The 54,619-nt window shown below is 69.3% G+C and carries 63 protein-coding genes and 3 tRNA genes; 7 read left to right on the forward strand and 59 right to left on the reverse strand.

Annotation, left to right across the window (positions count from 1 at the left end; translation table 11 throughout):
- Positions 1-52 precede the first annotated feature (52 nt).
- Positions 53-1,675, reverse strand: coding sequence for an ATP-binding cassette domain-containing protein (locus PV341_RS02175; RefSeq protein WP_500328135.1), 1,623 nt, complete (start codon positions 1,673-1,675; stop codon positions 53-55).
- A 66-nt stretch (positions 1,676-1,741) separates the two neighbouring features.
- Here PV341_RS02175 and PV341_RS02180 point away from each other — a divergent pair, with 66 nt between their 5' ends.
- Together PV341_RS02180 and PV341_RS02185 are read left to right on the forward strand one after the other, a co-directional pair.
- A complete protein-coding gene (locus tag PV341_RS02180; RefSeq protein WP_500328136.1) occupies positions 1,742-1,912 on the forward strand; it encodes a hypothetical protein in 171 nt (56 codons plus the stop codon).
- Positions 1,913-1,920: 8 nt separating this feature from the next.
- Positions 1,921-3,771: a hypothetical protein gene (locus PV341_RS02185; RefSeq protein ID WP_500356537.1), complete on the forward strand. Its 1,851-nt coding sequence runs from the start codon at positions 1,921-1,923 to the stop codon at positions 3,769-3,771.
- Between the two features lie 43 nt (positions 3,772-3,814).
- Here the strand turns inward: PV341_RS02185 and truA are convergent, their stop codons facing one another.
- The 33 genes from truA to PV341_RS02350 all read right to left on the reverse strand — a co-directional run bounded on the left by truA (position 3,815) and on the right by PV341_RS02350 (position 23,059).
- Positions 3,815-4,672, reverse strand: a complete 858-nt coding sequence (gene truA, locus PV341_RS02190; protein WP_500328139.1) for a tRNA pseudouridine(38-40) synthase TruA — start codon at positions 4,670-4,672, stop codon at positions 3,815-3,817.
- Between the two features lie 72 nt (positions 4,673-4,744).
- Complete coding sequence (gene rplQ / locus PV341_RS02195; protein ID WP_499513436.1) at positions 4,745-5,248, reverse strand: bL17 family ribosomal protein; 504 nt, start codon at positions 5,246-5,248, stop codon at positions 4,745-4,747.
- An 81-nt stretch (positions 5,249-5,329) separates the two neighbouring features.
- Positions 5,330-6,352 carry a DNA-directed RNA polymerase subunit alpha gene (locus PV341_RS02200; protein ID WP_499513435.1) on the reverse strand — a complete coding sequence of 341 codons (1,023 nt, stop codon included), beginning with the start codon at positions 6,350-6,352 and terminating at the stop codon, positions 5,330-5,332.
- A gap of 106 nt (positions 6,353-6,458) precedes the next feature.
- On the reverse strand, positions 6,459-7,085 hold the full coding sequence (gene rpsD, locus PV341_RS02205) for a 30S ribosomal protein S4 (RefSeq protein WP_500328141.1): 627 nt from the start codon (positions 7,083-7,085) through the stop codon (positions 6,459-6,461).
- A 36-nt stretch (positions 7,086-7,121) separates the two neighbouring features.
- Complete coding sequence (gene rpsK, locus PV341_RS02210) at positions 7,122-7,526, reverse strand: 30S ribosomal protein S11 (RefSeq protein ID WP_018558890.1); 405 nt, start codon at positions 7,524-7,526, stop codon at positions 7,122-7,124.
- A 67-nt stretch (positions 7,527-7,593) separates the two neighbouring features.
- Entirely contained in the window at positions 7,594-7,974 is a 381-nt protein-coding gene (gene rpsM / locus PV341_RS02215) for a 30S ribosomal protein S13 (RefSeq protein ID WP_499513433.1), read from the reverse strand.
- A gap of 187 nt (positions 7,975-8,161) precedes the next feature.
- Positions 8,162-8,275: a 50S ribosomal protein L36 gene (gene rpmJ / locus PV341_RS02220; RefSeq protein ID WP_003956441.1), complete on the reverse strand. Its 114-nt coding sequence runs from the start codon at positions 8,273-8,275 to the stop codon at positions 8,162-8,164.
- Positions 8,276-8,304: 29 nt separating this feature from the next.
- Positions 8,305-8,526 (reverse strand): translation initiation factor IF-1, encoded by a 222-nt coding sequence (infA, locus tag PV341_RS02225; protein ID WP_003956442.1) that lies wholly within the window; start codon positions 8,524-8,526, stop codon positions 8,305-8,307.
- Positions 8,527-8,679: 153 nt separating this feature from the next.
- Positions 8,680-9,516, reverse strand: coding sequence for a type I methionyl aminopeptidase (gene map / locus PV341_RS02230; protein WP_499513432.1), 837 nt, complete (start codon positions 9,514-9,516; stop codon positions 8,680-8,682).
- A gap of 92 nt (positions 9,517-9,608) precedes the next feature.
- Positions 9,609-10,283, reverse strand: coding sequence for an adenylate kinase (locus PV341_RS02235; RefSeq protein ID WP_500328143.1), 675 nt, complete (start codon positions 10,281-10,283; stop codon positions 9,609-9,611).
- Complete coding sequence (gene secY, locus PV341_RS02240) at positions 10,283-11,596, reverse strand: preprotein translocase subunit SecY (RefSeq protein WP_500328144.1); 1,314 nt, start codon at positions 11,594-11,596, stop codon at positions 10,283-10,285. Before secY ends, PV341_RS02235 begins: the two co-directional genes overlap by 1 nt.
- Before the next feature lie 223 nt (positions 11,597-11,819).
- Positions 11,820-12,284 carry a 50S ribosomal protein L15 gene (gene rplO, locus PV341_RS02245; RefSeq protein WP_384295517.1) on the reverse strand — a complete coding sequence of 155 codons (465 nt, stop codon included), beginning with the start codon at positions 12,282-12,284 and terminating at the stop codon, positions 11,820-11,822.
- 1 nt (position 12,285) lies between these two features.
- Positions 12,286-12,468 carry a 50S ribosomal protein L30 gene (gene rpmD / locus PV341_RS02250; RefSeq protein ID WP_087927574.1) on the reverse strand — a complete coding sequence of 61 codons (183 nt, stop codon included), beginning with the start codon at positions 12,466-12,468 and terminating at the stop codon, positions 12,286-12,288.
- Positions 12,468-13,073 carry a 30S ribosomal protein S5 gene (gene rpsE / locus PV341_RS02255; RefSeq protein WP_319658494.1) on the reverse strand — a complete coding sequence of 202 codons (606 nt, stop codon included), beginning with the start codon at positions 13,071-13,073 and terminating at the stop codon, positions 12,468-12,470. The genes rpmD and rpsE overlap by 1 nt, the downstream gene beginning before the upstream one ends.
- Before the next feature lie 40 nt (positions 13,074-13,113).
- On the reverse strand, positions 13,114-13,497 hold the full coding sequence (gene rplR, locus PV341_RS02260) for a 50S ribosomal protein L18 (protein WP_499513428.1): 384 nt from the start codon (positions 13,495-13,497) through the stop codon (positions 13,114-13,116).
- A gap of 3 nt (positions 13,498-13,500) precedes the next feature.
- A complete protein-coding gene (gene rplF / locus PV341_RS02265; protein WP_500328147.1) occupies positions 13,501-14,040 on the reverse strand; it encodes a 50S ribosomal protein L6 in 540 nt (179 codons plus the stop codon).
- Between the two features lie 21 nt (positions 14,041-14,061).
- Complete coding sequence (gene rpsH / locus PV341_RS02270; protein ID WP_326572868.1) at positions 14,062-14,460, reverse strand: 30S ribosomal protein S8; 399 nt, start codon at positions 14,458-14,460, stop codon at positions 14,062-14,064.
- A 196-nt stretch (positions 14,461-14,656) separates the two neighbouring features.
- The gene (locus tag PV341_RS02275; RefSeq protein ID WP_059127180.1) at positions 14,657-14,842 is read right to left on the reverse strand and encodes a type Z 30S ribosomal protein S14; all 186 of its coding nucleotides are present in this window, start codon (positions 14,840-14,842) and stop codon (positions 14,657-14,659) included.
- Between the two features lie 3 nt (positions 14,843-14,845).
- Positions 14,846-15,403 (reverse strand): 50S ribosomal protein L5, encoded by a 558-nt coding sequence (gene rplE, locus PV341_RS02280; RefSeq protein WP_018558880.1) that lies wholly within the window; start codon positions 15,401-15,403, stop codon positions 14,846-14,848.
- A complete protein-coding gene (gene rplX, locus PV341_RS02285) occupies positions 15,403-15,726 on the reverse strand; it encodes a 50S ribosomal protein L24 (protein ID WP_431944472.1) in 324 nt (107 codons plus the stop codon). The genes rplE and rplX overlap by 1 nt, the downstream gene beginning before the upstream one ends.
- 3 nt (positions 15,727-15,729) lie before the next feature.
- Positions 15,730-16,098 (reverse strand): 50S ribosomal protein L14, encoded by a 369-nt coding sequence (rplN, locus tag PV341_RS02290; protein ID WP_055718836.1) that lies wholly within the window; start codon positions 16,096-16,098, stop codon positions 15,730-15,732.
- Positions 16,099-16,210: 112 nt separating this feature from the next.
- A complete protein-coding gene (gene rpsQ / locus PV341_RS02295; RefSeq protein WP_018558878.1) occupies positions 16,211-16,495 on the reverse strand; it encodes a 30S ribosomal protein S17 in 285 nt (94 codons plus the stop codon).
- The gene (gene rpmC / locus PV341_RS02300) at positions 16,495-16,719 is read right to left on the reverse strand and encodes a 50S ribosomal protein L29 (protein ID WP_319139014.1); all 225 of its coding nucleotides are present in this window, start codon (positions 16,717-16,719) and stop codon (positions 16,495-16,497) included. Before rpmC ends, rpsQ begins: the two co-directional genes overlap by 1 nt.
- A complete protein-coding gene (gene rplP / locus PV341_RS02305; protein WP_499513426.1) occupies positions 16,719-17,138 on the reverse strand; it encodes a 50S ribosomal protein L16 in 420 nt (139 codons plus the stop codon). The genes rpmC and rplP overlap by 1 nt, the downstream gene beginning before the upstream one ends.
- Before the next feature lie 5 nt (positions 17,139-17,143).
- Entirely contained in the window at positions 17,144-17,968 is an 825-nt protein-coding gene (rpsC, locus tag PV341_RS02310; protein ID WP_361800646.1) for a 30S ribosomal protein S3, read from the reverse strand.
- On the reverse strand, positions 17,968-18,315 hold the full coding sequence (rplV, locus tag PV341_RS02315) for a 50S ribosomal protein L22 (RefSeq protein ID WP_361800744.1): 348 nt from the start codon (positions 18,313-18,315) through the stop codon (positions 17,968-17,970). Before rplV ends, rpsC begins: the two co-directional genes overlap by 1 nt.
- A gap of 43 nt (positions 18,316-18,358) precedes the next feature.
- Positions 18,359-18,640, reverse strand: a complete 282-nt coding sequence (gene rpsS, locus PV341_RS02320) for a 30S ribosomal protein S19 (RefSeq protein ID WP_018558873.1) — start codon at positions 18,638-18,640, stop codon at positions 18,359-18,361.
- Positions 18,641-18,652: 12 nt separating this feature from the next.
- On the reverse strand, positions 18,653-19,489 hold the full coding sequence (rplB, locus tag PV341_RS02325; RefSeq protein ID WP_499513425.1) for a large ribosomal subunit protein uL2: 837 nt from the start codon (positions 19,487-19,489) through the stop codon (positions 18,653-18,655).
- 47 nt (positions 19,490-19,536) lie between these two features.
- A complete protein-coding gene (gene rplW / locus PV341_RS02330; protein WP_499513424.1) occupies positions 19,537-19,863 on the reverse strand; it encodes an uL23 family ribosomal protein in 327 nt (108 codons plus the stop codon).
- Positions 19,863-20,513 carry a 50S ribosomal protein L4 gene (gene rplD / locus PV341_RS02335; RefSeq protein WP_499513423.1) on the reverse strand — a complete coding sequence of 217 codons (651 nt, stop codon included), beginning with the start codon at positions 20,511-20,513 and terminating at the stop codon, positions 19,863-19,865. Before rplD ends, rplW begins: the two co-directional genes overlap by 1 nt.
- Before the next feature lie 4 nt (positions 20,514-20,517).
- Entirely contained in the window at positions 20,518-21,162 is a 645-nt protein-coding gene (gene rplC, locus PV341_RS02340) for a 50S ribosomal protein L3 (RefSeq protein ID WP_431944486.1), read from the reverse strand.
- 14 nt (positions 21,163-21,176) lie between these two features.
- Positions 21,177-21,485, reverse strand: coding sequence for a 30S ribosomal protein S10 (rpsJ, locus tag PV341_RS02345; protein ID WP_014144312.1), 309 nt, complete (start codon positions 21,483-21,485; stop codon positions 21,177-21,179).
- A 392-nt stretch (positions 21,486-21,877) separates the two neighbouring features.
- Entirely contained in the window at positions 21,878-23,059 is a 1,182-nt protein-coding gene (locus tag PV341_RS02350) for a S8 family peptidase (protein WP_500356539.1), read from the reverse strand.
- 201 nt (positions 23,060-23,260) lie between these two features.
- Here PV341_RS02350 and PV341_RS02355 point away from each other — a divergent pair, with 201 nt between their 5' ends.
- Entirely contained in the window at positions 23,261-25,300 is a 2,040-nt protein-coding gene (locus tag PV341_RS02355; protein WP_500328151.1) for a PIG-L family deacetylase, read from the forward strand.
- A 134-nt stretch (positions 25,301-25,434) separates the two neighbouring features.
- Here PV341_RS02355 and tuf read toward each other — a convergent pair whose 3' ends face one another.
- From tuf to PV341_RS02430, 15 genes are all read right to left on the reverse strand, one after another.
- A complete protein-coding gene (gene tuf / locus PV341_RS02360) occupies positions 25,435-26,628 on the reverse strand; it encodes an elongation factor Tu (protein WP_018558866.1) in 1,194 nt (397 codons plus the stop codon).
- A gap of 160 nt (positions 26,629-26,788) precedes the next feature.
- Positions 26,789-28,918 carry an elongation factor G gene (gene fusA / locus PV341_RS02365; RefSeq protein ID WP_499513420.1) on the reverse strand — a complete coding sequence of 710 codons (2,130 nt, stop codon included), beginning with the start codon at positions 28,916-28,918 and terminating at the stop codon, positions 26,789-26,791.
- Between the two features lie 42 nt (positions 28,919-28,960).
- Positions 28,961-29,431 carry a 30S ribosomal protein S7 gene (gene rpsG, locus PV341_RS02370; RefSeq protein ID WP_018558864.1) on the reverse strand — a complete coding sequence of 157 codons (471 nt, stop codon included), beginning with the start codon at positions 29,429-29,431 and terminating at the stop codon, positions 28,961-28,963.
- 2 nt (positions 29,432-29,433) lie between these two features.
- Positions 29,434-29,805: a 30S ribosomal protein S12 gene (rpsL, locus tag PV341_RS02375; RefSeq protein ID WP_014144289.1), complete on the reverse strand. Its 372-nt coding sequence runs from the start codon at positions 29,803-29,805 to the stop codon at positions 29,434-29,436.
- A gap of 300 nt (positions 29,806-30,105) precedes the next feature.
- Positions 30,106-30,537 (reverse strand): DUF1707 and DUF4190 domain-containing protein, encoded by a 432-nt coding sequence (locus PV341_RS02380; RefSeq protein ID WP_500328153.1) that lies wholly within the window; start codon positions 30,535-30,537, stop codon positions 30,106-30,108.
- A 181-nt stretch (positions 30,538-30,718) separates the two neighbouring features.
- On the reverse strand, positions 30,719-34,618 hold the full coding sequence (locus PV341_RS02385; protein WP_499513418.1) for a DNA-directed RNA polymerase subunit beta': 3,900 nt from the start codon (positions 34,616-34,618) through the stop codon (positions 30,719-30,721).
- 97 nt (positions 34,619-34,715) lie between these two features.
- Positions 34,716-38,204, reverse strand: a complete 3,489-nt coding sequence (rpoB, locus tag PV341_RS02390; RefSeq protein WP_500328154.1) for a DNA-directed RNA polymerase subunit beta — start codon at positions 38,202-38,204, stop codon at positions 34,716-34,718.
- Between the two features lie 566 nt (positions 38,205-38,770).
- The gene (rplL, locus tag PV341_RS02395; RefSeq protein ID WP_500328155.1) at positions 38,771-39,154 is read right to left on the reverse strand and encodes a 50S ribosomal protein L7/L12; all 384 of its coding nucleotides are present in this window, start codon (positions 39,152-39,154) and stop codon (positions 38,771-38,773) included.
- An 81-nt stretch (positions 39,155-39,235) separates the two neighbouring features.
- The gene (gene rplJ, locus PV341_RS02400) at positions 39,236-39,790 is read right to left on the reverse strand and encodes a 50S ribosomal protein L10 (protein WP_319135235.1); all 555 of its coding nucleotides are present in this window, start codon (positions 39,788-39,790) and stop codon (positions 39,236-39,238) included.
- Positions 39,791-40,087: 297 nt separating this feature from the next.
- Complete coding sequence (locus tag PV341_RS02405; protein ID WP_500356541.1) at positions 40,088-41,017, reverse strand: SCO4651 family lipoprotein; 930 nt, start codon at positions 41,015-41,017, stop codon at positions 40,088-40,090.
- Positions 41,018-41,178: 161 nt separating this feature from the next.
- Positions 41,179-41,904 carry a 50S ribosomal protein L1 gene (gene rplA / locus PV341_RS02410; protein WP_499513414.1) on the reverse strand — a complete coding sequence of 242 codons (726 nt, stop codon included), beginning with the start codon at positions 41,902-41,904 and terminating at the stop codon, positions 41,179-41,181.
- 74 nt (positions 41,905-41,978) lie between these two features.
- Positions 41,979-42,413, reverse strand: coding sequence for a 50S ribosomal protein L11 (gene rplK, locus PV341_RS02415; RefSeq protein ID WP_319135229.1), 435 nt, complete (start codon positions 42,411-42,413; stop codon positions 41,979-41,981).
- 257 nt (positions 42,414-42,670) lie between these two features.
- Positions 42,671-43,495, reverse strand: coding sequence for a transcription termination/antitermination protein NusG (gene nusG, locus PV341_RS02420; protein WP_500356543.1), 825 nt, complete (start codon positions 43,493-43,495; stop codon positions 42,671-42,673).
- Positions 43,496-43,564: 69 nt separating this feature from the next.
- Positions 43,565-43,864: a preprotein translocase subunit SecE gene (secE, locus tag PV341_RS02425; RefSeq protein ID WP_499513412.1), complete on the reverse strand. Its 300-nt coding sequence runs from the start codon at positions 43,862-43,864 to the stop codon at positions 43,565-43,567.
- Positions 43,865-43,927: 63 nt separating this feature from the next.
- Positions 43,928-44,000 (reverse strand) — tRNA-Trp (locus PV341_RS02430).
- 214 nt (positions 44,001-44,214) lie between these two features.
- Between PV341_RS02430 and PV341_RS02435 the strand changes: the two genes are divergently transcribed.
- A complete protein-coding gene (locus tag PV341_RS02435; protein ID WP_500328159.1) occupies positions 44,215-45,432 on the forward strand; it encodes a pyridoxal phosphate-dependent aminotransferase in 1,218 nt (405 codons plus the stop codon).
- A 129-nt stretch (positions 45,433-45,561) separates the two neighbouring features.
- Positions 45,562-46,575: an adenosine deaminase gene (locus PV341_RS02440; RefSeq protein WP_500328161.1), complete on the forward strand. Its 1,014-nt coding sequence runs from the start codon at positions 45,562-45,564 to the stop codon at positions 46,573-46,575.
- Here the strand turns inward: PV341_RS02440 and PV341_RS02445 are convergent.
- The gene (locus PV341_RS02445; protein ID WP_500356545.1) at positions 46,565-47,173 is read right to left on the reverse strand and encodes a TetR/AcrR family transcriptional regulator; all 609 of its coding nucleotides are present in this window, start codon (positions 47,171-47,173) and stop codon (positions 46,565-46,567) included. The two genes, PV341_RS02440 and PV341_RS02445, sit on opposite strands and share 11 nt — an antisense overlap.
- Before the next feature lie 48 nt (positions 47,174-47,221).
- On the opposite strand from PV341_RS02445, the gene PV341_RS02450 reads away from it, so the two are divergent.
- Positions 47,222-47,854 carry an NAD(P)-dependent oxidoreductase gene (locus PV341_RS02450; protein ID WP_500328163.1) on the forward strand — a complete coding sequence of 211 codons (633 nt, stop codon included), beginning with the start codon at positions 47,222-47,224 and terminating at the stop codon, positions 47,852-47,854.
- 23 nt (positions 47,855-47,877) lie between these two features.
- On the opposite strand, the gene PV341_RS02455 is transcribed toward PV341_RS02450, so the two are convergent.
- Together PV341_RS02455 and PV341_RS02460 are read right to left on the reverse strand one after the other, a co-directional pair.
- Positions 47,878-48,933: a UDP-N-acetylmuramate dehydrogenase gene (locus PV341_RS02455; protein WP_500356546.1), complete on the reverse strand. Its 1,056-nt coding sequence runs from the start codon at positions 48,931-48,933 to the stop codon at positions 47,878-47,880.
- Between the two features lie 57 nt (positions 48,934-48,990).
- On the reverse strand, positions 48,991-50,160 hold the full coding sequence (locus tag PV341_RS02460; protein WP_500328166.1) for a thiolase family protein: 1,170 nt from the start codon (positions 50,158-50,160) through the stop codon (positions 48,991-48,993).
- Positions 50,161-50,278: 118 nt separating this feature from the next.
- Here PV341_RS02460 and PV341_RS02465 point away from each other — a divergent pair, with 118 nt between their 5' ends.
- Positions 50,279-50,761: a winged helix-turn-helix transcriptional regulator gene (locus PV341_RS02465; protein ID WP_500328167.1), complete on the forward strand. Its 483-nt coding sequence runs from the start codon at positions 50,279-50,281 to the stop codon at positions 50,759-50,761.
- 56 nt (positions 50,762-50,817) lie between these two features.
- Here PV341_RS02465 and PV341_RS02470 read toward each other — a convergent pair whose 3' ends face one another.
- From PV341_RS02470 to PV341_RS02500, 7 genes are all read right to left on the reverse strand, one after another.
- Complete coding sequence (locus PV341_RS02470; protein WP_500328168.1) at positions 50,818-52,260, reverse strand: MFS transporter; 1,443 nt, start codon at positions 52,258-52,260, stop codon at positions 50,818-50,820.
- 79 nt (positions 52,261-52,339) lie between these two features.
- Positions 52,340-52,903, reverse strand: coding sequence for a TetR/AcrR family transcriptional regulator (locus tag PV341_RS02475; RefSeq protein ID WP_499513403.1), 564 nt, complete (start codon positions 52,901-52,903; stop codon positions 52,340-52,342).
- A 77-nt stretch (positions 52,904-52,980) separates the two neighbouring features.
- A complete protein-coding gene (locus PV341_RS02480) occupies positions 52,981-53,415 on the reverse strand; it encodes a MaoC family dehydratase (protein WP_500328170.1) in 435 nt (144 codons plus the stop codon).
- Positions 53,416-53,419: 4 nt separating this feature from the next.
- The gene (locus PV341_RS02485; RefSeq protein WP_500328171.1) at positions 53,420-53,872 is read right to left on the reverse strand and encodes an FAS1-like dehydratase domain-containing protein; all 453 of its coding nucleotides are present in this window, start codon (positions 53,870-53,872) and stop codon (positions 53,420-53,422) included.
- A 100-nt stretch (positions 53,873-53,972) separates the two neighbouring features.
- Positions 53,973-54,137: a 50S ribosomal protein L33 gene (rpmG, locus tag PV341_RS02490; RefSeq protein WP_004571794.1), complete on the reverse strand. Its 165-nt coding sequence runs from the start codon at positions 54,135-54,137 to the stop codon at positions 53,973-53,975.
- Between the two features lie 88 nt (positions 54,138-54,225).
- Positions 54,226-54,298 (reverse strand) — tRNA-Met (locus PV341_RS02495).
- Positions 54,299-54,344: 46 nt separating this feature from the next.
- A tRNA-Thr gene (locus PV341_RS02500) sits at positions 54,345-54,417 on the reverse strand.
- Between the last annotated feature and the right edge of the window lie 202 nt (positions 54,418-54,619).

Consider the following 54,619-nt stretch of genomic DNA (forward strand, 5'->3'; position numbering starts at 1 on the left):
AGACACGGGTCGCGCGGGAGCGGTGACCGGGCCCCCGGCCCCGAGGCCCCGGTCACCGCTCCCGCGCGACCCGTGTCTCGTCCCACACCGGCTCCGGCGCCTCCCGGACGACCCCGTCCGCACCGAAGACCAGGTACCGGTCGAAGCTGCGGGCGAACCAGCGGTCGTGCGTCACCGCGAGCACGGTCCCGTCGAACGCCTCCAGCCCCTCCTGCAGCGCCTCCGCCGACTCCAGGTCCAGGTTGTCGGTCGGCTCGTCCAGCAGCAGTGCCGTCGCCCCGGCCAGCTCCAGCAGCAGGATCTGGAAGCGCGCCTGCTGCCCGCCCGACAGCTGGTCGAAGCGCTGGTCGCCCTGCCGGTCGAGCTCGTAGCGCCGCAGGGCGGACATCGCCTTGCCGCGGTCGCGCGCGTGCTCGGTCCACAGGATGTCGACGAGGGTGCGCCCCGCGAGCTCCGGGTGCGCGTGCGTCTGCGCGAAGTGCCCCGGCACGACCCGCGCACCCAGCTTCCACTCCCCCGTGTGCCGCACGCCGGGGTCGCCGGCCAGCAGCCGCAGGAAGTGCGACTTGCCCGAGCCGTTCGAACCGAGGACGGCCACCCGCTCCCCGTAGAAGACCTCCAGGTCGAACGGCTTCATCAGCCCGGTCAGCTCCAGCCGCCCGCAGGTGACGGCGCGCATGCCGGTGCGCCCGCCGGACAGCCGCATGCGGATGTCCTGCTCGCGCGGCGGCTCCTGCGGCGGCCCCGCCTCCTCGAACTTCCGCAGCCGGGTCTGCGCGGCCCGGTAGCGGGAGGCCATGTCGGGGCTGATCGCCGCCTGCTGACGGAGGGTCAGCACGAGCTTCTTCAACCGGGCGTGCTCCTCCTCCCAGCGCCGTCGCAGCTCCTCGAAGCGGGCGAAGCGTTCGCGCCGCGCCTCGTGGTACGTGGCGAAGCCGCTGCCGTGCACCCACACGTCCGAGCCGGCCGGTCCCGGCTCCACGCTGACGATCTTCTCGGCGGAGCGGGCCAGCAGCTCCCGGTCGTGGGAGACGAACAGCACCGTCTTCCTGGTCTGCTGCAGCTGCTCCTCCAGCCAGCGCTTCCCGGGGACGTCGAGGTAGTTGTCCGGCTCGTCCAGCAGCAGCACCTCGTCGGTGCCGCGCAGCAGCGCCTCCAGCACCAGCCGCTTCTGCTCGCCGCCCGACAGCGTCCGCACCTCGCGCCACTGGGCCCGCTCGTACGGAACCCCCAGCGCGGCCGTGGTGCACATGTCCCAGACCGTCTCGGCCTCGTAGCCGCGGGCCTCGGCCCAGTCGCTGAGCGCCTGCGCGTAGGCCAGCTGGGCGGCCTCGTCGTCCTGCGCCATGATCTCCAGCTCGGCGGCGTCGACCGCGGCGGCGGCCTCGCGGATCCGCGGCGTCGCCACGGACACCAGCAGGTCCCGCACGGTGCGGTCGTCCCGCACCGAGCCGACGAACTGCGGCATGACCCCCAGCCCCCCGCTCACCGTGACCGTGCCGCCGTGCGGCTTCAACTCACCGGAGATCAGCCGCAGGAGGGTCGTCTTGCCGGCGCCGTTCGCCCCGACGAGGGCCACCGCGGCGCCCTCGCCCACCCGGAACGAGACGTCGCCCAGCAACACCCGGCCGTCCGGCAGGTAGTACTCCAGATGCGCAACGTCCACATGTCCCATGCCGTGGATTCTCGTAGCACGGTCGCCCGCCGCCAAACTGGTTTTCTCCTCTATAGAATCCGCGCCATGACTGACGGGCCGCTGCAGCCGTACCACCCGGACGAGGGATGGACCGCACCGCCGGGACGGCAGGGCGTCCCGGGCGTCCCCCGGGAGCGGCGCCACGTGGTCCTCGGACGGGTCGGCTCCGGCGGCTCCGGCCGCTGCCCCGCCGAGGCCGGCTCGCCGGCCTGCTGACCCCGCCCATGCCCTCCCTGCGCACGCTGCTGACCCTGCCCCGCATGCTCCGCCACGGCGCCGCCGTCGGGGCCGGCCTGCCACCGGACGAGGCCGTCGTCCTGGACGTCCCCGGCGTCCCGCTGCGCGGCGCGCTCGCCGCGGCGGGGACCGGCGACCACGGGCCCGCCCGGGAGCTGCTGTCCGCGACCCGGCTGGGCTGCCAGTGGGAACTGCGCGACACCTACGTCTGCGAGCTGGCGCAGTTCGCGCTCCACAACCCCGGGTGGCTGGACGCCTGGCTCGCCGCCGCGCCCGAGGACCCGGACGCGGCGCTGGTCAAGGCCGACCTGTGCGTCCTCCAGGCCTGGGAGATACGCAGCGGCGCCCGTGCCTCCGAGGTCTCGCCGGAGCAGTTCAAGGCCTTCTTCGCGCTGCTCAAGGACGCGGTGCCGGTGATCGGCGCCGCCGCCGAGCTCAACCCAGCCGACCCCGTGCCGTGGCGCGTCGCGCTCACCCACGCGCGGGGCATGCAGTCCTCGCGGGAGATCTTCGACGCGTACTGGACCGAGGCCGTCGAGCGCGCCCCGCACCACTACGGCTGTCACGCCTCCGCCCTGCAGTACCTGTGCGCCAAGTGGTACGGGACCCACCGCGAGATGTTCGACTTCGCCGAGCAGGCCGCCGAGGAGGCGCTGCCCGGCTCGAAGATCAACTCATTGCCGCTGCTCGCGGCCGTCGAGTACGAGATCGTCGCGGGCGGACCCGCCGCCGACGACGCGTCCGGCGCGGACGCCGTCGAGCCCGCCCGCATCGTCGCCGCCGTGGACCGCGCCCTGGAGCTGTCCGGCTGGTACGACCCCGGCGACCCGGAGGCTGCGGGGTTCCGCAACCACCTGGCGCTGATGCTGATGCGCGCGGGCCGCTGGGAGGAGGCGCTGCGCGTCTTCCGCGACATCGGCGTGCACGCCACCAGCTTCCCCTGGGCCCACCTGGGCGCGGACCCCCGCCAGGAGTTCCTGGACTTCCGCACCGGGGTGCGGATGCAGGTCGCCACCCGCACGCCGTTCTTCGGCACCCCGCCCGCGGTCCCCGTACCGGCCGGCGCCCCCGACTGGGCGCCGCGCGCCCTGGCGGTGGCCTCCGCACCGCTCACCGCCGTCGCGCAAGCGGCGCTGCTGTGCCGGACCGGGCTGCGGCTGGCCCCGGCGGGGGCGGACTTCACCCATGTCGAGCTGACCGGGGAAGGCAGTCTGGCGGGCGCGGTCGACCTGTTCACGGCGGGCGAGAAGTGGCCCGCGGTCGTCCTGCAGCGCTCGGGCGACCGGTACGGGATCACGCTGTACGCCAGGGGCAGGAAGGTCGCCGCGCACGAGTGGGCACCGGGGGCGCCCGTACCCTCGCTGGACGCCGCCGGCGCCACGGCCGCCGCCTTCGCCGCGGCCTACGGCGTCCACGACGCACGGCCCCTCACGGCGCTGCTGCGCGGCATGGACGCCCCGGGGCGGCGGCTCGCGGACACGGTGGCGGCACTGGGCCTGCCGGTGCTGCCGGAGGGCTTCGGGGAGCGTCCGGCCGCGCTCGACGGGGTGCCCGGCGCCCGGGTGCTCGCCCCGCGCGGTTTCCTCTCCGGGGTCAGGGACACCCTCACCACGGAGACGGGCGCGATGCCGCTCCCCCCGCGGGGCACGCCGGTGCGCCTCCCCGCCCGCTGGTGGGCGATGCGCGCGCTCTACCTGCTGCTGCTCGTCCCGGCCGCCTGCTTCTCCTGGTGGGGCGCCTTCCACGACCGCCTCCGCCCCGTCCCGCTGGTGCTGACGTCCCTGGGCTCGGGCTACGTCCTCACCCAGGTGGTCACGGCACTGCGGCGCCGCAGATGAACGCACGGGCCGGCGGCGGCCCGGTGCGCCGCGGCGCCGCCCCTCAGGCGCGCGGCAGCGGCAGGGTACGCATGTTGCGGGCCTCGCGGCTGCGCGCGGCCAGCAGCTCGTCCGCCGGGTAGCCGACCTCCTCCAGGGTCAGCCCGTGCGGCCGCACCACGTTGACCGCCGAGTGCCGGACCCGTCCCGCCAGCACCTCCCCGGGGAAACCGGCCGGCCGGTGGCCGTCGCCGACCAGCAGCATCGACCCGACCAGGGCGCGCACCATGTTGTGGCAGAAGGCGTCCGCCCGTACGGTCGCCACCGCCAGCCCGGAGGCGTCCCGCTCCCAGTGCAGCTCCAGGAGGGTGCGGATGGTCGTCGCGCCCTCCCGCTTCTTGCAGTAGGCCGCGAAGTCGTGCTCGCCGAGGAGCTTGCGCGCCGCCTCGTTCATCAGGTCGACGTCCACCGGCCGGTCGTGCCACAGCACGTGCCCCCGCAGCAGGGGGTCGACCCCGCCCTGGTGGTCGCCGACCCGGTAGGCGTAGCGGCGCCAGATCGCGGAGAAGCGCGCGTTGAAGCCGGCCGGGGCCTGCGAGACCTTCCACACCCGTACGTCCCAGGGCAGCCGTCCCGCCAGCCGGCGCAGCAGCTTGCCGCCCTCCGCCGCCCAGACGTCCACCGGCAGGTCGACGTGCGCGACCTGCCCGCGGGCGTGCACACCCGCGTCCGTACGCCCGGCGACGGTCAGCTCGACCGGCTCGGGCAGCCGCAGCACCGTCCGCAGGGCCGACTCCAGCTCCCCCTGCACGGTCCGCCGGTTTCGCTGCTTCGCCCAGCCGGAGAACTCGGCCCCGTCGTACGCCAGGTCCAGCCGCACCCGGACGTACCCGGGCTCCACCTCATCGCTCGCCACACTCACCCGCAGATCCTCTCAAACACGCGGACGGGCCCGCCCCCAGAGATCTGGGTGCGGGCCCGTCCGGTCAGGACGTCAGGCGTCCTTGGACTCCTCGGCCGGAGCCTCGGTGGCCTCGGCCTTGTCCTCGACCTCGGCCGGAGCCTCGGTCTTGGCCTCGGCCTCCTTGACCGCGCGCTTGGTCGCGGCCTCCGCCTCACCCGTGGCCTGCTGGGCCACGGTCAGCGCCTCCACCAGCTCGATGACGGCCATCGGCGCGTTGTCGCCGCGGCGGTTACCGATCTTGGTGATGCGGGTGTAACCACCCGGGCGGTTCTCGTACCGCGGGGCGATCTCGGTGAAGAGCGTGTGGACGATGCCCTTGTCCGTGATCGTCTGCAGTACCAGGCGACGGTTGTGGATGTCGCCCTTCTTCGCCTTGGTGATCAGGCGCTCCGCGACCGGACGCAGACGGCGCGCCTTGGCCTCGGTGGTGGTGATGCGACCGTGCTCGAACAGCGACTTCGCGAGGTTCGCGAGAAGCAGACGCTCGTGCGCGGCGCTGCCGCCCAGACGGGCACCCTTGGCGGGCTTCGGCATGGTGTTTCTCCTCAATCTCTGCACCGGCCGTGTCAGGTACCGGTGTCAGGCCCCCCAGGCGGACGCCTGGGGGCAGTCAGATCAGTACTGCTCGGTCTCCACGAAACCGGCGTCGACGTCGTCGTCCGCACCGAAGGTGTCGGCGGCGGAGGTCGGGTCGAATCCGGGCGGGCTGTCCTTCAGGGCCAGGCCCATGCCGGCCAGCTTCGCCTTGACCTCGTCGATCGACTTCGCACCGAAGTTGCGGATGTCGAGCAGGTCGGCCTCGGAGCGTGCCACGAGCTCACCCACGGAGTGGATGCCCTCACGCTTGAGGCAGTTGTAGGAACGGACGGTGAGCTCGAGCTCCTCGATCGGGAGCGCGAGGTCCGCCGCCAGGGCGGCGTCCGTGGGGGACGGGCCCATGTCGATGCCCTCGGCGTCGACGTTGAGCTCGCGGGCGAGCCCGAACAGCTCGACCAGGGTCTTGCCGGCCGAGGCCATCGCATCGCGCGGACGCATGGCCTGCTTGGTCTCGACGTCGACGATCAGCTTGTCGAAGTCGGTGCGCTGCTCGACACGGGTCGCCTCGACCTTGTAGGTGACCTTGAGCACCGGGCTGTAGATGGAGTCGACCGGGATGCGGCCGATCTCCTGGCCCTGCTGCTTGTTCTGGACGGCCGAGACGTAGCCGCGACCGCGCTCGACGGTCAGCTCCATCTCCAGCTTGCCCTTGCCGTTCAGGCTGGCCAGGACGAGGTCGGGGTTGTGCACCTCGACACCGGCCGGGGGCGCGATGTCGGCGGCGGTGACCACACCCGGGCCCTGCTTGCGCAGGTACATCACGACGGGCTCGTCGTGCTCCGAGGAGACGACGAGCTGCTTGATGTTGAGGATGAGGTCGGTGACGTCCTCCTTGACACCCGGCACGGTGGTGAACTCGTGCAGGACGCCGTCGACCCGGATCGAGGTGACGGCGGCACCCGGGATCGAGGAGAGGAGCGTACGGCGGAGCGAGTTGCCGAGGGTGTAGCCGAAGCCCGGCTCCAGCGGCTCGATCACGAACCGGGAACGGAACTCGTCGACGACCTCTTCGGCCAACGAAGGGCGCTGAGCGATCAGCATGGGGTGATGCCTCCAGTCTTCGGCACCCACTATTTGATGCCGAGGCTTCAAGGGTACGGGCGGCGCGGCGCCAGGAGCACCGCACCGCCCGGGACCGTGAGCGCTGCTACTTCGAGTAGAGCTCGACGATCAACTGCTCCTGCACCTGGGTGTCGATGACCGGGCGCTCGGGCAGGTTGTGCACGAGGATCCGCAGACGCGAGGGGATCGCCTCCAGCCAGGCCGGGACGGTCCTCTCGCCGGCCTCCCCCTGGGCCACCACGAAGGGCGTCAGGTTACGGGAGGACTCGCGGACCTCGACGATGTCGTTCGCGACGACACGGGCCGACGGGATGTCGGTCTTGACGCCGTTCACGAGGAAGTGGCCGTGACGGACCAGCTGCCGCGCATGATCACGCGACTTGGCGAAGCCCGCCCGGTAGACCACGTTGTCCAGCCGGGACTCGAGGATGCGGAGCAGGTTCTCACCGGTCTTGCCGGACCTGCGGTTCGCCTCCACGTAGTACCCGCGGAACTGCTTCTCAAGGACACCGTAGATGCGCGCGCACTTCTGCTTCTCGCGCATCTGCAACAGGTACTCGCTGTCCTTGGTGCGCCCGCGTCCGTGCTCACCCGGGGGGTAAGGACGGATCTCGATCGGGCACTTCGCGCTCTCGCACTTGCTCCCCTTGAGGAAGAGCTTCTGCTTCTCCCGACGGCAACGCTTGCAGTCGGCCCCGGTGTAACGCGCCATTCCTGTTTGTCTCCTACCTGCTCAGCGGATTGCTGATCAGACGCGCCGGCGCTTCGGCGGGCGGCATCCGTTGTGCGGGGTCGGAGTGACGTCCTGGATCGAGCCGACCTCGAGGCCGGTGGCCTGGAGGGAGCGGATCGCGGTCTCACGGCCGGAGCCGGGGCCCTTGACGAACACATCGACCTTGCGCATGCCGTGCTCCTGCGCGCGGCGCGCGGCCGACTCGGCGGCCATCTGCGCGGCGAACGGGGTCGACTTGCGCGAGCCCTTGAAGCCGACGTGGCCGGCAGAGGCCCAGGAGATCACGTTGCCGGACGGGTCCGTGATCGAAACGATGGTGTTGTTGAACGTGCTCTTGATGTGGGCGTGCCCATGAGCGACGTTCTTCTTCTCCTTGCGGCGCACCTTCTTGGCGCCGGCCTGACGGCCCTTCGGAGGCATATGTGGTTACTCCCGGTGGAGGTGGTCGGTCCTACAGCGAAGACCGCTGACGAGCGTCCGCTGAGGACTACTTCTTGCCCGGCTTCTTCTTGCCGGCGATGGCGCGACGCGGGCCCTTGCGGGTGCGGGCGTTGGTGTGGGTCCGCTGGCCGTGGACCGGCAGGCCGCGACGGTGGCGCAGGCCCTGGTAGCAGCCGATCTCGACCTTGCGACGGATGTCCGCCTGGATCTCGCGACGGAGGTCACCCTCGGTCTTGATGTTGGCGTCCACGTACTCGCGGATCTTGACCAGGTCCTCTTCGTCCAGGTCGCGGACCCGGGTGTCCGGGTTCACGCCGGTGGCGGCGAGGGTCTCCTTGGCCAGGGTGCGGCCGATGCCGAAGACGTAGGTGAGGGCGACCTCCACACGCTTCTCGCGCGGGATGTCGACACCTGAAACGCGTGCCATTCAATGGCTCCTGTTGGTGTCCGGGGGTCTTCCACAGCGCCGTTCCTGACCGCCGTACCAGGTACGGATCAGGTCTCCGGCCCCCGCCGGAGGTGCCGTCAGCCGGAGCGTTCCGGCCGGACGGGCGCTGCGTATGTACATGTGTTTCGCGTCGCGCGAAGAACTGCGAGGTGCAGGTCGGCGTGCGTCAGCCCTGGCGCTGCTTGTGGCGCAGGTTGTCGCAGATGACCATGACCCGGCCGTGACGGCGGATCACCTTGCACTTGTCGCAGATCTTCTTGACGCTCGGCTTGACCTTCATGGGATGTCAGGTTCTCCGGGTCTTGAGATCTACTTGTAGCGGTAGACGATCCGTCCGCGCGTGAGGTCGTAAGGGGACAACTCCACAACGACCCGGTCATCGGGAAGGATGCGGATGTAGTGCATGCGCATCTTGCCACTGATGTGCGCGAGGACCTTGTGACCGTTCTGCAGCTCCACCTTGAACATAGCGTTCGGCAGAGACTCGATCACGGTGCCCTCGATTTCGATGGCGCCTTGCTTCTTGGCCATGTCCTGCTTTCGGGATCGGCTACCTTGGTCGGCTTTTGGCATGCCTGAAGGCATACGCGGGCCGACGTGACAGTCTACGTCAGCCGATCTGGAAAGACGAATCCGGGGTGTATGCCCGCGAAAGATGATCGGTAAGCGCGGCGGGCGGGGCGCTCAGGCGAGCGGGTCCGGCGCGGCCGTGATCCCGTACTCCGCCAGCTTGGCCTTGCCGCCGTCGCGGGCGGTCAGGACCAGCGGGCCCTCCTCGGTGAGCGCGACGGAGTGCTCCCAGTGCGAGGACCAGGTGCCGTCGTCGGTCTTGACCGTCCACTCGTCCTCGAGGACGTGGGTGAGCGGGGTGCCGAGGCTGACCATCGGCTCGATGGCCAGGCACATGCCGGGCACCAGGCGGGGGCCCTTGCCGCGCTTGCGGGACACGTAGTTCAGCAGGTGGGGGTCCATGTGCATCTGCGAACCGATGCCGTGGCCGCCGTACTCCTCGATGATCCCGTACTTGCCGCCGCCGGGCTTCGGCTGCCTGCGGATGTACGTCTCGATGGCACGGGAGATGTCGACCAGACGGTCACCCTTGCGGAAGGCGGCGATGCCGGCCCACATGGACTCCTCGGTCACCCGGCTGAGCTCCACCAGTTCCGGAGCGTGGCCGCTGCCCACGAACGCCGTGTACGCGGCGTCGCCGTGCCAGCCGTCGACGATCGCGCCGCAGTCGATCGAGATGACGTCGCCGTCCTTCAGGACGGTCGCGGTGTCCGGGATGCCGTGGACGACGACGTCGTTCACGGAGGTGCAGATGGTGGCGGGGAAACCACCGTACCCCAGGAAGTTCGGCTTGGCCCCGTGGTCGGCGAGGACCTTGCGGGCCACGTCGTCCAGGTCCTTGGTGGTGGCCCCCGGGACGGCCGCCTCACGGGTGGCCTCGTGGATCGCGGCGACGACCAGGCCGGCCGCGCGCATCTTCGCGATCTGCTCGGGGCTCTTGATCTCCACCATCGGTCCTGGCCTTCCTTCGTCCCACCGGATACCTCAACGGTACGGCCGCGGGGTCCTGGGGGACACCGCGGCCGTACCGGTCACGCATGTGCTCAGGCGGCGCTGTCGCCCGAGTCCTTCTTGTCGTGCAGCGCGTCCATCGCCCGCTTGGTCACCTCGGCGACCTTGCCCAGGGCCGAGATGGTGCGCACCAGGCCCTGCTGCTTGTAGTAGTCGATGATCGGCTCGGTCTTGCTGTGGTACTCCTCCAGCCGGACCCGCACCTTCTCCTCGGTGTCGTCCGACCGCTGGTACAGCTCGCCGCCGCACTCGTCGCAGACGTTCTCATCGGCCGGCGGGTTGTACACCACGTGGAAGACGTGGCTGCCGTTCTTGCGGCACAGCCGGCGACCGGCGATCCGCTTGACGACCTCCTCCTCGGGAACCTCGAGGTCCAGCACCGCGTCCAGCGCTATCCCGGCCTCGGCGAGGATCTTGTCGAGCGCCTGCGCCTGGCCCACGTTCCGCGGGAAGCCGTCGAGCAGGAAGCCGTTCCCGGCGTCCGGCTGCAGCATGCGGTCCTTGGCCATGCCGATGGTGATCTCGTCGGGTACCAGCCGGCCGGCGTCCATGTACTCCTGGGCCTTGCGGCCCAGCTCCGTGCCCTGGCTGATGTTCGCCCGGAAGAGGTCGCCCGTGGAGATGTGCGGGATCGACAGGTTCCTGGCAAGGTACGCAGCCTGCGTACCCTTGCCGGCCCCGGGGGGCCCGACGAGGACGATGCGCATCAGCGGAGGAACCCTTCGTAGTTACGCTGCTGAAGCTGGCTCTCGATCTGCTTCACGGTCTCCAGGCCGACACCCACGATGATCAGGATGCTCGTCCCGCCGAACGGGAAGTTCTGGTTCGCGTTGAACAGCACCAGCGCCACGGTGGGCACCAAGGCGATCAGACCCAGGTACATCGCGCCCGGCCACGTGATGCGGTTGAGCACGTAGCTGAGGTACTCCGCGGTGGGACGACCAGCCCGGATGCCCGGGATGAACCCACCATACTTCTTCATGTTGTCCGCGACTTCTTCGGGGTTGAACGAGATGGCCACGTAGAAGAAGGCAAAGAAGACAATCAGCAGGAAGTACGCGGTGATGTAGATCGGGTGATCACCCTTGACCAGGTTGTCCCTGACCCAGTTTGCCCAGGTAGACGTGGATCCACTGAACTGGACGACCAGTGACGGGATGTACAGGAGCGATGACGCGAAGATGACGGGAATCACACCCGCCTGGTTCACCTTCAGCGGGATGTAGGTGGACGTTCCTCCGTACGAACGACGGCCGATCATGCGCTTCGCGTACTGCACGGGGATGCGGCGCTGCGCCTGCTCGACGAAGACGACGAGGGCGACCATCGCCAGACCCACCAGGATGACCGCGCCGAACTCGACCCAGCCGTCCGCGATCTTCCCGGACTTCTTGATCGCCCAGAGGGCGCCGGGGAAGCCGGCCGCGATCGACAGGAACATCAGGATCGACATGCCGTTGCCGATGCCGCGGTCGGTGATGAGCTCGCCCAGCCACATGATGAGGGCGGTACCCGCGGTCATCGTGATGACCATCGTGATCGTGGTGAAGATCGACTGGTCGGGGACGATGTTGAAGCGGTCGGGGCACTGCTGGAAGAGGCTGCCGGAACGGGCGGTGGCCACCAGGCCGGTGCCCTGCAGGATCGCCAGCGCCACGGTGAGGTAGCGCGTGTACTGCGTGATCTTGGTCTGGCCGGCCTGGCCCTCCTTCTTGAGGGCTTCCAGGCGCGGGATGACCACGGTGAGCAGCTGCAGGATGATGCTCGCGGTGATGTACGGCATGATGCCGAGCGCGAAGATCGTGAGCTGCAGAAGCGCGCCGCCGCTGAAGAGGTTCACCAGGCCGAAGAGGCCCTGGTTCCCGCCGACCGCCTTGATGCAGGAGTTGACCACCTGGTAGTCGACCCCAGGGATCGGAATGTGCGCTCCCAGCCGGAACAGCACCATGATGCCCAGCGTGAACAGCAGCTTCTTGCGCAGGTCGGGCGTCCTGAACGCCCGGGCGAACGCGGTGAGCACGGTGCCTCCTGCGCCCCCCGCTTCTTCGGCGGGAGGTGACGGTGTTGAAAGCTACGAATGGTCGAACTGCAAAACGATGGGGGTTGCCTGACCCGCGTCAGCGCACAGGCTCCGCAAGACCAGCCCGGCCCACCTTACCGGCGAGCGTCCGTCCCCGGAATGACCAACCGGGGATGCCCCGCACGAAAGTGCGGAACATCCCCGGCTGGATGTGGCATCACTCTCAGACGAGCTCGGTGACCGAGCCGCCCGCGGCGGTGATCTTCTCCTTGGCGGAGCCGGAGACCGCGTCGACGGTCACCTGCAGCGCCACGGAGACCTCGCCGGTGCCCAGCACCTTGACGAGCTGGTTCTTCCGCACGGCACCCTTGGCGACCAGGTCGGCCACCGTGACCTCGCCACCCTCGGGGTAGAGCGCGGTCAGCTTGTCCAGGTTCACGACCTGGAACTCGGTGCGGAACGGGTTCTTGAAGCCCTTGAGCTTCGGCAGACGCATGTGGAGGGGCATCTGCCCACCCTCGAAGCGTGCCGGAACCTGGTAGCGGGCCTTCGTGCCCTTGGTACCACGACCGGCCGTCTTGCCCTTGGACGCCTCACCACGACCCACACGGGTCTTGGCGGTCTTGGCACCGGGGGCCGGACGGAGGTTGTGGACCTTCAGCGGGTTCGACGTGTTGTCGGTGCCCATGTCAGTCAACCTCCTCGACCGTGACGAGGTGGCGGACGGTCTGGACCATGCCGCGGATCTCCGGGCGGTCCTCCTTGACCACAACGTCGTTCAGCCGCTTCAGGCCGAGCGAACGCAGGGTGTCACGGTGGTTCTGCTTGCTGCCGATGTACGACTTGACCTGCGTGACCTTGAGGCGAGCCATTACGCACCCACCCCAGCACGCGCCCGGAGCAGAGCCGCGGGGGCCACGTCCTCGAGGGGCAGGCCACGACGGGCGGCGATCTCCTCGGGGCGCTGCAGCCCCTGGAGAGCGGCCACCGTGGCGTGCACGATGTTGATCGCGTTGTCGGAGCCGAGCGACTTCGACAGGACGTCGTGGATGCCGGCGCACTCCAGAACGGCGCGCACCGGACCACCGGCGATCACACCCGTACCGGGGGAAGCAGGCTTGAGCAGGACGACGCCCGCGGCCTTCTCGCCCTGGATGGGGTGGGGGATGGTGCCCTGGATACGGGGGACCTTGAAGAAGTGCTTCTTGGCCTCCTCAACACCCTTGGCGATGGCGGCCGGCACCTCCTTGGCCTTGCCGTAACCGACACCCACGGTGCCGTCACCGTCGCCCACCACGACCAGCGCGGTGAAGCTGAAGCGACGACCACCCTTCACAACCTTGGCGACGCGGTTGATCGCGACGACGCGCTCAACGTACGCGGTCTTCTCGGCGGCAGCTGCGCCGCCGTCACGGCCCTTCCGGTCCCGCCGCTCGCCGCCACCGGCACCGCCACCGCGGCGCTGGGGTCCAGCCATTGGATTACCTCTCTCTGTTTCCGCTAGCTACGGAACCGGCTCAGAAACCGAGCCCGGCTTCGCGGGCGGCGTCGGCAAGGGCGGCGATGCGCCCGGCGTACCGGTTGCCACCACGGTCGAACACGACGGTCTCGACACCGGCCGCCTTGGCGCGCTCGGCGACCAGCTGGCCGACCTTCTTGGCCTGCTCGGTCTTGTCACCCTCGACGCCTCGGATGGAGGTGTCCAGGTGCGACGCCGAGGCCACGGTGTGGCCCTTGAGGTCGTCGATGACCTGCGCCGTGATACCGCGGTTGGAGCGGGTCACGACCAGGCGCGGACGCGCCTCGGTGCCCGAGATCCGCTTGCGGACGCGGATGTGGCGGCGCTTCTTGGCGGCGCCCTTGTAAGCATCGCCCTTGGCGATCTTCACACCGTATGCCATGGCTTACTTACCAGCCTTTCCGACCTTGCGGCGGATGACTTCGCCCTCGTACTTGACACCCTTGGCCTTGTACGGGTCGGGCTTCCGCAGCTTGCGGATGTTCGCGGCGACCTCGCCGACCTTCTGCTTGTCGATGCCCTCGACCGAGAACTTGGTGGGGCTCTCGACCTTGAAGGAGATGCCCTCGGGGGCCTCGACGACGATCGGGTGGCTGTAGCCCAGGGCGAACTCCAGGTTGGAGCCCTTCGCCTGGACGCGGTAACCGACACCGCTGATCTCGAGCTTCTTCACGTAGCCCGCGGTCACGCCGGTGATCATGTTCGCCACCAGCGTGCGCGACAGGCCGTGCAGGGCCTTGTTCAGGCGCTCGTCGTTCGGACGCGACACCTGCAGGGTGCCGTCCTCGCCCTTGACGATCTCGATCGGCGCGGCAACGGTGTGGGTCAGGGAACCCTTGGGGCCCTTCACCGAGACCGTCCGGCCATCGATGGTGACGTCCACGCCGGCGGGAACCGGGATGGGCAGCCGTCCAATACGCGACATGGCTATACCTCCGTTTCCCGACTACCAGACGTAGGCGAGGACTTCCCCACCCACGCCCTTCTTGTTTGCCTGCTTGTCGGTGAGGAGCCCGTGGGAGGTGGAGATGATCGCCACGCCCAGGCCGCCGAGCACCTTCGGCAGGTTGGTGGACTTTGCGTAGACCCGCAGACCGGGCTTGCTGATGCGCTTGATGCCGGCGATCGAGCGCTCGCGGTTCGGACCGAACTTCAGCTCGAGAACGAGGTTCTTGCCGACCTCGGCGTCCTCGACCTTCCAGCCGGTGATGTAACCCTCCTGCTGGAGGATCTCCGCGATGTGCGACTTGATCTTGCTGAACGGCATGGTGACCTCGTCGTGGTACGCGGAGTTCGCGTTCCGCAGACGCGTCAGCATGTCTGCGATCGGGTCAGTCATGGTCATGTGATGGCCTTAGGCCTCTCTCGCCGGGGTTTCCTATATGCGCCATCCCTCTCCCCCATCAGACTGGGGACGGGTGCGGCGCGGGGACCTACGGCGTAGTAAGACGGTCATGGGCGGCGGGCGCCCAACCCTTCTACCTTACGGTATGCAGGGCTGGGCTCCCGCCACTCATCTGCTTACCGAGAGCCCCTGGTGGTTACCAGGAGCTCTTGGTCACGCCCGGCAGCTCACCGCGGTGCGCCATCTCACGAAGGCACACGCGGCACAGGCCGAACTTGCGGTACACGGAGTGCGGACGGCCACAACGCTGGCAGCGCGTGTAGGAACGCACGCCGAACTTGGGCTTGCGGGCGGCCTTCGCGATAAGAGCCTTCTTCGCCACGGCTCACGCCTCCTTGAACGGGAAGCCGAGGTGACGGAGGAGCGCGCGGCCCTCAGCGTCGTTGGTCGCCGTGGTCACCACGGTGATGTCCATACCCCGGGTGCGGTCGATCTTGTCCTGGTCGATCTCGTGGAACATGACCTGCTCCGTGAGACCGAAGGTGTAGTTGCCTCGGCCGTCGAACTGCTTCGGCGACAGACCGCGGAAGTCGCGGATGCGCGGGAGCGCGAGCGACAGCAGACGGTCCAGGAACTCCCACATGCGGTCACCGCGGAGGGTGACGTGGGCGCCGATGGGCTGACCCTCGCGCAGCTTGAACTGCGCGATGGACTTCCGGGCCTTGGTGACGGCCGGCTTCTGGCCGGTGATCGTGGTGAGGTCGCGGATCGCGCCCTCGATCAGCTTGGAGTCGCGGGCGGCGTCGCCCACACCCATGTTGACCACGATCTTGGTGAGACCGGGGATCTGCATGACGTTCTCGTACTGGAACTCGTCACGCATCTTGCCCGCGATCTCCTCGCGGTAGCGCGCCTTCAGACGAGGCGAAGTGGTGGCAGTCATCAGATGTCCTCACCCGTCCGCTTGGCAACGCGGATCTTGTTGCCCTCGTCGTCGAAGCGGTAGCCGACGCGGGTCACGACCTTCTTGCCGTCCTTCTCCACGACCAGCTGGACGTTGGAGACGTGGACGGGAGCCTCCGTCGTGATGATGCCGCCGGTCTTCGAACCACGCGCGGTCTGGCCGGCCTTGGTGTGCTTCTTGACCCGGTTGACACCCTCGACCAGGACACGGTCCTCAGCCGGGTAGGCCGCGATGACCTTGCCCTGCTTGCCCTTGTCCTTACCGGTGATGACCTGGACCAGGTCGCCCTTCTTGATCTTCATCGGTTACAGCACCTCCGGCGCGAGCGAGATGATCTTCATGAACTTCTTCTCGCGCAGCTCCCGGCCCACGGGGCCGAAGATACGGGTGCCGCGGGGGTCACCGTCGTTCTTGAGGATGACGGCCGCGTTCTCGTCGAAGCGGATGTACGAACCGTCGGGACGGCGGCGCTCCTTGACGGTGCGCACGACGACCGCCTTGACGACGTCGCCCTTCTTCACGTTGCCACCGGGGATCGCGTCCTTGACGGTGGCGACGATGACGTCACCGATTCCTGCGTAGCGGCGACCGGAGCCACCGAGGACACGGATGCAAAGGATCTCCTTCGCGCCCGTGTTGTCGGCGACACGCAGTCGCGACTCCTGCTGGATCACGTCTATCTCCTGATCGTCTGCCGGTTCCCTCCGGGGCTGGCCCGGAGAGCCTGGCGGAACCGTCCTGCGGGGAACCCCCCGCAGGAATTACGTGCCGGCCGGCCGAGCAGTCTTACTTGGCCTTCTCGAGGATCTCGACGACGCGCCAGCGCTTGCTCGCGGACAGCGGCCGGGTCTCCATCAGGAGGACACGGTCGCCGACGCCCGCGGCGTTCTGCTCGTCGTGCGCCTTGAGCTTGTTGGTACGGCGGATGACCTTGCCGTACAGGGCGTGCTTCACACGGTCCTCGACGGCGACCACGACGGTCTTGTCCATCTTGTCGCTGACCACGAGCCCCTCACGGGTCTTGCGGTCACCGCGCTGCTCGCTGCTCTCAGTCACATTCTTCTCGCTCATCAGGCGTTCTCCACCGTCTCGATGCCGAGCTCACGCTCACGCATGAGGGTGTAGATCCGGGCGATGTCCTTGCGGACAACCTTCAGCCGGGAGTTGTTCTCGAGCTGTCCGGTGGCCGCCTGGAAGCGGAGGTTGAACAGCTCCTCCTTGGCCTCACGCAGCTTGCCGACGAGCTCCTCGTCGCCCAGCTGACGCAGCTCGGTCGCCTTGGTACCGGCCGCCATCACAGCTCACCTGCCTCGCGCCGGACGATCCGGCACTTCATCGGAAGCTTGTGGGCGGCTCGGGTGAGCGCCTCACGCGCAACCTTCTCGTTCGGGAAGGACAGCTCGAACATCACCCGACCGGGCTTGACGTTCGCGATCCACCACTCCGGGGAACCCTTACCGGAACCCATGCGGGTTTCGGCCGGCTTCTTCGTGAGCGGACGGTCCGGGTAGATGTTGATCCAGACCTTGCCACCACGGCGGATGTGACGGGTGATGGCGATACGAGCGGACTCGATCTGCCGGTTCGTCACGTACGCGGGGGTGACGGCCTGGATGCCGTACTCACCGAACGCCAGCTCGGTGCCACCCTTGGCCATGCCATCACGCTTCGGGTGGTGCTGCTTACGGTGCTTGACCCGACGGGGGATCAGCATGGGGGTCAGGCCTCCGTTCCGGTGGTCTCCGCAGCCGGAGCCTCAGCGGTGGTCGCCTCGGCCTTGGGGGCCTGGGCGTCACCCTGGGGACGACGGCCACGGCCGCCGCGCTCGCCACCGCGGCGCTGCGGACGGTCGTTGCCACCGCCACGGGCCGGGCGGTTGCCGGCGCGGGCGGCAGCGTTCTCTGCGCGGACCTCGGCGATGTTCTTGACGTCGCCCTTGTAGATCCACACCTTCACACCGATGCGGCCGAAGGTCGTACGGGCCTCGAAGAAGCCGTAGTCGACGTTGGCGCGCAGCGTGTGCAGCGGAACGCGGCCCTCGCGGTAGAACTCCGAGCGGGACATCTCGGCGCCGCCGAGACGGCCACCGCACTGGATCTTGATGCCCTTGGCGCCGGCCTTCATCGTGCTCTGCATGCTCTTGCGCATGGCACGACGGAAGGAGACGCGGGAGGACAGCTGCTCGGCGACGGCCTGGGCCACCAGCTGAGCGTCCGTCTCCGGGTTCTTGACCTCGAGGATGTTCAGCTGGACCTGCTTGCCGGTCAGCTTCTCCAGGTCGCCGCGGATGCGGTCGGCCTCCGCGCCGCGACGGCCGATGACGATGCCCGGCCGGGCGGTGTGGATGTCGACGCGGACGCGGTCACGGGTGCGCTCGATCTCCACCTTGGAGATGCCGGCCCGCTCCATGCCCTGCGTCATCATCCGGCGGATGGCGACGTCTTCCTTGACGTAGTCCTTGTACAGCTTGTCGGCGTACCACCGGGACTTGAAGTCCGTGGTGATGCCGAGCCGGAACCCGTGCGGGTTAACCTTCTGGCCCATTACCGGGTTCCTTCCTTGCTGCTGACGACCACGGTGATGTGGCTGGTCCGCTTGCGGATCCGGTAGGCACGACCCTGGGCACGCGGACGGAACCGCTTCAGGGTCGGGCCCTCGTCGACGTACGCCTCGCTGATGTACAGCGACTCGGCGTCGGTGTGGTCGTAGTTGTGCGCGGCGTTGGCAATGGCGCTGTCGAGCACCTTGCCCACCGGCACGCTCGCGGCCTGCGGGGCGAAACGCAGGACCGCCTGAGCCTCCGTGGCGCTCATGCCACGGATGAGGTCCACCACGCGGCGGGCCTTCATGGGCGTGACGCGGATGTACCGCGCCTGGGCCCTGGCTTCCATGGTTGTCCCTTCGGTGTCTGTCATGGTCTTCGCTCTCCGCAGATCAGCGACGACGCGACTTGCGGTCGTCCTTCTCGTGGCCGCGGAAGGTGCGGGTCGGCGCGAACTCGCCGAGCTTGTGGCCGACCATCGACTCGGTGACAAACACCGGGACGTGCTTACGGCCGTCGTGCACCGCGATCGTGTGGCCCAGCATCGCCGGGATGATCATCGAGCGGCGGGACCAGGTCTTGATGACGTTGTGGGTACCGGCCTCGTTCTGAACGTCCACCTTCTTGATCAGGTGGTCGTCGACGAAGGGCCCCTTCTTGAGACTGCGCGGCATCTAAACCCGCTCCTAGCGCTTCTTGTTCGTCTTGCGGCGGCGGACGATGTACTTGCTGCTGGCCTTCTTCGGCGAGCGAGTACGACCCTCCTTCTGACCCCACGGGCTGACCGGGTGGCGACCACCGGAGGTCTTGCCCTCACCACCACCGTGCGGGTGGTCGACGGGGTTCATGGCCACACCGCGGACGGTCGGGCGGACGCCCTTCCAGCGCATACGGCCGGCCTTGCCCCAGTTGATGTTCGACTGCTCGGCGTTGCCGACCTCGCCGATGGTGGCGCGGCAGCGGGCGTCGACCAGGCGGACCTCACCGGACGGCATGCGGAGGGTGGCCATGGAGCCCTCCCTCGCCAGCAACTGGACGGAGGCACCGGCGCTGCGCGCCAGCTTCGCGCCGCCGCCGGGCCGCAGCTCGATGGCGTGGATGGTCGTACCCACCGGGATGTGACGCAGCGGGAGGTTGTTGCCGGGCTTGATGTCGGCGCCGGCGCCGTTCTCGATGCGGTCACCCTGGTTCAGCTTGGCCGGGGCCAGGATGTAGCGCTTCTCGCCGTCCGCGTAGTGCAGCAGCGCGATGCGAGCGGTGCGGTTGGGGTCGTACTCGATGTGCGCGACCTTGGCCGGCACGCCGTCCTTGTCGTGACGACGGAAGTCGATCACGCGGTAGGCGCGCTTGTGTCCACCACCCTGGTGGCGAACGGTCACACGACCGGTGTTGTTACGGCCGCCCTTGCTGTGCAGGGGGCGGACCAGCGACTTCTCCGGCGTGGACCGCGTGATCTCGACGAAGTCGGCGACGCTGGAGCCACGACGGCCCGGGGTCGTCGGCTTGTACTTGCGGATACCCATTTCTCAGTCCTCGGAAGATTCCGGACTTCTGAACGTTCCGGTCCCCGTTAGGAGACCGGGCCGCCGAAGATGTCGATGCGGTCGCCCTCAGCGAGGGTCACGATGGCGCGCTTGGTGTCCTTGCGCTTGCCGAAACCGGTCTTGGTGCGCTTGCGCTTGCCCTGACGGTTGATCGTGTTGACCCCGGTGACCTTGACCTGGAAGACCGCCTCGACGGCCTGCTTGATCTGGGTCTTGTTGGCACGCGGGTCGACGACGAACGTGTACTTGTTCTCGTCCAGCAGCGCGTAGCTCTTCTCGGAGACCACCGGCTTGACCAGGATGTCACGGTGGTCCGTGAAGGTCCGGCTGGTGATCGCGGTCTGCTCGGCCATCAGGCGTCGCTCCCTTCGGTCTCGGCGGCGCCGTTACCGATGAAGCGGTCGAAGGCGGCCTTGGTGAAGACCACGTCGTCGGAGACGAGCACGTCGTACGTGTTCAGCTGGCCGGCCTCCAGGATGTGCACCTGGGGCAGGTTGCGGGCGGACAGCCACGCGGCCTCTTCGGCGCGGTCGGCGACGAGCAGCACGTTCTTGCGGTCGCTGATCTTGCCCAGCAGCGTCTTGGCGGCCTTCGTCGACGGGGACTCGCCCTCGATGACGCCGGTCACGACGTGGATGCGGTTGTGACGCGCCCGGTCGGTGAGGGCACCGCGCAGGGCGGCGGCCTTCATCTTCTTCGGGGTCCGCTGCGAGTAGTCACGCGGCACGGGACCGTGCACGACGCCACCACCGGCGAACTGCGGAGCGCGGGTCGAACCCTGACGGGCGCGGCCGGTGCCCTTCTGGCGGTACGGCTTCTTGCCGCCACCGCGGACCTCGCCACGCGTCTTGACCTTGTGCGTGCCCTGACGGGCGGCGGCCAGCTGCGCCACGACGACCTGGTGGATCAGCGGGATGCTGACCTTCGCGTCGAAGATCTCGCCCGGGAGCTCAACGGTCCCGGCCTTGTCGCCCGCGGGCGACAGAATGTCAATGGTGCTCATATCCTCAGGCCCCCTTGGCCGCGGTGCGGACCAGGACGAGGCCGCCGTTCGGGCCGGGAACCGCGCCCTTGATGAGCAGCAGGCCCTTCTCCGCGTCAACGGCGTGGACGGTCAGGTTCTGGGTGGTGACCCGCTCGTTGCCCATGCGGCCCGCCATGCGCAGACCCTTGAACACACGGCCCGGGGTGGCGCAGCCACCGATGGAGCCGGGAGAGCGGTGCTTGCGCTGGGTGCCGTGTCCGGCGCCGAGGCCCTTGAAGTTGTGACGCTTCATGACACCGGCGAAGCCCTTGCCCTTGCTCTTGCCGGTGACGTCCACCTTCACGCCCGCCTCGAAGACCTCCGCGGTGATCTCCTGGCCGAGGGTGTACTCGGCGGCGTCGGAGGTGCGGAGCTCCACCAGGTGGCGGCGGGGGGTCACGTCGGCCTTGGCGAAGTGGCCCTTGAGAGGCTTGTTCACCTTGCGCGGGTCGATCTCGCCGAAGGCGATCTGGACCGACTCGTAACCGTCGACGTCGTTCGTACGGACCTGGGTCACGACGTTCGGGCCGGCCTTGACCACGGTCACCGGGACGACACGGTTGTTCTCGTCCCAGACCTGGGTCATGCCGAGCTTCTCGCCCAGGATGCCCTTGATCTGCTTAGCCATCTGTTCCGCGCCTCTCAGAGCTTGATCTCGATGTCAACGCCGGCCGGAAGGTCCAGGCGCATCAGCGAGTCAACGGTCTTGGGCGTCGGGTCGAGGATGTCGATCAGGCGCTTGTGCGTGCGCATCTCGAAGTGCTCGCGCGAGTCCTTGTACTTGTGCGGCGACTTGATGACGCAGTACACGTTCTTCTCAGTGGGCAGCGGCACCGGGCCCGCGACCTGCGCACCAGTACGCGTCACCGTCTCGACGATCTTCTTCGCCGAGGAGTCGATGACCTCGTGGTCGTAGGCCTTGAGCCGGATGCGGATCTTCTGTCCCGCCATGGCTACTTCGTAGTCCTGTCTGCTAGTCAGCGCTCTGGAACTCGGTGGTTCGACCGTCTTCTCCGACCCACGCGGTCGGGCGTGTCGCTTCCCTTCCCTTAAATCACCGCATGGCGGAGACCCTCAGGGAGGGGATACGTGGGAGAAGACACCCACCGAGCACCTGGTGAGCACCCCGCTGACGCTTCCCGGAAGATTCCCGTACGTCCGCCACCCCGCCTGGGGCGGAGAGTGACGACGAGTACTGTGGGACTCGCTTCCGGTCCTCCCGACGGGAGGCGCGCAGCATCGGCACTCGACCGAGCAACCCGGCTAGTCTGCCATACCGGACGCCTCGGACGCCAATCGGGGCGCAGTACCTTACCCCCCGCCGCCGCTCCCCCAAACCCGGGTCACAGTCCGGATGTGTACACCAGCAGGCGCGGGGTGCCGGCCGGGGCGTCGACGGGCACGCCGGACGTGGCGTTGGCCAGCAGCCAGGAGGCGAGGAAGGACGTGGAGACGTCCCCGTACGTGTCCTTGTAGAGCGCCGCCACCCCCGTGACGTGCGGGGCGGCCATCGAGGTGCCGCTCATGCGGACCAGGCCGCCGCCCATGGCCGCGGAGGTGATCCCCGTCCCCGGGGCACTGATGTCCACGCAGCCGCCCCAGTTGCTGAAGGACGCCTTGCGGTCCGACTCGTCGATCGCGGCGACGGTGAACGCGCCGGGCGCCGCGGCCGGGGAGGCCTGGCAGGCGTCCTCGTCGGAGTTGCCGGCGGCGACGGCCGGGAAGACCCCCGCGGCCGCCAGGCCCTCCACCGCACGGTCGGCCGTCTCGCTGCGGGCGCCGCCGGTCGACAGGTTGGCGACCGCGGGCTTCACCGCGTGGGCGGCCACCCAGTTCATCCCGGCGACCACGGTGGCCACCGACCCACGGCCGTCGCAGCCCAGCACCCGCACCGAGACCAGCTTCGTCGCCCGGGCGACCCCGGTGGTGGCACCGCCGACCGTCCCGGCGACGTGCGTGCCGTGGCCGTTGCAGTCGGTGCCGTCCCGACCGTCCCCCACCGCGTCGAATCCGGGCACCGCCCGTCCCCCGAACTCGGCGTGCCCGAAGTCGATGCCGGTGTCGATGACGTACGAGGTGACCTTGGCTCCCGTCGCCCGCACGCTGAAGGCGCCGCCGTCGTGGGTCCGGTTGCCGATCCGGGTCAGGCCCCAGGACGTCTCGGCGGCGGCCGCGGCCACCTGCGTCGCCGGCTTCGGTGCCGCGACCTCGGCGTCCTGCTCCACGGCCTCCACCCCGGGCACCGCGCGCAGCCGGGAGACCTGGCCGTCGGTCAGCCGGGCGGCGAAGCCCACCAGCGCGCTGGTGAACGTGAACATCGGCTGCGCCTCGACGCTGCGCAGCACCGAGCCCGGGTCCGTACCCGGCCGCAGCATCACCAGGTACTGCCCGGTGATGCCCCCCTGCGCCGCCATCCGCAGCGGGGCCCCGGGCGGCTCCGGCGTCGCGGCGGCCCCGCCGAGGGCGGGCAGGACGGCCGTCAGGACCGCGGCGACGACCACTGCCCGGCGCTGGGACAGGCGCATGGCGGGCTCCTCGGGGGACTCGTACGGGTGTGCACCGAACGTCACAAGTCGTAACACCGAGTGGTCACCCGCTGCTCGCGCAGCGTGCCAATCGGGCGAGCGGGTGAGGGGACGCCCCGATGACGTACACGCGTCGCCCGAGTGGCGCACGTCGCGGCGGTGCCCCGCAACCTCCCGGGCGGAACGGCCCTCTAGCGTGGCGTGAAGATCGTCCCCACCCGTCGGCGCTTCCTCGCCGCGTTCGCCACCGGCTCCGCGGCCCTCGCCCTGGGCGGCTGCTCCCGGTCCGCGGGCCCGGCCACCGGTCCGGCGCCCGCCCCCCTGGCGTTCCGCGCCCCGGCGGGCGGGGCGCGGCTGTTCCAGGTGCTGGCGCACCCCGACGACGAGCTGTACTTCATGAACCCCGACACCGTGCAGGCCGTCGAGGCGGGCGTCCCCGTGGTGTCGGTCTACGTCACCGCGGGCGAGGCGCACGGGGTCAACCGCCCACCGGGACGGCCGCGTCCGGCCCCCGACAAGGCCGCCTACTCCGCCGCCCGTCACCAGGGCCTGCGGCAGGCGTACGCGGCGATGCTGGGCGCCGACATCTTCACGCCCTGGCGGCGCGGCACCACGCGGCTGGCCCACGGCATGACCGCCGAGGTCGACACGCTGCGCGTGGGCGACCGGGAAGCGGTGCTGGTCTTCCTCAACCTCGCCATGCACGGCACGACCGACAGGGTCGGGCTGCCGCAGCTGTGGCAGCTGCCCGGCATGACCCTGCCGACCTTCACCTCGGCGGGCTCACCGAACGCCGCCAGGGACACCTACACCCACGAGGTCCTGGTGGACGTGCTCGCCGGACTGCTGCGGCACCACCGGCCGACCCTCGTCCACACCCTCGACCCCGACCCGGACATGGAGGCCAACGCGGCCACCCGGCGACGGGACGTCGAGCAACTCGGCTACAGCGACCACTGGGACCACACCGCGACCGCGCTGTTCGCCTGGAAGGCGATCGCCCGCTACGCCGAGGACGTCGCCCGCAGCGAAGGCATCGCGCCCGCCTTCCTGACGACGGCCTACCGCGGCTACTACAACCACCACTGGCCCTACAACCTCCCGCCCGCGCTGCTGCGCCGGAAGGCCGGCTACCTCGCCCCGTACGGAGGCGCCCCGGACTGGCCGTGCGGCGACCCCTCCGGCTGCGGCGACTACCAGGTCGGCATGGGCAGACCGCTCGCCAACCGCAAGGGCTGGGTGCGCAGCACCCACTACCGCCACCCCGGCGCCCGCCTCGTACCGGGGACCGACGCGCAAGGGCGGCTGGTCGCCCACGGCGTGCTCGGCACACGCGCGGTGCGCTGGCGGGAGACCGCCCCCGGCAGCGGGCGCTGGGGCACGCCGCGGGACCTGGGCGGCGGACCGCTCGCCCCCGCGCTGAGCGTCGTCACCGACCCGGCCGGCGGCGGACCCCTGCTGTTCGCGCTGCGGTTCGCCGCCCTGGAGAGCGACCGGGCGGCCAACACCCGTGACGTCGTGGTGCTGGCGGAGGGCCGTGACTGGGTGGGACTGGGCTCGCCCGAGGACGACCCGGACCGGGGGCGCAGGATCGGCGTCCCCGTCGCGGTGGCCGCGCCGGACCGACGGGTGCACCTGTTCGTGCGCAACGCGGCCAAGGGCCTGAGCACGCGCGTACGGGAGCCCGACGGCACGTGGACCGGCTGGCAGGACCTGGGCGGCGGCGAGGTGCAGGACGGGCTGAGCGCGGTCGTGGACCGCGACGGGAGGGTGCACGTGTTCGCCGCCGGGCGGACCGCCGTGCACCACTGGTCCCAGGACGCGCCGGGCCGGCCGCTCCTCTGCCGCGTGCTGACCGCGCTGCCGGGGCCCGCCGACCCCCCGGCGGCCGCGGCGGAGCCCGACGGCTCGCTGTCCCTGGTCTACCGCCTGCCCGCGAGCGACGGACTCCTCGTCCACCGGCTCGGCGTGGTCAGGGCGGCGCTCGGGCCCGGCCGGCCGCGGCTCTTCGACGGTTACGGTCCCCTCGCCCAGGCCCACGGGCTGCTCGCCGGACGCGCCGCCGACGGTGCCGTCCACGTCGCCGGCCTCGCGCACCCGGCCGGCGCGCTGCGCCGGGGCGCCCCCGGGTACGGCTTCCCGGCCCTGCACACCCGCCCCGGGGCCCGGCCGGCCGTCGTGGGCTTCGGGACCGACGCCACGCCCTGGATCTGGCGGCCGGAGCTGCGCACCCCGGTCTAGCCCGCCGGCCCCCGGCGGCTTCCGGGCCCGGGCCCCGGAGCCCCCGAACGCCGAAGGCCCCGGCCCACCGCGTGAACGGTGGGCCGGGGCCCTCGTACAGCTCGCCTACGGCAAGCGGCAGATCGCCGGGATCCTTACTTCAGGATCTTGGTGACCTGGCCGGCGCCGACGGTCCGGCCACCCTCGCGGATGGCGAACTTCAGGCCCTCCTCCATGGCGATCGGCTGGATCAGCGCGACCGTCATGGCGGTGTTGTCGCCCGGCATGACCATCTCGGTGCCCTCGGGGAGGGTCACGACGCCGGTCACGTCCGTGGTACGGAAGTAGAACTGCGGGCGGTAGTTGTTGAAGAACGGGGTGTGACGGCCACCCTCGTCCTTCGACAGGATGTAGGCCTGGGCCTCGAAGTCGGTGTGCGGCGTGACCGTACCCGGCTTGATGATGACCTGGCCGCGCTCGACGTCCTCGCGCTTGATGCCGCGGAGCAGCAGACCGACGTTCTCACCGGCCTGGCCCTCGTCGAGCAGCTTGCGGAACATCTCGATGCCGGTGACCGTGGTGGTGGTCTTCTCGGTCTTGATGCCGATGATGTCGACGGTCTCGTTGACCTTGAGGATGCCGCGCTCGATACGACCGGTGACGACGGTGCCACGACCGGTGATCGTGAAGACGTCCTCGATCGGCATCAGGAACGGCTTGTCGACGTCGCGCTCGGGGGTGGGGACGGACTCGTCCACGGCCTTCATCAGGCCGAGGAGCTTCTCGCCCCACTCCTTGTCGCCCTCCAGCGCCTTCAGCGCGGAGACGCGGACGACCGGCAGGTCGTCGCCCGGGAACTCGTACTCGGAGAGCAGCTCACGGACCTCGAGCTCGACGAGCTCCAGGATCTCCTCGTCGTCCACCATGTCGGCCTTGTTCAGGGCGACGACGATGTAGGGAACGCCGACCTGGCGGGCCAGGAGCACGTGCTCCTTGGTCTGCGGCATCGGACCGTCGGTGGCGGCGACCACGAGGATGGCGCCGTCCATCTGCGCGGCACCGGTGATCATGTTCTTGATGTAGTCCGCGTGACCCGGGCAGTCGACGTGCGCGTAGTGACGCGCGTCCGTCTGGTACTCGACGTGCGCGATGGAGATGGTGATACCGCGCTGCCGCTCCTCCGGCGCCTTGTCGATCTGGTCGAACGGCGTGAAGGGGTTCAGGTCCGGGTACGCGTCGTGCAGCACCTTGGTGATCGCAGCGGTAAGAGTGGTCTTACCGTGGTCGATGTGACCGATGGTGCCGATGTTGACGTGCGGCTTAGTCCGCTCGAACTTCGCCTTCGCCACTGGGGTCCTCCTGTGGAGTTGCTGTACGCCTTACTTCATCGGCGCCAGGGTGATCTTTGCTGGGTTACGGGCGGCCGGGGCATCCGACGCTCCCCTTGCGGTTCGCGGCGGAATGCCCCCAAGCCTCCCGGTCAAGCCTAGTGCGGGAACAACTGCTGGGTTACTCGCCCTTGGCCTTCGCGATGATCTCCTCGGCGACGTTCTTGGGAACCTCGGCGTAGGAGTCGAACTGCATCGAGTAGCTCGCGCGACCCGACGTCTTGCTGCGGAGGTCGCCGACGTAGCCGAACATCTCCGACAGCGGTACCAGGCCCTTGACGACCCGGGCACCACTGCGCTCCTCCATGGCCTGGATCTGGCCACGGCGGGAGTTGAGGTCGCCGATGACGTCGCCCATGGACTCCTCGGGCGTGGTGACCTCGACGGCCATCATCGGCTCGAGGAGGACGGGGCTCGCCTTGCGGGCGCCCTCCTTGAAGGCCTGCGAACCGGCGATCTTGAACGCCAGCTCGGAGGAGTCGACCTCGTGGTAGCCACCGTCGAGAAGGGTGACGCGGACGCCGACCATCTCGTAGCCGGCCAGGATGCCGAACTTCATGGCCTCCTGGGCACCGGAGTCCACCGACGGGATGTACTCGCGGGGGATGCGGCCACCGGTGACCTTGTTGACGAACTCGTAGGAGGCGTCTCCGCCCTCCAGCGGCTCCAGCGAGATCTGCACCTTCGCGAACTGGCCGGTACCGCCGGTCTGCTTCTTGTGCGTGTAGTCGATCCGCTCGACCGCCTTGCGGATGGTCTCGCGGTAGGCGACCTGGGGCTTGCCCACGTTCGCCTCGACCTTGAACTCGCGCTTCATGCGGTCGACCAGCACCTCGAGGTGCAGTTCGCCCATGCCGCCGATGATCGTCTGGCCGGTCTCCTCGTCCGAGTGGACCTGGAAGGAGGGGTCCTCCTCCGAGAGGCGCTGGATGGCGACACCCAGCTTCTCCTGGTCGCCCTTGGACTTGGGCTCGATCGCGACCTGGATGACCGGAGCCGGGAAGTCCATGGACTCCAGGATCACCGGGTTCTTGTCGTCGGACAGCGTCTCACCGGTGGTGGTCTGCTTCAGGCCCATGACGGCGACGATGTCGCCGGCGCCCACCGAGTCGATCTCCTCACGCTTGTTCGCGTGCATGCGGTAGATCTTGCCGATGCGCTCCTTCTTGCCCTTGACGGAGTTCAGCACGGAGCTGCCGGACTCCAGGCGGCCCGAGTACACCCGGACGAAGGTGAGCTTGCCGAGGTGCGGGTCGCTCATGATCTTGAACGCGAGGCCGGAGAAGGGCTCGTCGTCCGAGGGCTTGCGCTTGATGATCTGCTCGGCGTCGCCGACGGCGTGGCCCTCGATGGCCTCGACGTCCAGCGGCGAGGGCAGGTACCGCACGACCGCGTCGAGCAGGGGCTGGACGCCCTTGTTCTTGAACGCGGTTCCGCAGAACACCGGGGTGACGGTGACGGAGCCCGCGCCGCCCTTGGAGGCGAGGGTGATGCGGCGGATGGCCGCCATCAGCTGCTCCTGGCTGGGCTCGGTGCCCTCCAGGTACAGCTCCATCATCTCTTCGTCGTTCTCGGCGACGGCCTCGAGCAGCTTGCCGCGCCACTCGTCGGCGGCCTCGGTGTGGGTGTCGGGGATGTCGACGACGTCGTACATCTCGCCCTTGGTGGCCTCGGCGGACCACACGAGGGCCTTCATCTGGACGAGGTCGACCACGCCCTTGAAGTCGGCCTCGGCACCGATCGGCAGCTGCATGACCAGCGGAACCGCACCGAGGCGGTCCACGATCATGTCGACGCAGCGGTGGAACTCGGCGCCGGTGCGGTCGAGCTTGTTGACGAAGCAGATGCGCGGCACACCGTAGCGGTCCGCCTGACGCCAGACGGTCTCGGACTGCGGCTCGACACCGGCGACACCGTCGAACACCGTCACGGCACCGTCGAGCACGCGCAGCGAGCGCTCCACCTCGACGGTGAAGTCGACGTGACCCGGGGTGTCGATGATGTTGATGGTGTGGTCGACGTTCTCCAGCGGCCAGTGGCAGGTCGTCGCGGCCGACGTGATCGTGATGCCGCGCTCCTGCTCCTGCTCCATCCAGTCCATGGTGGCAGCGCCGTCGTGGACTTCGCCGATCTTGTACGAGACACCGGTGTAGAACAGGATCCGCTCGGTGGTCGTCGTCTTGCCCGCGTCGATGTGGGCCATGATCCCGATGTTGCGGACCCTGGCCAGGTCAAGTGAAGTGGTAGCCATAAGGCTTCAGTCTTCTCTCGGTTCTCTCGATGGGGGCGCGGACTACCAGCGGTAGTGCGCGAAGGCCTTGTTGGACTCGGCCATCTTGTGGGTGTCCTCGCGACGCTTCACCGCGGCGCCCAGACCGTTGCTGGCGTCCATCAGCTCGTTCATCAGACGCTCGGTCATGGTCTTCTCGCGGCGGGCGCGGGAGTAACCCACCAGCCAGCGCAGCGCCAGGGTGTTGGCGCGGCCGGGGCGGACCTCGATCGGCACCTGGTAGGTCGCGCCACCGACACGGCGGGACTTGACCTCGAGGGAGGGCTTGACGTTCTCCAGGGCGCGCTTGAGCGTGATGACCGGGTCCTGCCCGGTCTTCTCGCGCAGGCCCTCGAGGGCGCCGTACACGATGCGCTCGGCGGTGGAGCGCTTGCCGTGCAGCAGGATCTTGTTGACGAGCGACGTCACCAGAGGAGAACCGTAGACCGGGTCGATGATGACCGGGCGCTTCGGGGCGGGGCCCTTACGAGGCATTCTTACTTCTCCTTCTTGGCGCCGTAGCGGCTGCGGGCCTGCTTGCGGTTCTTGACACCCTGGGTGTCGAGCGAGCCGCGGATGATCTTGTAGCGAACACCCGGCAGGTCCTTCACACGGCCACCACGCACGAGCACGATGGAGTGCTCCTGCAGGTTGTGACCCTCACCCGGGATGTAAGCGGTGACCTCGATGCCGCTGGTCAGTCGCACACGCGCGACCTTGCGCAGGGCAGAGTTCGGCTTCTTCGGGGTGGTCGTGTAGACGCGCGTGCAGACGCCGCGGCGCTGAGGGGAACCCTTCAGTGCGGGCGTCTTGTTCTTCTCGACCTTGTCCTGCCGGCCCTTTCGGACCAGCTGCTGGATCGTAGGCACCGTTTCTCCGGTTTCTGTGTGCCGACTCGATACTTCTAACCTGGGGTTTCAGCGGCTCACGCCGACCCACGCGGTCGGGTGTGTCGCGCACCTCATACGATTTCCGCCGAAGCGAAACCGCATATTTGTCGGTGTATCGGCCTCGGTGTCCCGCACGGACAAGTGCACGCACGAGAACCCGGGCACACCCCAGGCACAAGGTCAGAGCGTACCCAGCGCCCAGCCTTCGGTCAAAACATATGGTCTCGGCCGATGCCGCACCCTCCCGCCGGGCCCCGCGGGGAGCTCGCGAGAACGCACTCAGCCGTGACTGACCGCCACTACCACCATAACGACGATCGCCGTGATCGCGACCGTGAACGCGGTCAGAAGGTACCCCATCACCAGTCCGCACACCGCGAGCGCGTCGCCCCGCTCGCCCGTGCGCCGGATCTCCCGGCGCGCCATGTGCCCCAGCACCACGGCCGGTATCCCGGGGATCACCAGTCCGAACATGCCCACCGCACCGCAGACCAGCGAGGCGACCGCCTTGGCGTTGACCGGCGGCGGAGGCGCGGGGAGCCGGCGTGGGCGCGGGATGTCCGCGGTGAGCCCATACAGCTCCTGGTACGTCACCGCCTGGTAGGCCAGCCCGACCCGGTCCTCGAACTCCGGCTGGGTCAACCGCCCTTCGGTGAACGCAGCCTTGAGCACGTCCACCGTACGCTCGCGATCATCGTTCGCAGCCCGCATCGCTCCATTATGCCCGGAAAACCACGTTCCCAGGACGCCCCGTCACACGGTCGGCCGGTCCGTGCCGCCCCTCCCCCGCCCGTACCGCCCTGGAAGGCCCCCACAGGCCCGTCCAGGGCGGCACAAAGCCGCTGGGCGGCCACCCCGAGGGATGGCCGCCCAGCGGCTTCGAGCGGACGACTCAGCCGTTGTACGGGCCGTAGTCGTAGTCCTCCAGCGGGACGGCCTGGCCGGAGCCGGTGCCGAACGGGCTGTAGTCGATGTCGTCGTAGCCGACGGCCGAGTACATCGCGGCCTTGGCCTCCTCGGTCGGCTCGACCCGGATGTTGCGGTAGCGGGACAGACCCGTACCGGCCGGGATGAGCTTACCGATGATGACGTTCTCCTTGAGGCCCAGCAGCGAGTCGGACTTGGCGTGGATCGCCGCGTCGGTGAGGACCCGGGTCGTCTCCTGGAAGGAGGCGGCCGACAGCCAGGACTCGGTGGCCAGCGAGGCCTTGGTGATACCCATCAGCTGCGGACGGCCGGAGGCCGGGTGGCCACCCTCCGCCACGACCCGACGGTTCTCGGTCTCGAAGCGGCCGCGCTCGACCAGCTCGCCCGGCAGCAGCTCCGCGTCGCCGGACTCGATGATCGTCACCCGGCGGAGCATCTGCCGGATGATGATCTCGATGTGCTTGTCGTGGATCGACACACCCTGCGAGTTGTAGACCTTCTGGACCTCCCCGACCAGGTGGACCTGGACGGCCCGCTGACCCAGGATGCGCAGCACGTCGTGCGGGTTGGTGGCACCCACGGTCAGCTTCTCGCCGACCTCGACGTGGTCGCCCTCGCCCACCAGCAGCCGGGCACGCTTGGAGATCGGGTAGGCGATCTCCTCGGCACCGTCGTCCGGGGTGATGACGATCTTCTTGGTCTTCTCGGTCTCCTCGATCCGGATGCGGCCCGCCGCCTCCGAGATCGGGGCGACACCCTTGGGGGTACGCGCCTCGAAGAGCTCGACGACACGCGGCAGACCCTGCGTGATGTCGTCACCGGCCACACCACCGGTGTGGAAGGTACGCATCGTCAGCTGGGTGCCGGGCTCACCGATGGACTGGGCGGCGATGATGCCGACCGCCTCACCGATGTCCACCAGCTTGCCGGTCGCGAGCGAACGGCCGTAGCACATCGCGCAGGTGCCCACCGCGGACTCGCAGGTCAGGACCGAGCGGGTCTTGACCTCCTCGACGCCGTTGTGGATGAGCTGCTCGATGAGCACGTCGCCCAGGTCGGTGCCGGCGGTGGCCAGCACCTTGCCGTCCACCACGACGTCCTCGGCGAGGCAGCGCGCGTACACGCTGGTCTCGACGTCGTCCGTCTTGCGCAGCGAACCGTCCTCGGAGCGCTCGGCGATCGCCAGCTTGAGGCCGCGCTCGGTGCCGCAGTCCTCCTCGCGGATGATGACGTCCTGGGAGACGTCGACCAGACGACGCGTCAGGTAACCGGAGTCGGCGGTACGCAGAGCGGTGTCCGCGAGACCCTTACGGGCACCGTGGGTGGAGATGAAGTACTCCAGCACGGTGAGACCCTCGCGGAACGACGCCTTGATCGGCCGCGGGATGGTCTCGTTCTTCGCGTTGGACACCAGGCCACGCATACCCGCGATCTGACGCATCTGCATCATGTTTCCGCGGGCACCCGAGTCGACCATCATGAAGATCGGGTTGGTCTTCGGGAAGTTCGCGTTCATCGCCTCGGCGACCTCGTTGGTCGCCTTGGTCCAGATCGCGATGAGCTCCTGCGTGCGCTCGTCCTTGGTGATCAGACCGCGCTCGTACTGCTTCTGGACCTTCTCGTCCTGAGCCTCGTAGCCCGCGATGATGGCCTTCTTGGCCTCGGGCACGACGACGTCGGAGATGGCCACGGTGACACCGGAACGGGTCGCCCAGTGGAAACCGGACGCCTTCAGGTTGTCGAGCGTCGCCGCCACGATGACCTTCGGGTACCGCTCGGCGAGATCGTTGACGATCTCGGAGAGCTGCTTCTTGCCCACCGGGTAGTCCACGAACGGGTAGTCCTCGGGCAGCAGCTCGTTGAAGAGCGCACGGCCCAGGGTCGTGTTCAGCCGGAAGGAGTCGCCCAGCTGCCAGGGCTCCTCGCCCTCGACGTCCGCCGGCGGGGTCCAGCCACGCGGCGGGACGGTGCCGATCGGGAACCGGATGTCGATCCGCGACTGGAGCGAGAGCTCGCGCGCGTCGAAGGCCATGATCGCCTCGGCGGTCGAGCCGAACGCCCGGCCCTCACCCCGGAGCTCGCGCTCCTCCGCGTCCGTGGTGAGGAAGAACAGACCCAGGACCATGTCCTGCGTCGGCATCGTCACCGGACGGCCGTCGGCGGGCTTGAGGATGTTGTTCGAGGACAGCATCAGGATGCGGGCCTCGGCCTGCGCCTCCGCGGACAGCGGCAGGTGCACGGCCATCTGGTCGCCGTCGAAGTCCGCGTTGAACGCGGTGCAGACGAGCGGGTGGATCTGGATGGCCTTGCCCTCGACCAGCTGCGGCTCGAAGGCCTGGATGCCGAGGCGGTGCAGGGTCGGCGCACGGTTCAGCAGCACCGGGTGCTCGGCGATGACCTCTTCGAGCACGTCGTACACGACCGTGCGGCCGCGCTCGACCATGCGCTTGGCCGACTTGATGTTCTGCGCGTGGTTCAGGTCCACCAGGCGCTTCATCACGAACGGCTTGAAGAGCTCCAGCGCCATGGCCTTGGGCAGACCGCACTGGTGCAGCTTGAGCTGCGGGCCGACGACGATGACCGAACGGGCCGAGTAGTCGACGCGCTTGCCGAGCAGGTTCTGGCGGAACCGGCCCTGCTTGCCCTTGAGCATGTCGGACAGCGACTTCAGCGGACGGTTGCCGGGGCCCGTGACCGGGCGACCACGACGGCCGTTGTCGAAGAGCGCGTCGACGGCCTCCTGGAGCATGCGCTTCTCGTTGTTCACGATGATCTCGGGGGCACCGAGGTCGAGGAGGCGCTTGAGGCGGTTGTTGCGGTTGATGACGCGGCGGTACAGGTCGTTCAGGTCGGAGGTCGCGAAGCGGCCACCGTCCAGCTGCACCATCGGACGCAGGTCCGGCGGGATCACCGGGACGCAGTCCAGCACCATGCCCTGGGGCTTGTTGGTGGTCTGCAGGAACGCGGAGACGACCTTGAGGCGCTTGAGCGCACGGGTCTTCTTCTGGCCCTTGCCGGTACGGATGATCTCGCGGAGCTTGGCGGCCTCCTCGTCCAGGTCGAAGGACTCCAGGCGCTTCTGCAGCGCCGCGGCACCCATCGAACCCTGGAAGTAGGTGCCGAAGCGCTCCCGCAGCTCGCGGTAGAGCAGCTCGTCACCCTCCAGGTCCTGGACCTTGAGGTTCTTGAAGCGGGACCACACCTCGTCGAGCCGGTCCAGCTCGCGCTGGGCGCGGTCGCGCAGCTGCTTCATCTCCCGCTCGGCGCCCTCGCGCACCTTGCGGCGCACGTCGGACTTGGCGCCCTCGGCCTCCAGCTCGCCGAGGTCGGCCTCGAGCTTCTTCTGCCGGGACTCGATGTCGGAGTCACGGCGCTGCTCGATCTGCTGACGCTCGACGGAGACCTGGGCCTCCAGCGAGGGCAGGTCGCGGGTACGACGCTCGTCGTCCACCCACGTGATCATGTAGGCGGCGAAGTAGATGACCTTCTCGAGGTCCTTCGGGGCGAGGTCGAGCAGGTAGCCCAGCCGCGACGGAACGCCCTTGAAGTACCAGATGTGGGTCACGGGGGCGGCCAGCTCGATGTGGCCCATCCGCTCACGACGCACCTTGGCGCGAGTGACCTCGACGCCGCAGCGCTCACAGATGATGCCCTTGAAGCGGACACGCTTGTACTTGCCGCAGTAGCACTCCCAGTCCCGGGTGGGGCCGAAGATCTTCTCGCAGAAGAGTCCGTCCTTCTCGGGCTTCAGGGTGCGGTAGTTGATGGTCTCAGGCTTCTTGACCTCGCCATGGGACCACTGTCGGATGTCGTCCGCGGTCGCAAGGCCGATCCGCAGCTCGTCGAAGAAGTTGACGTCGAGCACTTTGTCGTCAATCCCTCTTTCGGGGTCGAAAGTCAAACATGTCTGAACGGTCCGGGGGAGGCGGGGAGCTGCTCACGGCAGCTCCCCGGCCGGCCCGTCAGACCTCTTCGACGCTGCTCGGCTCGCGCCGGGACAGGTCGATACCGAGCTCCTCCGCCGCGCGGAAGACGTCCTCGTCCGTGTCGCGCATCTCGATGGACATGCCGTCCGAGGACAGCACCTCCACGTTGAGGCAGAGCGACTGCATTTCCTTGATGAGCACCTTGAAGGACTCGGGAATGCCCGGCTCGGGGATGTTCTCGCCCTTGACGATCGCCTCGTAGACCTTCACGCGGCCCAGGACGTCGTCGGACTTGATGGTGAGGAGTTCCTGCAGCGCGTAGGCCGCGCCGTACGCCTCAAGGGCCCACACCTCCATCTCACCGAAGCGCTGACCACCGAACTGCGCCTTACCACCCAGCGGCTGCTGGGTGATCATCGAGTACGGACCGGTGGAACGGGCGTGCAGCTTGTCGTCCACCAGGTGGTGCAGCTTGAGGATGTACATGTAGCCGACCGAGATCGGGTCCGGGAACGGCTCGCCGGAGCGGCCGTCGAAGAGCCGGGCCTTGCCGGAGGGCAGCACCAGGCGCTGGCCGTCGCGGTTCGGGATCGTGGCCTCGAAGAGACCGGCGATCTCGTCCTCGCGGGCACCGTCGAACACCGGGGTGGCGACGTTGGTGCCGGCCTCCACCTGGTCGGCGCCGATCGCCGTGAGGCGCTGCGCCCACTCGTCGCCGATGCCGGAGACGTCCCAGCCCTGGGCGGCGAGCCAGCCGAGGTGGATCTCCAGGACCTGTCCCGGGTTCATCCGGGACGGGACACCCAGAGGGTTGAGGATGATGTCGACCGCGGTGCCGTCCTCCAGGAACGGCATGTCCTCGATCGGCAGGATCTTGGAGATGACGCCCTTGTTGCCGTGGCGGCCGGCGAGCTTGTCACCGTCGGTGATCTTGCGCTTCTGTGCCACGTAGACGCGGACCAGCTGGTTCACGCCGGGCGGCAGCTCGTCGCCCTCCTCGCGGTCGAAGACGCGCACGCCGATGACCTTGCCGGTCTCGCCGTGTGGCACCTTCAGCGAGGTGTCACGGACCTCACGGGCCTTCTCGCCGAAGATCGCGCGCAGCAGGCGCTCCTCCGGGGTCAGCTCGGTCTCGCCCTTCGGGGTGACCTTGCCGACCAGGATGTCGCCGGCGACGACCTCGGCACCGATGCGGATGATGCCGCGCTCGTCGAGGTCGGCCAGGACCTCCTCGGAGACGTTCGGGATGTCCCGGGTGATCTCCTCGGGGCCGAGCTTGGTGTCACGGGCGTCGACCTCGTGCTCCTCGATGTGGATCGAGGAGAGGACGTCGTCCTGCACCAGACGCTGGCTGAGGATGATCGCGTCCTCGTAGTTGTGGCCCTCCCACGGCATGAACGCCACCAGGAGGTTCTTGCCCAGCGCCATCTCACCACGCTCGGTGGACGGGCCGTCGGCAAGCACCTGGCCGGCGATCACGCGGGCGCCCTCGTCCACGACGACCTTCTGGTTGAAGGACGTGCCCTGGTTCGAGCGGGAGAACTTGGCGACCCGGTAGGTGTTGTAGGTGCCGTCGTCGTTGGCGACGGTGACGTAGTCCGCGGAGACCTCCTGGACCACACCGTCCTTGTCGGCCTTGATGACGTCACCGGCGTCGACCGCGCAGCGGTACTCCATGCCGGTGCCGACCAGCGGGGCCTGCGCCTTGAGCAGCGGCACGGCCTGGCGCATCATGTTCGATCCCATGAGCGCGCGGTTGGCGTCGTCGTGCTCGAGGAACGGGATCATGGCGGTCGCGACCGACACCATCTGGCGCGGCGAGACGTCCATGTAGTCGACGTCCTCACCGGGGACGTAGTCGATCTCGCCACCACGGCGGCGCACCAGGACGCGCGACTCCGCGAAGCGGTTGTCGTCGGTCAGCGGGGCGTTCGCCTGGGCGATGACGAAGCGGTCCTCCTCGTCGGCCGTGAGGAAGTTGACCTCGTCGGTGACGACACCGTTCTCGTCGACCTTGCGGTACGGGGTCTCCACGAAACCGAACGCGTTGACCCGGCCGTAGGAGGCCAGCGAGCCGATCAGACCGATGTTCGGGCCTTCGGGGGTCTCGATCGGGCACATGCGTCCGTAGTGGGACGGGTGCACGTCACGGACCTCGAAGCCGGCCCGCTCACGGGACAGACCACCGGGGCCCAGCGCGGACAGACGGCGCTTGTGGGTCAGGCCCGACAGCGGGTTCGTCTGGTCCATGAACTGGGACAGCTGGCTGGTGCCGAAGAACTCCTTGATGGAGGCGACGACCGGCCGGATGTTGATCAGGGTCTGCGGCGTGATCGCCTCGACGTCCTGGGTGGTCATCCGCTCGCGGACGACACGCTCCATACGGGCCAGACCCGTACGGACCTGGTTCTGGATGAGCTCGCCGACGTTGCGCAGACGACGGTTGCCGAAGTGGTCGATGTCGTCGACCTCGACGACCACGGAGGAACCGTTGTCGCCGGTGGTCTCGGTCTCGCCCGCGTGCAGCTTGACCAGGTACTTGATCGCCGAGATGACGTCCTCGACGGTCAGCACGCCGGCGTCGAGCGGCGCGTCGGCACCCAGCTTCTTGTTGATCTTGTAGCGGCCGACCTTGGCCAGGTCGTAGCGCTTGGGGTTGAAGTAGAGGTTCTCCAGCAGCGTCTGCGCGGCCTCACGGGTCGGCGGCTCGCCCGGACGCAGCTTGCGGTAGATGTCCAGCAGCGCGTCGTCCTGGCCCTGGGTGTGGTCCTTCTCCAGGGTGGCGCGCATGGACTCGTACTCGCCGAACTCCTCGAGGATCTGCTCGGTGGTCCAGCCGAGCGCCTTCAGGAGGACGGTCACGGACTGCTTGCGCTTGCGGTCGATGCGGACACCGACCATGTCGCGCTTGTCGATCTCCATCTCCAGCCAGGCACCACGGGAGGGGATGACCTTGGCGGAGTAGATGTCCTTGTCGGACGTCTTGTCGATCTGGCTGTCGAAGTAGACACCCGGCGAGCGCACCAGCTGGGACACCACGACACGCTCGGTGCCGTTGATGACGAAGGTGCCCTTGTTGGTCATGAGCGGGAAGTCGCCCATGAAGACCGTCTGGGACTTGATCTCGCCGGTCTCGTTGTTGGTGAACTCGGCCGTGACGAAGAGCGGGGCCGCGTACGTGAAGTCGCGCTCCTTGCACTCGTCGATCGAGTTCTTCGGAGGCTCGAAACGGTGGTCGCGGAAGGTCAGCGACATCGACCCGGAGAAGTCCTCGATCGGCGAGATCTCCTCGAAGATCTCCTCCAGACCGGACTTGGTGGGGACGTCCTGGCCACTGTCCAGGGCCGCCTCGACGCGAGCCTTCCAGGCGGCGTTGCCGAGGAGCCAGTCAAAGCTCTCGGTCTGCAGCGCGAGGAGGTTCGGGACCTCGAGGGGCTCCTTGATCTTCGCGAAAGAGATGCGCAGCGGGGCGGTGCTTGCGCCGTTGTTCGAATTGGCAGTCGAGGCGTTGCGCGAGGCGGCCAAGAGGGGGTCCTTCCGAGGGCTCGGACTCACTACGCGCGTACCGGCTTCCGCCCCCGGGCGCAGACAAGGAGGCCCTGGTCAGGACGGTTCCTCATGTGTGCTCAGGCTTGGGCTTGCCCCTGGTGACGGGCCAGGCGGCAGCTAACAGGCAGCGCAAAGGGTCAGTGTAGCCACTTGGCACACTGATGTCCAGTGCAGAGTTTCGGAGACCGGTACTGCACCAATCTCGTCCTCCGGAGGGGTCGGTAGGAGCCCCTTGTTGTGAGCCGTCATGCCCTCTTTCACGCTTGCCACGCTAGGCATTCCCGCATCGCCTTCGTTCCATGCCTCGGTCCATGGCCGATGTGACGACGCGTCCTGAGAATCGCGCGCTGCGTGCGGTTCGTCAAGGCCTCCGCCCCGCGGAGATCGTCACAGCTCGAGGAAGCCGACGGTCCCGGAACAGTGATGATCACCCTACCCGGGTCGGTCGCCGGACCGGGTGACGCACCACGCAAACGACCGAGGGCGGCCACCCGAAAGGGTGGCCGCCCCGCGGCTGATCAGCCCCTCGGAAGGGGCAGGGATCACTTGACCTCGACGGACGCGCCCGCGGCCTTGAGGGACTCGGCGGCCTTCTCGGCGGCCTCCTTGTTGACCTTCTCGAGGACCGGCTTCGGGGTGCCGTCGACGAGGTCCTTGGCCTCCTTCAGACCCAGGGAGGTCAGCTCGCGCACGACCTTGATGACCTGGATCTTCTTCTCGCCGGCGCCGGTGAGGATGACGTCGAACTCGTCCTTCTCCTCGACGGCCTCGGCGACCGGGGCACCCGGGCCCGCAACGCCGACGGCGACGGGGGCGGCGGCGGTGACGTCGAACTTGTCCTCGAAGGCCTTCACGAACTCGGAGAGCTCGATGAGGGTCATCTCCTCGAACTGCGCGAGCAGGTCGTCCTGGCTGAGCTTCGCCATGATGGCGGTCCTTCCACTAATTCGGCAGGTGCCGGATGTACATGTCGGCGGGCGTACGGGCCCGCTAGAGCACGGGAGTGACTACTCCGCGTCCTCGGCGGGAGCCGGCGTACCGGCACCGCCCTGCTCGACCTTCTCGCGCAGCGCTTCCACGGTGCGGACGAGCTTCGAAGGCAGGGCCTGGAAGACAGCAGCGGCCTGGCCCTGCTTTGCCTTCATGGCACCCGCCAGCTTGGCGAGCAGCACCTCGCGGGACTCGAGGTCCGCGAGCTTCTTGATCTCATCGGCGGACAGCGGCTTGCCGTCAAGCACACCGCCCTTGATGATGAGGTTCGGGTTCTCCTTGGCGAAGTCACGGAGACCCTTCGCCGACTCCACCGGGTCACCGGTGACGAAGGCGACCGCCGTCGGACCCGCGAACAGGTCGTCCAGAGCGGTGATCCCGGCCTCGTTGGCCGCGATCTTGGTCAGCGTGTTCTTCACCACGGCGTACTGGGCGTTCTCACCGAGCGAACGGCGCAGCGTCTTGAGCTGCGCCACGGTGAGACCGCGGTACTCGGTCAGCACGGCGGCGTTGGAGCTGCGGAACTTGTCCGTCAGCTCGGCAACCGAACCGGCCTTGTCGGGCCTCGCCATAGAGCCTCGGCCTCCTTCCGGGTGATTCGGACCGCACGGGAAGGGGCCGGGCAAAACAAACGCCCCGGCGCAGGCGCACGGGGCGTGACTCGACCGGAATCGCGAGGAGCGTTCCCGGGAGTGCATCCACTGTCACCTGCGCGGGCCGTCCGCATCAGCGGATCCTTCGGCTGCCGCACCCTCACGGGCGCGCCAGCAACCAGCGGTCTTTGGCTTCCGTTGAAGAGTACGCGAACGGATCCGCACCAGGCAAATCCGGTGTCGGGGCAGGTCAGCCCGTGAGGCCGGAGCCCCCGGTCAGGCGCCTGAGGCCTTCATGTCCCCGAGCATCCCGAAGAGGTCGACGGTGTCCTTCGCCGGCGGCGCCTGGACGCTCACCGCGGTGCCGTAGTCGGAGTAGGAGGCGTTCATGCGGAGCGTGCCCTCGGGCGTCCTCACGCCCACGACCATCTTCACCGGGTAGTGGTCCTGGTTGACCCAGATCTCGGTGTCGTAGCCCTTGATGCCCGCCTTCTCGGCGTTGGCGACCAGGGCCTTGCGCTCCTTCTCGGACAGGACGCCGGTGGCCTTGTTGGCCTCCACCATCTCCGCGAAGGTCAGCGTGCCCTTGTAGTGGTCCGCCTGGACGCCGCCTACCTTCTCCGCGCCGACGTGCTTCAGGCTGGGCGACTGGAGCAGCAGGGCGAGCTGCTCGGCCGGGTCCTGGTTCATGTTGTCCAGGCCGCCGGTCATCTGCTTCTGCAGCTCTTCGCTGCCGCTCACCTCGGCCGCTGCCTTCAGGTCCAGCTTCATCCAGCGCTTGCCGTCCATCTCGGCGGCCTGCTTCGCCCCCATGTCCATGTACATGGCCTGGTCCAGCATGATCATGCGGATCCGGGAGGGGGCGTCCGGGTCGGCGGCGGTGAAGGCCGAGCCCTCCATGGTGACGTCCATGACCGCCGGGTCCCACCCCTGCACTCCGGCGATCCGCATCGTGCCGCCGCCCTGCGCGCCGGCCGGCAGGGTGAGCGTCATGCGCACCTTGGCGGACTTCGCCTCCGAGGTCTTCTCGAAGGCGGCCTGGATGGCCTTGGCGATCTCGCCCTGCCCCTGGACCGCCCCGTGCGGCGCTTCGGCCTTCTTGCGCTTCTTGCCGCCCTCGTCGCCGTCGTCGCAGCCCGCGAGCCCGACCACGACGGCCACGGCCGCCAGACCGACTCCCAGACGCTTCGCTGCCGACAAGCTCATGAAATCCCCACCCCATGCCGTCCGTCGTCCCCGGGTCCCCGTGGAACCGCTTGCCACGGTAACGCACGGCGCCGACACGGTCGTACGAAAAAACCGGCCCCGCACCTCCGGAGAGGCGCGGGGCCGGTTCACAACTGCACGGGCCCGGGGGCCCGACCCGGTCAGACGGAGGCCGGGTCCTCCTCGACGAGGAGGTTACGGGTGCGGTTCGGGTCGACCGGGATGCCGGGGCCCACCGAGGTGCTGATGGCGGCCTTCTTGATGTAGCGACCCTTGGCGGCGGACGGCTTCAGACGGAGGATCTCGTCCAGGGCCGCGCCGTAGTTCTCGACCAGCTGCTGCTCACCGAACGAGGTCTTGCCGATGATGAAGTGCAGGTTCGAGTGCTTGTCGACGCGGAACTCGATCTTGCCGCCCTTGATCTCGGTGACGGCCTTGGCCACGTCGGGGGTGACGGTGCCGGTCTTCGGGTTCGGCATCAGACCACGGGGACCGAGGACGCGGCCGAGGCGGCCGACCTTGCCCATGAGGTCCGGGGTGGCGACGACGGCGTCGAAGTCCAGGCGGCCCTTGGCGACCTCGTCGATGAGCTCGTCGGCGCCGACGATGTCGGCGCCCGCGGCACGCGCGGCCTCGGCACGGTCACCGGTCGCGAAGACCAGGACCCGGGCGGTCTTACCGGTGCCGTGCGGAAGGTTCACGGTGCCACGGACCATCTGGTCGGCCTTGCGCGGGTCGACGCCCAGACGGAAGGCCACCTCGACGGTGCCGTCGTACTTGCTGGTGGAGGTGTCCTTGGCGAGACGGACGGCCTCGAGGGGCGCGTACAGACGCTCCCGGTCGATCTTGGCGTCCGCAGCGCGGAGAGACTTGCTGCGCTTGCTCACTACTGCTCCTGTGTGTCCTGAGGAGTCGTGGTGCGGGCCGAGCAGGCCCTGCCACGGAACTGCTGGTGGTGTGGTCAGCCCTCGACCGTGATGCCCATGGAACGCGCGGTGCCGGCGATGATCTTCTCGGCGGCGTCCAGGTCGTTCGCGTTGAGGTCGGGCAGCTTGGTCGTGGCGATCTCGCGGACCTGGTCACGCGTAAGCTTCGCGACCTTGGTCTTGTGCGGCTCGCCGGAGCCCTTCTCCACACCCGCGGCCTTGAGGATCATGCGGGAAGCCGGCGGGGTCTTGGTGATGAAGGTGAAGGAACGGTCCTCGTAGACCGTGATCTCCACCGGGATCACCCAGCCACGCTGCGACTCGGTGGCCGCGTTGTAGGCCTTGCAGAACTCCATGATGTTGACGCCGTGCTGACCCAGCGCCGGGCCCACCGGCGGGGCCGGGTTGGCCGCGCCGGCGTTGATCTGGAGCTTGATAAGCCCCGTGACCTTCTTCTTCTTGGGAGGCATGTGCTCTCTCCGGGTCCTAGTGAGAGTTTTCCTGCCTGCGAGCAGGCATACCGCACCACGATAGCGGGTATCGTGCCGAGCCCTGAAACCGAGCAGGTCAGAGACGACCCGGCGGCACCCCCGAGGACCCCCGGAAACCGCCCGTAGCGGCCGTCTGCGCGCCTCTCACCCACCGCCGCGGGACCGCCCCCCGTACGCGGAAGAGCCCCCGCCCGGCGGGTGACCGCGGGCAGGGGCTCTTCCGGTGTTCCGGGCTGCTAGTTCTTCTGGATCTGGTCGAAGCTGAGCTCGACCGGGGTCTCGCGACCGAAGATCTCGACGAGGCCCTTGACCTTCTTCGAGTCCGGGTTGATCTCGTTGATCGTGGCCTGCAGCGTCGCGAACGGGCCGTCGGTGACCGTGACCGAGTCGCCGACCTCGAAGTCCAGCACCTGGACCTCGACCTTGCGCTTCGGGGCGGCACCGCCCTCGCCGCCCTCGGCGGCAGCGGCCTGCTCCTCGGCCTCCGGGGCGAGCATCTTGGTGACCTCGTCCAGCGTCAGCGGGTACGGGTCGTAGGCGTTGCCGACGAAGCCGGTGACGCCGGGGGTGTTGCGGACGACGCCCCAGGACTCGTTCGTCAGGTCCATGCGCACCAGCACGTAGCCGGGCAGCTTGTTCTGGCGGACGGTGCGGCGGTCGCCGTTCTTGATCTGGACGACCTCTTCCTGGGGCACCTCGGCCTGGTAGATGTAGTCCTCGACGTTCAGCGAGACGGCGCGCTGCTCCAGGTTGGACTTCACGCGGTTCTCGTAGCCGGCGTAGGTGTGGATGACGTACCACTCGCCGGGGAGGGCGCGCAGCTCCTCGCGGAACGAGGCGACCGGGTCCACCGGGGCCTGCTCCTCCGCGGCTTCCTCTTCCGTGGCCTCGTCCTCGTCCTCGTCGACGACCTGGACGGCAGCCTGCTCGGCGGGCTCGCCGGCGGCCTCGTCTGCAGCCTCCGCCTGGTCGATGTCGCCGTCGGCGGCCTCGACGATGTCAAGCGCGGTGTCGTCGCCCTCGACGGTCTCGTCGGCGTCGTACAGGTTCGGGTCAGACACGGTCGCTGCTTCTTCCTTCACGATGTGGAACAGGCGGTCGGGCGCCGCGGGCGCCCTCCGCGGGAGGAATCACCCGAAGACGTACGAGACGCCCTTGTTGAATCCCCAGTCAATCACGGTAACGAGCGCGATGATGACCACAACGAAGACAATCACCACGCTGGTGTAGGTGATGAGCTCGCTGCGCGTGGGCCAGACGACCTTGCGGAGCTCCGCGACGATCTGGCGGTAGAAGAGCGCGAGGCGCGCGAGGGGCCCCTTCTTGCCGCGCTTGCCGCCGCGGCGGGGCTTCTTGGAGCCGGCGTCCGTGGATTCACCGTCGGGACGACCGCTTTCAGGCGTCGCGGTGGAGCCCAGGGCTTCCGTCACTCGTCCTCACCTGAATCCGGGTCGTTTGCCGAAACAATCCTCAAAGCGTCTGCCTGCGTGTAGCAGGGCCGGAGGGACTCGAACCCCCAACCGCTGGTTTTGGAGACCAGTGCTCTACCAATTGAGCTACGACCCTTTGAGTGCCCCCCAACGTACCGCATCCGAGCGGCTGCACGATGTGTGCAGCCAAGATCAGCTCGCGGGGGCCATCGACGGATGAGTGTACGTGTTCGCGGGCCGGGCGTCGAATGCGTCGCGCGTCCGGGCGCGGTTCGGCGCGGTTGCGCGCGGTTCCGACCGGAACGTGAACTCGTGTGCTCCGGTACCCCCGGGTCTGCGACGATGCAGGCATGACCGCTGCAACTGAACGACGCGTGTCGGCCCGCATCGGGTCGATCTCCGAGTCCGCGACGCTCGCCGTGGACGCGAAGGCCAAGGCCCTCAAGGCCGCCGGGCGACCGGTCATCGGCTTCGGAGCCGGCGAGCCCGACTTCCCGACGCCCGACTACATCGTCGAGGCGGCCGTGGAGGCGTGCCGCAATCCGAAGTACCACCGCTACACCCCGGCCGGCGGCCTGCCGGAGCTGAAGGCCGCGATCGCCGCCAAGACGCTGCGCGACTCGGGCTACGAGGTCGACCCCTCCCAGATCCTGGTCACCAACGGCGGCAAGCAGGCCATCTACGAGGCCTTCGCCGCGATCCTCGACCCGGGTGACGAGGTCATCGTCCCGGCGCCGTACTGGACGACCTACCCCGAGTCGATCCGGCTGGCCGGCGGTGTCCCGGTCGAGGTGGTCGCCGACGAGACGACCGGCTACCGGGTCTCCGTCGAGCAGCTGGAGGCCGCCCGCACGGAGAAGACCAAGGTCGTGCTCTTCGTGTCGCCCTCCAACCCGACCGGCGCCGTGTACAGCGAGGCCGAGACCGAGGCGATCGGCCGCTGGGCCGTCGAGCACGGCCTGTGGGTGCTGACCGACGAGATCTACGAGCACCTGGTCTACGGGGGCGCCTCCGCGGTCTCGCTGCCCGCGCTCTTCCCCGAGCTGCGCGACAAGTGCGTCGTCGTCAACGGCGTGGCCAAGACCTACGCCATGACCGGCTGGCGCGTGGGGTGGATCATCGGCCCCAAGGACGTCGTCAAGGCCGCCACCAACCTGCAGTCGCACGCCACCTCGAACGTGAGCAACGTCGCGCAGGTCGCCGCCCTGGCCGCCGTCTCCGGTGACCTGGTGGCCGTGGCCGAGATGCGGAAGGCCTTCGACCGCCGCCGCCAGACCATCGTGCGGATGCTCAACGAGATCCCCGGTGTCGTCTGCCCCGAGCCCGAGGGCGCGTTCTACGCGTACCCGTCGGTCAAGGCGCTGCTCGGCAAGGAGATCCGCGGCAAGCGGCCGCAGAGCTCGGTGGAGCTGTCCGAGCTGATCCTGGAGGAGGCCGAGGTCGCCGTGGTCCCGGGCGAGGCCTTCGGCACCCCCGGCTACCTGCGCCTGTCGTACGCGCTCGGTGACGAGGACCTCGTCGAGGGAGTCTCCCGGCTGCAGAAGCTGCTGGGCGAGGCCAAGGCCTGAGCCGACCGCCCCGCGGGCCCCCGGACCGGCCGGTCCGGGGGCCCGCGTGTGTGTGCGGGCAAGCGCTCGTTCGGGGAAAGCGGCCGAAAGAGGTACCGGCACCCCCCGCCGGTGCGGCAGGATCTGTGGATGGCACGCGATGTATCCCTCCTCCCCAAGGCGCACCTCCACCTGCACTTCACCGGCTCGATGCGGCCCGCGACCCTGCTGGAGCTCGCCGACAAGTACGGGGTGCACCTCCCCGAGGCACTGACCTCGGGCGAGCCGCCCAGTCTGCGCGCGACCGACGAGCGCGGGTGGTTCCGCTTCCAGCGCCTGTACGACATCGCGCGTTCCGTGCTCCGCTCCCCCGACGACATCCGCCGTCTGGTGCGCGAGGCCGCCGAGGAGGACGCCCGCGACGGATCGGGGTGGCTGGAGATACAGGTCGACCCCACCTCGTACGCGCCCCGCCTGGGCGGGCTGATCCCGGCCCTGGAGATCATCCTGGACGCCGTGGAGACCGCCTCCCGGGACACGGGCGTGGGCATGGCCGTCCTCGTCGCCGCCAACCGCACCAAGCACCCGCTGGACGCCCGCACGCTGGCCCGGCTCGCGGTGCGCTACACGGACCGCGGGGTGGTCGGCTTCGGGCTCTCCAACGACGAGCGCCGGGGTCTGGCCAGGGACTTCGACCGCGCCTTCGCCATCGCCCGGGAGGGCGGCCTGCTGGCGGCCCCGCACGGCGGCGAGCTGGCGGGCGCGGGCAGCGTGCGCGACTGCCTGGACGACCTGCACGCCAGCCGCATCGGTCACGGCGTACGGGCGGCGGAGGACCCGCGGCTGATGGCGAAGCTCGCCGAGCGCGGCGTGACCTGCGAGGTCTGCCCCGCGTCCAACGTCGCCCTGGGCGTCTACGAGCAGCCCGAGCAGGTGCCGCTGCGCACCCTCTTCGACGCCGGGGTGCCGATGGCGCTGGGCGCCGACGACCCGCTGCTGTTCGGCTCCCGGCTCGCCGCGCAGTACGAACTGGCCCGGGACGCACATGGCTTCACCGACGAGGAGCTGGCCGAACTGGCCCGCCAGTCGGTGCGCGGTTCCGCGGCGCCGGAGGGCGTGCGGACCAAGCTCCTGGCGGGGATCGACGACTGGCTCAGCGGCTGATCCCGGCCAGGACGGTGCGGGCGACGGCGACCGCGAAGTGGTCCAGCGGCTGGTCGTCGACGGGTTCGCCCAGGTAGCAGTTGAGGAAGCCGCGCTGGAAGCACGCGCCGAGCAGCAGCGCGGCGACCGCCTCGGGGTCGGCGTCGGCCCGGATGCGCCCGCTGTCACGCTCCGCGCGCAGGTAGCGGGCGAGCTCCCGCAGCGGCACGTGCGGCCCGGAGCCCATGGGGCGCAGTGCGTCACGGTGCCGTGCCAGCAGCGCGGGCTCCGCGAAGAGCGAGGCGGCGATCGGCACGCTGGACTCGTAGAAGAGGACCGCGGTGCGCGCGATGTCGGTGAGGCAGCTCTCGACGCTGCGGTCGCCCGGGTCGGCGGTGAGCTCGGCCATGAGCGGCCCGAGCCGTGGCGCCCGCTCCTTGAGCACCTGGACGAACAGTTCCTCCTTGCTGCTGAAGTGCTTGTAGAGCGCGGCCTCCGAGCAGCCGGCCGCCTTCGCGATCTCCTTGGTGGTGGTGCGGGCGAGGCCGATGGTGCGCATCAGGCGCTCGGCAGCGTCCAGGATCCGCGTCCGGGTGGGTGTTGACTCGGGGGTGAGCATGCACTCACCCTAAAGGTGAGTGAGTACTCACCCACCTGGGAGGGAACGATGGACGTCACGGTGTTCGGCGCGACCGGAGGCATCGGCCGGCAGATCGTGCGCCAGGCGCTGGCCGCGGGGCACCACGTCACCGCGGTGGTGCGCGACCCGGCACGGCTGCCCGTGACCGGATCCGGCCTGGAGGTCGTCACGGCGTCGCTGACCGACCCTGAGCCGCTGCGCGCGGCGGTCGCCGGGCGGGACGCGGTGCTCTCCGGTCTCGGGCCGCGCCGGCGCAAGGACGCGGGGATCGCCACCGAGGTCACCCGTCCGGTCCTGCGGGCCATGGAGGCGGAGGGCGTGCGCCGCTTCGTGGCGGTCAGCGCGGCCCCACTGGGCCCGGTGCCGCAGGACGAGACGCTGCTCGGCCGGATCACCGCACCCGTCGTCTCGGGGCTGCTGCGGCCCGTCTACGACGACCTGCGGGCGATGGAGGAGGAGATGCGCCGCAGCGCCACCGACTGGACCGCCGTACGGCCTCCGAAGCTCAGCGACAAGCCGCTGACCGGGGTCTACCGGACCGCGCTCAACGCCAATCTGCGCGGCGGCCTCACCATCGGCCGCGCCGACGTGGCGCACGCGATGCTCGCGGTGGTCGACGACGCGGCGACGCTGAAGCAGGCGGTCGGGGTGGCGTACTAGTACGAGGGGCGCCCGGCGGCGGGTCAGAGGCTGACGCCGACCGTCACCGGCTCGTTGACCAGGGTGATCCCGAAGGCCGCGTGGACGCCCTCGACGACCTCGCGGGCCAGCGCGAGCAGGTCGGCGGTCGTGGCCCCGCCCCGGTTGGTGAGGGCGAGGGTGTGCTTGGTGGAGATCCGCGCGGGGCCGGTGCCGTAGCCCTTGGCGAAGCCCGCCTTGTCGATCAGCCAGGCGGCGGAGGTCTTGATGCGGCCGTCGCCGGCGGGGTAGGCGGGGGGCGTGACGTCCGGGCCGAGGCGGTCGTGGACACGGGCCAGGAAGTCCGCGTGACCGGCCTCGGTGAGGACCGGGTTGGTGAAGAAGGAGCCCGCCGACCAGGTGTCGTGGTCCTCCGGGTCCAGCACCATGCCCTTGCCCGAGCGCAGCTTCAGCACCGTCTCGCGGGCGGTGTCCAGGGGCACCCGGTCGCCCGTCCCGACGCCGAGGGCGCGGGCCGTCTCCGCGTACTTCAGCGGGCCGGACATGCCGCCGGCGTCCTCCAGGGCGAAGCGCACGCGCAGCACGACGTGGCGCGCGGGGTCCGCCTTGAAACGGCTGTGCCGGTAGGAGAAGGCGCAGGCGGCGTTGTCCAGGACGACCGTCTCGCCGGTGGTGCGGTCGTACGCGACCACCTCGGTGATCGTGCTGGCGACCTCCTGGCCGTACGCGCCCACGTTCTGGATGGGCGTGGCCCCGGCGGAGCCCGGGATGCCGGCCAGGCACTCGACGCCCGCCAGGCCCGCCTCCACGGTGCGGGCGACGGCGTCCGTCCAGACCTCGCCCGCCGCGAGCTCCAACGCGGTGCCGCTGAGCTCGAACCCGCTGGTGGCGATGCGCAGCGCGGTGCCCGCGAAGCCCTCGTCGCCGATCACCAGGTTGCTGCCGCCGCCGATGACCAGCAGCGGCGTCCCGGCCGCGTCCGCCTCCCGGACGGCCTCGACGACCTCGGCGTCCGTGGTCGCCGTCACCAGGCGGGTGGCGGGGCCACCGAGGCGGAAGGTGGTCAGGGGCGCGAGCGGGGCGTCGTGGAGTACGTGCACGGCATTCAGGTTACGGGGCGGGCGGCCCCGCCAGGGATACCGCCCGCCCCGTACGGATCAGAGCGCCTCGAGGACCGTCGCGTTGGCGAGGCCGCCCGCCTCGCACATGGTCTGCAGCGCGTAGCGCGCCCCTCGGGCCCGCATGGCGTGGACGAGGGTGGTCATCAACCGGGTGCCGCTGGCGCCGAGCGGGTGGCCCAGCGCGATGGCGCCGCCGTTGACGTTGACCTTGGCCGGGTCGGCGCCGGTCTCCTGCAGCCAGGCGAGGACGACGCTGGCGAAGGCCTCGTTGACCTCGAACAGGTCGACGTCCGCCAGGTCCAGCCCGGCGCGGCGCAGCACCCGCTCGGTGGCCGGGATGACCCCGGTCAGCATCAGCAGGGGGTCGGAGCCGGTGACCGCGAAGCTGTGCAGCCGGGCGAGCGGGCGCAGTCCCAGGCGCTCCGCGGTCTCGCTGCTGGTGATCAGCACGGCGGAGGCCCCGTCGTTGACCGGGCTGCTGTTGCCGGCCGTGACCGACCAGTCGATCTGCGGGAAGCGCTCGGCGTAGCCGGGGTCGGCGAAGGCGGGGCGCAGTCCGGCGAGGATCTCCGGGGTGGTCGCGGGACGGACGGACTCGTCCGTGGTGAGTCCGGCCAGCGGCGCGACCTCGGCGTCGAAGGCGCCGGCCGACCAGGCGGCGGCGGCCTTGCGGTGCGACTCGGCGGCGAAGGCGTCCATCGCCTCCCGGCCCAGCGACCACTTGGCGGCGATCAGCTCCGCGCTGACGCCCTGCGGCACGAGTCCGCCCGGGAAGCGCTCGGCGACGCCGGGGCCGAACGGGTCCGCGCCGGGCGGCACGTTGGACCACATGGGCACCCGGCTCATCGACTCCACGCCACAGGCCACGACGACGTCGTAGGCGCCGGCGATGACGCCCTGCGCGGCGAAGTGCACGGCCTGCTGGGAGGAGCCGCACTGCCGGTCGACCGTGGTGGCCGGGACGGAGTCGGGGAAGCCCGCCGACAGCCAGGCCCAGCGGGTGGTGTTCATGGCCTGCTCGCCGACCTGGTCGACGGTGCCGCCGATGACGTCGTCGACCAGCGCCGGGTCGATCCCGCTGCGGCCGACGAGTTCCTTGAGGGTGTGGGCGAGCAGTTCCACCGGGTGCGTCCCGGCGAGCGCCCCGCCCGGCTTGCCCTTGCCGATGGGGGTGCGGACGGCTTCGACGATGACGGCGTCGCGCATGACGTTCTCGCCTCCTGAGGGTGCGGTGCGTAGTTAGTTTGATTTTCCAACTATCGCGTGAGGACGAGGGTAGGGCGAGAGGGTTTGACATCACAACCTTCCGTGTGAGACTGGCCCGGTGAGCCCGACCACACCTGTGCCCCCACTGCCGGGGCGCCCCTGCTCGGCGGCCGCGGCGTTGTCCGTCGTCGGCGAGAAGTGGGCGCTGCTCGCGGTCCGCGAGATCCTCTACGGCAACCGGCGCTTCGACGCCATCGCCCGCAACACAGGCGCTCCGCGCGACCGCCTCACCGCACGGCTGCGCGCATTGGAGGAGGCCGGCGTCGTCGAGCGGCGCGCCTACAGCGAGCGGCCGCCGCGGTACGAGTACCACCTGACGGAGGCGGGGCGTGACCTCGCGCCGGTCATCCGGTCCCTGGTGACGTGGGGCGACAAGTGGGCGGTGGACGAGCCGCCGGTCGTACTCCGGCACCGGGACGACCATCCGGTGGACCCTGTCGAGTACTGCCGCGCGTGCGGCGAGGAGGTCCACGACCGCGACCTGGCGCTCGACATCCGCAGCGAGGGATGGACGCCCGCGGGGCGGACGGGGTCCGGGTAGCCCGGAGCGCGCGTCACCACCGGGCCGGCCGGTGGTGGCGCGCGCCGGACGGGGCGTCAGGGCGTCGCGTCGACCAGGGACTTGGGCGGGGCGGGGACCAGCTCGGGGGCCTTCGTGGCGCGTCGGCCCGGGATGAGGAGGGCCGCGAGCGCTCCGACCGCGACGGCGGCCGCGCCCACCCAGAGGGCGGGAGTGAGGCCGTCGACGAACCGCGCCGCCGACTCGTAGCCGCCCTGGGCGGAGAAGACCGCCGCGAGGGTCGCGACGCCGAGGGCCCCGCCGACCTCGCGGAGGGCGTTGTTGGCGCCCGAGGCGATGCCCTGCTCCTCCGGCCGGACGCTGCCCATGACGATGTTGGCGCTCGGGGCGAAGTACATCGCCATCCCGATGCCGCTCACGATCAGCGCCGGCACCTGCGCCACGTACGACACCCCCGGCTCGATCACCACGGCGAACCAGCCGAGGCCCACCGCCTGCAGGGCGAGTCCGGCGGCGACGACCGGGCGGCCTCCGATGCGGTCGGAGAGGAAGCCCGCGATGGGCGCGACGATCATCGGCATGCCCGTCCAGGGCAGCATGCGCAGCCCCGCCTCGGTCGGGGAGTAGCCCGCGACGCCCTGGAGGAACTGGCTGAGCAGGAAGATCGAGCCGAACATGCCGAGGAACATCAGCAGGCTGGCCGTGTTGACGGCGGCGAAGGCGCGGCTGCGGAAGAGCCGCATCGGCAGGATCGGGTTGCGGGCGCGGATGCCGTGCCGGACGAACAGGGCCATCAGCACACCGCCGCCGACGAGTCCGCCGAGGACCGGGCCGCTGGTCCAGCCGTCGGCGTTGCCGCGGACGAGGGCGTAGACGATGCCGAACAGACCCGCGCTGGCGAGCACCGTGCCGGTCACGTCGAGCCGGGGGTCGGGGCCGCGGCTCTCGGCGAGCCGCAGCCGGGCGAGGGGCAGGAGGAGCACGCCGATCGGGACGTTCAGCCAGAAGATCCACTGCCAGGAGATGTGTTCGGTGAGCGAGCCGCCGATGAGCGGTCCGGCGGCGACCGCGAGACCGTTCACCGCGCCCCAGATGCCGAACACCATGCCGCGCCGCTCGGGCGGCACGGTGGCCGAGAGCAGGGTGAGGGTCAGCGGCATGAGGATCGCGGCGCCGACGCCCTGGACGGCGCGGGCGGCGATGAGTTCGCCCATGCCGGGGGCGAGGGCCGCGGCGGCGGAGGCCGCGGAGAAGACGCCGAGGCCCACCAGGAACATGCGCCGGCGGCCGAAACGGTCGCCCAGAGCGGCGCCGAACATCAGGAGGACGGCGAAGGTGAGCGTGTAGGCACTCACCGTCCACTCCAGGTCCTCCAGGGCGCCGCCCAGGTCCGCGCGGATGGAGGGCAGCGCCGTGGTGACGACCAGGTTGTCGAGCGCCGCCATGAACCCGGCGACGCTGGTGATCACGAGTGCCCAGACGACGCTGCCGCGCCGGCCCTCCGTCGGTTGCTGTGCCATGAACTCCCCCAGCTGATTAGTAATCGATCAATAACTTTCATGGACATGGGTGGGCCCCACGGCAGGCCGACGCGACCCGTCAGCCCTTCCCCGGGAAGCGGTCGGCGTAGAGGTCCTCGATCCCCGCCCAGCCGCGCTCGTGCTGTGGGACACCGAGCGCCACCAGTACGTTCACGAGCATCCCCGTGCCGAAGAACTCCGCCGCTTCGCGGTCGCCCACCCCCGTACGTGCCCTGACGAAGTCCCACAAGCCCAGCCAGCCGCGCCGGCAGGCCTCGCGGATCTCCTCGTCGTCGACGGCGGCCACGTACATCTGCAACTGCATCCGCAGGACGTCGCCGTCCCCGATGAGCTCCTGGTACGAGCCGCACATCGCCTCGAAGGCCTCCTCCCCCTCCAGCCCCTCGGCCGCCTTCTCGAAGTGCGCCTCGATCGTCTCGACGCACCGCGCCGCGACGGCCATGAACAACGCCTTCTTGTTGGGGAAGAGCCGGAAGAGGTACGGCTGCGACACACCCATGCGCTTGGCGATGACGCCGGTGGAGGTGCCGTTGTAGCCACCCGTGCCGAACTCCGTCATCGCCGCGCGGATCGCCGCCTCGCGGCGCTCCTCCGCGCTCATCCGCATGCCGTCACCTGCCATGCCAAGTAAGTTATCAGTCAATAACAAACGGGAGCAAGAGGAAGGCGGCGGGACGCCCCGCCGCCTTCTCCTCACGGCTACGCCAGCCGGACCACCGCGCGCGACATGCCCAGCACCTTCTGCCCGGCGCTGAGGGCCGTCACGTCCACCCGGACCGTGCGCTCGTCGTCGTCCAGCTTGGCCGCGACCTTGGCACTGACCTCGATCAGCGCGCCCGTGCCGTCGTTCGGCACCACGACCGGCTTGGTGAAGCGGACCCCGTACTCCACGACCGCGCCCGGGTCGCCCGCCCAGTCCGTCACCACGCGGATCGCCGAGGCCATGGTGAACATGCCGTGCGCGATGACGTCCGGCAGGCCGACCTCCGTGGCGAACCTCTCGTTCCAGTGGATCGGGTTGAAGTCACCGGAGGCGCCCGCGTACTGCACGAGCGTGGCGCGGTTCACGGGGAAGGACCGCGCCGGCAGCTCGGTGCCGACCTCGACCTCGTCGTAGGAGATCTTCGCCGTCATCGGTTCACTCACCCTCCGGCGCGCGCGCCACCAGTTTCATGAGCGCCGTCACCACGTGCTCGCCGCTCTCGTCGTGGACCTCGCCGCGGACGTCGATGACGTCGTTGCCCGCGAGCGACTTGATGGCCTCGATGGTGACCGTCACCGACAGGCGGTCACCGGCCCGCACGGGGCGGGTGTAGCTGAACCTCTGGTCGCCGTGCACCACCCGGCCGTAGTCCAGTCCCAGCTCCGGGTCGAGGACGACCTGCCCCGAGGCCTTGTACGTGATCACGAACGGGAAGGTCGGCGGCGCGATCACGTCCGGGTGGCCCAGGGCCTTGGCCGCGTCGGGGTCGGTGTAGACCGGGTTCGGGTCGCCGACGGCCTCGGCGAACTCGCGGATCTTCTCCCGGCCCACCTCGTAGGGAGCGGTGGGCGGATACGTCCGCCCCACGAAGGACTGGTCCAGCGCCATCGGCACCTCCTGGAGCTGTGGTCTGCACGTCGGCGGGTCCGCCAACGCCGAGAGGCCGCCCCCGGTGACAGGGGCGGCCTCTTCGGTCTTACGGCCTGGGTCAGCGCGTCTCGCGGTGCGCGGTGTGCGCGTTGCAGCGCGGGCAGTGCTTCTTCATCTCAAGACGGTCCGGGTCGTTGCGCCGGTTCTTCTTGGTGATGTAGTTCCGCTCCTTGCACTCCACGCAGGCCAGCGTGATCTTCGGGCGGACGTCGGTGGCGGCCACGTGAGTGCTCCTTGACGAACGGCAATAAGGTTTGAACACGGAAAGAGTAGCCGATTGAAGGACCGATCCCACAATCGGCTACGCGGGGTAGCGGCGACCGGACTTGAACCGGTGACACAGCGATTATGAGCCGCTTGCTCTACCGACTGAGCTACGCCGCTTCGATGAAAAGATCACCCGCCGGGTGGCGGGTCATCCGATCACCAGAGCCCCAATACGGAATCGAACCGTAGACCTTCTCCTTACCATGGAGACGCTCTGCCGACTGAGCTATTGGGGCGAGCGAGGAAGACATTACACGGTCCGCCGCCGAAGGTGAAATCCGTATCTTGCGGGCAGTCGCCGGACCACCTCCCGCCTCCGCCGCCCCAGCCGCTCGGCCCCATACGTCACTTGACGTCACCAGTACGACTATTCGCTCTTCCCGGACGGACCGGGCACCGCGCCCTAGGCTCGGAACCGCGTGATCTTGCCTCCGGCCC

Source organism: Streptomyces sp. PA03-1a (assembly GCF_033792805.1).
Taxonomy (GTDB): domain Bacteria; phylum Actinomycetota; class Actinomycetes; order Streptomycetales; family Streptomycetaceae; genus Actinacidiphila.

Bases quoted from the DNA above. Each gene is read 5' to 3' on its own strand.
- PV341_RS02175 (WP_500328135.1), bottom strand. From the start codon at position 1,675: ATGGGACATGTGGACGTTGCGCATCTGGAGTACTACCTGCCGGACGGC.
- PV341_RS02180 (WP_500328136.1), top strand. From the start codon at position 1,742: ATGACTGACGGGCCGCTGCAGCCGTACCACCCGGACGAGGGATGGACC.
- PV341_RS02185 (WP_500356537.1), top strand. From the start codon at position 1,921: ATGCCCTCCCTGCGCACGCTGCTGACCCTGCCCCGCATGCTCCGCCAC.
- rplQ (WP_499513436.1), bottom strand. From the start codon at position 5,248: ATGCCGAAGCCCGCCAAGGGTGCCCGTCTGGGCGGCAGCGCCGCGCAC.
- PV341_RS02200 (WP_499513435.1), bottom strand. From the start codon at position 6,352: ATGCTGATCGCTCAGCGCCCTTCGTTGGCCGAAGAGGTCGTCGACGAG.
- rpsD (WP_500328141.1), bottom strand. From the start codon at position 7,085: ATGGCGCGTTACACCGGGGCCGACTGCAAGCGTTGCCGTCGGGAGAAG.
- rpsK (WP_018558890.1), bottom strand. From the start codon at position 7,526: ATGCCTCCGAAGGGCCGTCAGGCCGGCGCCAAGAAGGTGCGCCGCAAG.
- rpsM (WP_499513433.1), bottom strand. From the start codon at position 7,974: ATGGCACGCGTTTCAGGTGTCGACATCCCGCGCGAGAAGCGTGTGGAG.
- rpmJ (WP_003956441.1), bottom strand. From the start codon at position 8,275: ATGAAGGTCAAGCCGAGCGTCAAGAAGATCTGCGACAAGTGCAAGGTG.
- infA (WP_003956442.1), bottom strand. From the start codon at position 8,526: ATGGCCAAGAAGCAAGGCGCCATCGAAATCGAGGGCACCGTGATCGAG.
- map (WP_499513432.1), bottom strand. From the start codon at position 9,516: ATGGTGGAGATCAAGAGCCCCGAGCAGATCGCGAAGATGCGCGCGGCC.
- PV341_RS02235 (WP_500328143.1), bottom strand. From the start codon at position 10,283: ATGCGCATCGTCCTCGTCGGGCCCCCCGGGGCCGGCAAGGGTACGCAG.
- rplO (WP_384295517.1), bottom strand. From the start codon at position 12,284: ATGGGCACCGACAACACGTCGAACCCGCTGAAGGTCCACAACCTCCGT.
- rpmD (WP_087927574.1), bottom strand. From the start codon at position 12,468: ATGGCTCGCCTCAAGGTCACGCAGGTCAAGTCGTACATCGGCAGCAAG.
- rpsE (WP_319658494.1), bottom strand. From the start codon at position 13,073: ATGGCTGGACCCCAGCGCCGCGGTGGCGGTGCCGGTGGCGGCGAGCGG.
- rplR (WP_499513428.1), bottom strand. From the start codon at position 13,497: ATGGCATACGGTGTGAAGATCGCCAAGGGCGATGCTTACAAGGGCGCC.
- rplF (WP_500328147.1), bottom strand. From the start codon at position 14,040: ATGTCGCGTATTGGACGGCTGCCCATCCCGGTTCCCGCCGGCGTGGAC.
- rpsH (WP_326572868.1), bottom strand. From the start codon at position 14,460: ATGACCATGACTGACCCGATCGCAGACATGCTGACGCGTCTGCGGAAC.
- rplE (WP_018558880.1), bottom strand. From the start codon at position 15,403: ATGACTGCCACCACTTCGCCTCGTCTGAAGGCGCGCTACCGCGAGGAG.
- rplX (WP_431944472.1), bottom strand. From the start codon at position 15,726: ATGAAGATCAAGAAGGGCGACCTGGTCCAGGTCATCACCGGTAAGGAC.
- rpsQ (WP_018558878.1), bottom strand. From the start codon at position 16,495: ATGAGCGAGAAGAATGTGACTGAGAGCAGCGAGCAGCGCGGTGACCGC.
- rpmC (WP_319139014.1), bottom strand. From the start codon at position 16,719: ATGGCGGCCGGTACCAAGGCGACCGAGCTGCGTCAGCTGGGCGACGAG.
- rplP (WP_499513426.1), bottom strand. From the start codon at position 17,138: ATGCTGATCCCCCGTCGGGTCAAGCACCGTAAGCAGCACCACCCGAAG.
- rpsC (WP_361800646.1), bottom strand. From the start codon at position 17,968: ATGGGCCAGAAGGTTAACCCGCACGGGTTCCGGCTCGGCATCACCACG.
- rplV (WP_361800744.1), bottom strand. From the start codon at position 18,315: ATGGAAGCCAGGGCCCAGGCGCGGTACATCCGCGTCACGCCCATGAAG.
- rpsS (WP_018558873.1), bottom strand. From the start codon at position 18,640: ATGCCGCGCAGTCTCAAGAAGGGGCCCTTCGTCGACGACCACCTGATC.
- rplB (WP_499513425.1), bottom strand. From the start codon at position 19,489: ATGGGTATCCGCAAGTACAAGCCGACGACCCCGGGCCGTCGTGGCTCC.
- rplW (WP_499513424.1), bottom strand. From the start codon at position 19,863: ATGGCCGAGCAGACCGCGATCACCAGCCGGACCTTCACGGACCACCGT.
- rplD (WP_499513423.1), bottom strand. From the start codon at position 20,513: ATGAGCACCATTGACATTCTGTCGCCCGCGGGCGACAAGGCCGGGACC.
- rplC (WP_431944486.1), bottom strand. From the start codon at position 21,162: ATGGCTAAGCAGATCAAGGGCATCCTGGGCGAGAAGCTCGGCATGACC.
- rpsJ (WP_014144312.1), bottom strand. From the start codon at position 21,485: ATGGCGGGACAGAAGATCCGCATCCGGCTCAAGGCCTACGACCACGAG.
- PV341_RS02350 (WP_500356539.1), bottom strand. From the start codon at position 23,059: ATGCGCCTGTCCCAGCGCCGGGCAGTGGTCGTCGCCGCGGTCCTGACG.
- fusA (WP_499513420.1), bottom strand. From the start codon at position 28,918: ATGGCTACCACTTCACTTGACCTGGCCAGGGTCCGCAACATCGGGATC.
- rpsG (WP_018558864.1), bottom strand. From the start codon at position 29,431: ATGCCTCGTAAGGGCCCCGCCCCGAAGCGCCCGGTCATCATCGACCCG.
- PV341_RS02380 (WP_500328153.1), bottom strand. From the start codon at position 30,537: ATGCGGGCTGCGAACGATGATCGCGAGCGTACGGTGGACGTGCTCAAG.
- rplL (WP_500328155.1), bottom strand. From the start codon at position 39,154: ATGGCGAAGCTCAGCCAGGACGACCTGCTCGCGCAGTTCGAGGAGATG.
- rplJ (WP_319135235.1), bottom strand. From the start codon at position 39,790: ATGGCGAGGCCCGACAAGGCCGGTTCGGTTGCCGAGCTGACGGACAAG.
- PV341_RS02405 (WP_500356541.1), bottom strand. From the start codon at position 41,017: ATGAGCTTGTCGGCAGCGAAGCGTCTGGGAGTCGGTCTGGCGGCCGTG.
- rplK (WP_319135229.1), bottom strand. From the start codon at position 42,413: ATGCCTCCCAAGAAGAAGAAGGTCACGGGGCTTATCAAGCTCCAGATC.
- PV341_RS02435 (WP_500328159.1), top strand. From the start codon at position 44,215: ATGACCGCTGCAACTGAACGACGCGTGTCGGCCCGCATCGGGTCGATC.
- PV341_RS02440 (WP_500328161.1), top strand. From the start codon at position 45,562: ATGGCACGCGATGTATCCCTCCTCCCCAAGGCGCACCTCCACCTGCAC.
- PV341_RS02445 (WP_500356545.1), bottom strand. From the start codon at position 47,173: ATGCTCACCCCCGAGTCAACACCCACCCGGACGCGGATCCTGGACGCT.
- PV341_RS02450 (WP_500328163.1), top strand. From the start codon at position 47,222: ATGGACGTCACGGTGTTCGGCGCGACCGGAGGCATCGGCCGGCAGATC.
- PV341_RS02460 (WP_500328166.1), bottom strand. From the start codon at position 50,160: ATGCGCGACGCCGTCATCGTCGAAGCCGTCCGCACCCCCATCGGCAAG.
- PV341_RS02470 (WP_500328168.1), bottom strand. From the start codon at position 52,260: ATGGCACAGCAACCGACGGAGGGCCGGCGCGGCAGCGTCGTCTGGGCA.
- PV341_RS02475 (WP_499513403.1), bottom strand. From the start codon at position 52,903: ATGGCAGGTGACGGCATGCGGATGAGCGCGGAGGAGCGCCGCGAGGCG.
- PV341_RS02480 (WP_500328170.1), bottom strand. From the start codon at position 53,415: ATGACGGCGAAGATCTCCTACGACGAGGTCGAGGTCGGCACCGAGCTG.
- PV341_RS02485 (WP_500328171.1), bottom strand. From the start codon at position 53,872: ATGGCGCTGGACCAGTCCTTCGTGGGGCGGACGTATCCGCCCACCGCT.